This window comes from Emticicia soli, from assembly GCF_037860775.1.
Lineage (GTDB): Bacteria > Bacteroidota > Bacteroidia > Cytophagales > Spirosomataceae > Emticicia > Emticicia soli.
Map to the genome: position 1 here is coordinate 1 of NZ_JBBEWC010000019.1, position 57,671 is coordinate 57,671.

A 57,671-nucleotide genomic window follows, 5' to 3' on the forward strand; every position below is an offset into this window, starting at 1 on the left:
TTTTTCGTTAGCATGAGGCTAACTTAACTATTTTTAAACTCTTTCGCAAAAGCGAAAGTCCTATATACAAATAAAACTTTAAAAACTCGTTCCACAGGTCTTTTTGGGGAAAAATAAAAAAGGTTATAGAATAATCTATAACCCTCTAGGTGTGTACCCCACGTACACTATAAATCAACTTGTAAAGCCCTATTTTTTAGCTATATCGTTTGTGCCGTTTTTAGCTTCTTTTTTCAGATTTTCGTTTGCTACAATGGCCAACTCTACACGGCGGTTTTTATCTCTACCGGCCTCAGTGCTGTTGTCAACCACCGGAGTTGATTCTCCATAACCTATTACCGACATTCTTGCGTTTTTAATACCTTTTTTCTTTAAGAAATCAGCAACGGCATTGGCACGTTTTTCTGACAATTTCATGTTATAGCTTTCAGCACCTACGTTATCGGTATGCCCGGCTACTAGAATATTAGTGTCTTCATACTCTTTCAGGGTTTCTGAAAGTTTTTCAAGACTTGCTCTTGAGTTATCATTTAAAGCGAAAGAGTCAAACCCGAAAAGAACACCCGATTTCATTGTCAATTTAATACCTTCATCAACACGCTCTACTTCGGCTACTCCGTCTAGGTCTTTTTTCATTTTTTCGGCTTGTTTATCCATGTACTTACCAATAAATACCCCTGCGGCACCACCCACAGCCGACCCTACAATAGCATATACCGCCGGATTCTTACTCTTACTTCCTATGGCTGCCCCTGCGGCGGCTCCTGCACCTACACCAATAATAGCACCTTTTTGTTCGTTTGTTAATTTCTTAAATGAGTTACAAGAGGTTGTTGCGCTCAATAGCATTGCTCCACAAACCGACAGTGTTAAATACTTACTCATAAATGGTTTATTCGTCTTCATGACTTTAAAAATTTTAATGATTACACGTTTCATTATTCAATCAAAGAAATATACCAGTTTGAGTAGAATGTTTTTATAAGTTATTGATAGGTAGGTAATTATGTGTTTTTGATATAGAAAGCCCAAATTTTTGAAATTAGAATGTTTTGCACAGATATGGGAAAAGTTTCTACATTGTTTCTATAATATGTACAAAACAAAAGGCCGTATTATCAATACGACCTTTGTTGGTTTTTGTCATTTTGCAATTGTTAATCTTTCTTAGGCACAGAAACTTTTGATGTATCAGGAGCTTGGGGTATTTGCGAGTTTAGATTAACTCGATACCTGTATTTACTATTATAAGATGATACAGGCTGAGATACGACTTCCATTGGAGTAAAAGTATTTAGAGTATCATTAGTTTTAAGTATTTGTGGATTAATAGTAAATCTGTTACTCCATGGGTTAAGAGAAGGCTTATAACCTTTTGGCTCAATAAGTTTTTTTATTATAATAAAAACTCCAGTAGTTTCGCTGACAAGATGTTCTTTAAAGCGTACTTTTGCAATTATACCGTTTTCATAAATAAACTCATAATCCTTGCCATTTATCAATTGTACATTATTTTGGAATATTTCTATTTCATTCTCTGGCACACCGGCAGTAGTCACTCTACCGTCTTGAAAAAAATGAAAAGAAATAATCTCAGGCGTATTTTCGCTTTTCAAGGTGGCGGTCATCTCAAATACACCTTTAGCTTGAAATTCTGGGAGGTTAATTTCTGGTTTTTGTAATAAAAATGTATTAATAACAAGCTTATGTTGACTTGAATCCGCTGCAGTGACTAACGTTTTGGGATTCACTTCTTGTTTCTTATGAGATGAATCCTGACTAATGGGTTTTGATGACTTTTCTAAAGAAAGTACTTGCATATCTTTCTTAACTGATGATGCCACTTCATAAATCACTTTCTCATTACGTGGGGCAAAGGCGAAAATACCAAGTGCCAGCAATGGTAAGCCCAGAAAGTAAAATAGCTTCTTGATAGTAAGTGTGCGCTTTTTAAACAAAAACTGAATTCGGGTAGATAACGGATGTAAACTAAACTGATTGCTAAGGTCTACTTTGTGGTTGATACCTAGCTTGAGCAGTAAGTGTGCATAGTTTTTACTATCAAACTGTTGAATAGTATTGAGGTCGGCTTCAAATTCATGTATTTCTATTAATGATTTTTTGTAGAAATACACAATGGGGTTAAACCAAACCACAATTTTGCATAGCTCAACCAATAAAACATCTATAGAGTGTAGCTGCCTGACATGCACACATTCGTGCGCAATAATCTGTGCTTTTTCGTTATCGTTTAAATCTTTGGTGTTCAAAAAAACAAGATTAAAGAACGAAGCATTTGTCTGCTGCTTATAGTTCTGTACAATCCACAAGCTACCTGCTTTTGTTGCTTGTTTGCTGAAGCTAATAAGCTTAAATAGTTTGGAGCATAAAAGCACCAATAAAACCAGAGAGACGCAAACATAAGCAGAGACAAGATAAAATTCCCAGTCAATTGTTTTTTCAATAGGGTATGGCTCCACAATGGGCTGTGCTTCATTAGATAAAGTATAGGCAGCATTGTCTGTTGGCGCAGAAGCACCTGGCGTGGGCTTAAGTATTGCAACAGGCTCGGGCTTTACTACCTTAATAGTTTCAAACGAAACAAAAGGGATAATAAAACTTAAGCATAGGCTAGTAAGCAAATAAAAGCGGTTGATTGTATGAAAAGTAAATTTACGGAATACAAAAAAGTATAATCCATAAAAAACAGCCATACAAGCCGAAGCTTTCAGGAGGTATGTTAGAAACAGCATTTTTGTTTTAGTTTAAGATTGAGTTGAAATCATTGTTTATCTATAAACTGTTTCAGTTTATCAATATCAGTATCGCTCAGTTTTTCTTCTTTTACCATAAAAGACAGTAAAGTTTCGGCCGAATTGTTGAAATAATTGGCAAAGACTTTCTTGAAAGAGAACTTACCATAATCTTCTTTGCTGATAATAGGAAAATATTCGTAGGTTTTGCCATAAGCCTTGAAGCCTACATAGGCTTTCTTTTCCAGAATCCTGACCACCGACGAGATAGTGTTATAGGGGGGCTTGGGTTCTTCGTCTATTTTCTCTATAATGTCTTTTACAAAGCATCGGCCTAAATCCCAGATTATGTGCATGATGCGTTCTTCGGTTTTTGTTAATTCTTCCATAATCAAAATTATAACGTATTTTTCAGTTATACAACGTATTTTTAAGTTATTATTTTTTGCGAATTTTTTTATTACCTTTATATCGTAATCAATTGCCTCTGAAATTTAGTACTTCACTCCTCGATAGTCGACTGCCTGGTATTGTTTAACACTAACAAACAGGCACTCATCATGACAAGTCTTCACTTGTTCTGTTAATCTTTTTTTCAAAAAATCGACTATCAAATCATGTTTTATATCGAATCTGAGCGTTTGAGACTCATTCCCTTAAATTTACACCAATTACATATTTATAATAATCCGGAGGCTCTGGTTGAAAAATTGGCACTGAAAGACACAAAAATTGAAACCGAGCCATTGTTTCAAAACGAATTTGATGATGCACTTCAAAACTATTGGATACCAATGGTAGAAAAGAACCCTGATGATTACGTATGGTTTACTAATTGGCTAGTAGTTCAAAAGCAAGAAAACCTCGGCATTGGAGGCATCGGTCTAGCTGGGTTACCTAACGAAAACGGAGAGTCGGAAATAGGCTATGGTATAGATTTAAAACAGCGAGGCAAAGGCTATGCTACCGAAGCATTGGTGTGTCTGAGCCAATGGGCTTTTCAAAATGAAAACCTCAAAATCATTGTAGCACACACACCGCTCGATTTACTTAATTCGCAGCGGGTATTGCAAAAAGCAGGTTTTCTACTCATCAAAACAGAAAATGAGCTGTTAAGATGGGAGTTGAAAAGGGCATAAAAGAGGCACAAATCCTGAGCGTGTATTTATAACACGTTCAGGATATTTAAGCAAAATAATTCCATATTTCTTTGCCAGCATACCATATCATGACTACGCATAAAGCTATTTTCATGACAATGCCCACAAGAAAACCCATAAAAGAGCCAAAAGCTGCTTTGGTAGCTTGTTGCGAAGTAGAACCGGCGATGAGTTCGCCAACCAGAGCACCTAAAAAAGCACCAATGAAAATACCAAAAGGGCCAAAAAACATTCCGACAATGAGCCCTATTGTGCTGCCCCAGGCACCATATTTAGAGCCGCCAAATTTTTTAGTGCCCCAGATAGGTACATAGTAGTCGAGAATAGTAACTATTAAAGTAACAATACCTAGCACCCAAAGCAGGTTTTCGCTGAATTGGGCGAACTTACTGAACTGAAGGGCTAAGAGCCCCACAAAGCTTAAAGGTGGCCCCGGCAAAGGTAAAACAGCTCCGGCCAAACCAACCAAGAGGCAAATAATGGCAACAATTAGCAGGATAATATCCATAAATTTTGAGTGGCATTTGAATAAACAAATGTATAGATTTTCGGAATGACGCCCCATATTTCAATCAGCATTATCAACCATTTATCAAATAAATAATGAATCAGACATCTCAAACAAGGGCAGAAATGCCTCAGGGAGCAAACAAAGTGCTTGACCGCCGCACAGTTGAAAGTAGTTATTCGTCATTATTGAATCTACTCAAAGAAGGTATGTCGGTGCTCGATGTGGGTTGTGGCTCAGGAACAATTACTGCCGGAGTGGCCGAACGGGTAGGTGTGAGTGGGCGTGTAGTAGGCATTGATTTCAGCGAACATCTGATAGAACTTGCACAAAAAAATCATGGCTACCTGAGTAATCTGTCGTTTGAGGTAGCTGATATTAATACCTATGCAGCAGAACAGAAGTTTGATTTGGTTATTGCTGCCCGCACTTTACAATGGGTAAATAACCCCGAAGAAGTAGTAGCACAAATGCTGAATCTGGTAAAGCCGGGAGGCATGATTTCTATTTTAGATTATAACCATACTAAAATTACATGGACACCCCAGCCTCCACAATCGATGCTGGATTTTTATGAGGCTTTTTTGCACTGGCGTAAAGATGCCGGTTATGATAATGCCATTGCTGATAATCTGTCAGATATTTATAAGAAACTTGGTTTGCAATTAATAAATGTTGTAGAGCAACACGAAGCAAGCCTGAGTAGTGAAGATAGTTTTAAAGGCGATGCCAAAATATGGAGCGTAGTGGCTGAAACTCGTGGAAAACAGGTTGTAAAAGATGGGTTTATTTCAGAAGAAACACGTCTGAAGGCAATCCAGGAGTATGATGCCTGGATTGCCAGCGACGCACAAGCCATGAAGCTGTATTTATTGGCTGTTGAGGCTGTTAAGCCTTAGCCAATACTTTTTGTAAGGCATCTAAAAAGATGTCGGCCTCTTTGGTTGTTACGGCAAGGCTAGGGAGCAAACGGATAGTGTGCTTCCCGGCCACGCCAGTAAATATTTTATGGTCAAAAAGCAGCGAATTTCTGATAGGGTCAACTGGTTTTTCAAACTCAATACCTATCATTAATCCCTTGCCACGTAATTCTTTAATTCTATCAAATTGTTTCAGGTTCTCAAAGAAATAATCGCCTACAGAGGCAGCATTCTGCACCAGTTTTTCTTTCTTGATAACATCAATTACGGCATTAGCTGCCGTACAAGCCAGATGATTGCCTCCGAAAGTAGTACCTAACAAACCGTGTTTAGCCTGAAACCTAGGAGAAATCAGAATAGCTCCAATCGGGAAACCATTACCCATGCCTTTGGCAGTAGAGATAATATCTGGTTTCACTCCGCTATGTTGAAAACTGAAAAACTTACCCGAGCGCCCGTATCCGCATTGTACGCTATCATGAATAAAAATAGCGCCGGTTTTATCACAAGCCTTACGGATAGTTTTCAGAAATTCATCGCTTGCTACCTGAATACCTCCAACACCTTGAATACCCTCAACAATTACTGCACAGGTATCTGTATCAATGGCTTTTTTTACAGCTTCTACATCATTGAAAGGTAAAATCTGTACGTGCTCATCAAAGTTAATCGGTGCTTTTATGCTTGGGTTATCGGTAGCCGCTACAGCCGCCGAAGTACGGCCGTGGAAGCCTTTGCTAAAAGCAATTATTTTTTTGCGGCCATTGTAGAAAGAAGCCAGTTTCAAGGCATTCTCGTTAGCTTCTGCTCCCGAATTTACCAGAAACAGGTAGTAATCTTTCAGCCCTGATATTTTACCTAATTTGTCGGCTAACTCTTCTTGCGAAGGTATTTTTACCGAATTAGAATAAAAACCAATGTTTTTTAACTGATGTGTAAGCCTTCGGACATAAACAGGGTGGGTATGGCCTATTGAAATAACCGCATGACCACCATATAAATCTAAATACTGTTGTCCGTTCTTATCCCATAGATAAGAACCTTGAGCTTTTACAGGCTCAATGTCATAAAGGGGATACACATTAAAAAGCGTCATTTGTAATTGGTTTTTATGATAAATGGCTCTTTTGAAGCCGTTTTAAAATGAGCTTGCAAAGTTCTCAATTTATTATCAAAAAAATGTTAAAAACTTAAAAGATTATAGATTTGTTTTGCTGTGGATAAAAAACATTAGAATGTGTGGATAACTTTGTGAATATGTGGATAAGTGTGATTTTGGTGGATAGTATGTAGGATAATGACACAGACACTTTAGCAGAGAATAATTACCAGAGCCGAGAAACAACGACGTAGTTTTTGAGTATAAACTACTTAAAAAAGAAAAAGCCCAACAAATACTATGTTCGGGCTTTTTCTCTATAACTAAATGAAATACAATCAAATAACGCCAAGTAGTAAGTAATATTGTGGTAAAGAAAAATTATCGAATAATTTTTCATAAAAATCATTTTATTGAATATATTTAAGAAACGAACACATTAAGGGTGTTTAGCATCCTTAAAATTCTATACATTTCATGCGGCAGGCAATTATATATGAGGTAACGATACAATACATAGGCTCGCTGAATGATGTGCGACGACGAGAGCCATTTACGGTTTATTTTTCGAATCTCAAAAGAGCTATTGAATGTGTGCAGACGAACCTGGCTATCAATGGCTGGGAACAACGGAAAGTAAACTATACGGCGGTGTATCGTGCCTTAAAAATTAAAAATAAGTTTGTTTGTGACTTTGACGCCTTAAAAACAAAATTTTTTCAGGTTGTAATCACTACCAAAACTTTGAACCCCAAACTCACTACGCTCGGTATCGACGAATATCCTGCTACTAAACATTAATTATTAGGTTCTTAAAAAATAGATTTATATGCTTCTGCCAATATACTTCTGATATCTACTGGGGCATTTGAAAATTTATTTCAATTTTATGCCCTAATCAACAGTTATGTCGTAAGTATAGTGAAGAATTAAAAATAAAAATTAATTTTGTTTAACCTTTTTTAAACAAAATTAAACAATACTAGTTTATACAGTTATATAAAGAAAAAGAGACCTCTTTTATATGAGCAAGGCAATAGTAATCGGAGCCGGATTTGCCGGACTCTCTGCAGCAACAAAATTAGCAGACGCAGGTTATGACGTAACAATTCTTGAAAAAAATGCCACAGCCGGTGGGCGTGCCAGAGTTTTTGAAGAAAAAGGTTTTACGTTCGATATGGGCCCAAGCTGGTATTGGATGCCCGATGTGTTTGAAAGATACTTTGCCGAGTTTGGTAAAAGTGTAGCCGATTACTATGAATTGGTAAGGCTTGACCCATCATATAAAGTGATTTTTGGCCCGACAGAGGAGGTAGATTTACCAGCTAATCTAGATGAATTAAAAGCACTTTTTGAAAGCATAGAGCAGGGTAGTGCTAAAAAACTAGAAGATTTTTTATACGAATCGAAATATAAATACGATGTAGGTATCGGGGAATTTGTTTGGAAGCCAAGTTTATCAATTACCGAATTTTTTGATTATCGGATTTTATCTAAAGCCATCAGCCTTGATTTATTCGCTTCGTTTGGTAAGCATATTCGTAAGTTTTTCTCGAGTCGTAGATTATTACAATTAATGGAGTTTCCGATTCTTTTTCTGGGAGCAACACCAAAAAATACGCCAGCATTGTATAGCTTGATGAACTATGCCGAAATAGCCCTCGGAACGTGGTATCCGATGGGAGGCATGCACGAGATTGTAAAAGCAATGGTAAAATTGGCCGAAGAGAAAGGAGTAAATATTAAACTCAATGAAGCAGTTAAACGTATAGAGGTTGAAAACAAAACAGTTCAGAAAGTGATTACAGATGTAGGCGAGTATGAAGCTGATATTGTAATTGGCGCAGGCGACTACCACCATATAGAAAGCCAGTTGTTAAAAGAAACTGATAGAAATTATAGCGAAAAATACTGGAATAGCCGTACAATGGCGCCATCGTCTCTGTTATTTTATGTAGGCGTTGACCGCAAAGTAGATAAGCTTACACACCATAACCTGTTTTTTGATGAAGATTTCGATATTCATGCCGACGAAATCTATACACATCCAAAATGGCCTTCAAAACCACTATTTTACGTATCGGCGCCCTCTAAGACAGATGCTAGTGTAGCACCGGAGGGTGCCGAAAACCTTTTTATCCTTATTCCGATTGCACCTGATCTGGCAGATGGCGAGGATGTACGTGAGAAATATTATGAAATAGTGATGGAGCGTCTGGAAAAATATGTGGGTCATAGCATCAGAAAGCACGTAGTTTATAAACGAAGTTTTGCCGTAAGTGACTTTAAAAACGATTATCATTCTTTTAGGGGAAATGCTTATGGTCTGGCTAATACGCTATTGCAAACAGCATTTCTGAAACCAAGCCTGAAAAACAAAAAAGTAAAGAACTTGTTTTATACAGGCCAACTTACGGTACCTGGGCCGGGTGTACCACCGTCGTTGATTTCAGGCTTAGTTGTAGCGAATCAGGTAATAACAGAATTTGGAAAATCTCATAAAGAATTAACGATTGCTTAGAGCAGTAAACAAGCGCATAAAAATTGCCCAACCTTTTAAACGAAAAAAGAATGTTTAATTTATTTGAAAAAACTACTTTCGGGTGTAGCAAACTAATAACGAAATCGTATAGCACCTCGTTTACATTGGGCATACAGACACTCGACCGTAAATTTCATGACCCTATTTATGGAATATATGGCTTTGTAAGGTATGCTGACGAAATTGTAGATACTTTTCATGACTTCGATAAAGAAACGCTGCTCAGCCGTTATGGAGAAGAAACTTATAAAGCCATAGAAGAAGGTATCAGCCTGAATCCGGTTTTACATTCTTTTCAGAAAGTGGTGAGGCAATATAAAATAGAAACAGAGCTTATAGAGGCATTTCTGGAAAGTATGGAAATGGACCTGTGCAATAGAGTTTATGATAGAAACGGCTACGACAAATACATCTATGGCTCGGCCGAAGTTGTGGGGCTGATGTGCCTGCGGGTTTTTTGTGAAGGAGATGAACAACTATTCGACAAACTTAAAGTTTATGCCCAGAGCCTTGGAGCGGCTTTTCAGAAAGTGAATTTTCTGAGAGACATTCAAAGCGATTTTTCAGAAAGAGGCAGGGTCTATTTTCCTAATGTTGACTTTAATGATTTTAGCCTTTCAAGTAAAATACTGATAGAAGAAGATATTCAGAAAGATTTCGATAATGCCTATATAGGTATTATGGGTCTTCCGAGTGGCGCAAGAAAGGGCGTGTATCTGGCTTACTGTTATTATCTGAAACTTTTCGAACGAATAAAAGGAATTTCAGCTGCCCGGATACAGCAGGAGCGCATTCGTGTGCCGGATACGACTAAGCTTGCTTTGCTTGCCAAAACATGGCTGCAGAGTAGTTTAAACACCATCTGATTTTAACTTAAATGCGGGCTAGCTGGTTGAAAAATCAGCTAGCTTTTTGTTGTTTTATACTTGGGTATTTAGCGATTTTTTTGTATTTTTGCTGACTTATCCTATGCCAAACCAATTGGCATTATTTTAGTGGATAAATAATTGAAAATCGCATATACACATGAAGTTTGTCGTTTCGTCATCCGCTCTACTTAAACATCTTTCCACCATCAATGGTGTGATTGCCAGTAATCCTATCGTTCCTATCCTCGAAAACTTTTTGTTTCAATTAGATAAAGGCAACTTAACTGTGACAGCTTCAGATATGCAAACAGTTATGATTACCGAATTCGAGGTTGATTCTCGTGATAGCGGTTCTTTTGCCGTGCCTGCTCGTTTATTATTAGATACACTCCGTAGCTTACCAGAGCAACCGGTTCAGATTAATGTTGATGAAGAAACTTTCGGAACAGAACTTGTAACAGCCAATGGCCGTTATAAACTCGCAGGCGAGAATCCAATGGATTTTCCTCGTGTTCCGCAAGTAAACCGTAATTTTAGCATCGAGATGGATTCGGATACGCTAGGTTCGGCTATAGCCAATACTATTTTTGCGACTAGTACAGACGATTTACGCCCTGCCATGACAGGCGTTTTTGTGCAGGCGTCAGACAGCGCCACTACTTTTGTAGCTACTGATGGGCACCGTTTGATTCGCTACCGCCGTGAAGATGTAAAATCACCGAACAACACTTCTATGATTTTACCTCGCAAAGCTTTAAATCTATTGAAATCGTCGCTTCCTGGTGAGATTTTACCTGTAAAAGCCGAATTCAGTAGCTCTAATGCTTTTTTCAGTTTTGGTAATATCAAAATGATTTGCCGCCTGATTGACGAGCGTTTCCCTGATTACGAAAACGTTATTCCACAAAATAACCCGAATAAACTAAAAATTGAGCGTATCGAATTATTGAGTACTTTGAAACGTATTTCGATTTATTCAAATAAAACTACGCATCAGATTCGTCTGAAAATCTCGGCTAATGAATTAGTGATTTCTGCCGAAGATTTAGATTATTCAAACGAAGCAACCGAAAAATTAGCTTGTGAATACGACGGCGATGAAATAGAAATCGGCTTCAATGCTAAGTTTTTGATAGAAATGTTGAACAACCTGAGCGTGAAAAATATCTCTCTTGAAATGTCTCAACCAAACCGTGCAGGTTTAATTATTCCGGTCGAAAAAACCGATAATGAGGATACACTAATGCTTGTTATGCCTGTAATGTTAAATACATACGCATAATAGCACTAAGAATACACCAAGGCCCTATAAATCGACACGGTTTATAGGGCTTTTTGTTTAGCATTACCAAAAACTAAAATCGCTACATTGTGAACAAAATAAAGTCGTTCTTTTCCAGTATTGGCCTCGACTGGTTCTTAGGGGCTATTATCATTATGGTTATTCTTGCTTATTATTTCCCTGAGCCCGGACTAATGCAAGAACCTATATCCTTAGAAGAAATTGCTAATTATGGGGTATCTGGTATTTTCTTTTTCTATGGCCTCAAATTAAGTACAGATAAACTTAAACAGGGTTTGGCAAACTGGAAAATGCACATTGTTATCCAACTTACTACATTTTTATTGTTTCCGCTTTTGGCCTTACTATTTAAGCCACTCTTTGCCGATTCTGGTACCCAGACGCTCTGGCTAGGCATATTTTATCTGGCTGCGTTGCCGTCTACAGTTTCGTCGTCGGTGGTAATGGTTTCTATTGCCAATGGTAATATTCCGGCGGCTATCTTCAATGCCAGTATATCGAGCCTTATTGGCTTATTTATGACTCCGCTATGGGTAGGGCTTTTTATAGTGGCTGACACAGGTAATTTTGATGCCTGGAGTATTATCGGAAAACTTTGCCTGCAAGTGCTTTTACCGCTCATTATTGGTATGTTACTCAACAAGCGTTTAGGTTGGTTTGCTGATAAATATAAAGGCGCTTTAAAGAACTTTGACCAATCTATCATTCTGATAATCATCTATACATCGTTCTGTAAATCATTTGCCTTGAATCTGTTTAATGGTTTATCAGTGTTTGAGCTTGTTTTATTAATGGGAGGTTTACTGGCTTTATTTTTCGCCGTGATACTTATTACGAATTTTATAGGAAAGATTTTAGGTTTCAGCAAAGCCGATAACATAACTGTAATGTTTTGTGGCTCAAAGAAATCATTAGTGCATGGAACGGTGATGTCGAAAGTACTATTTACCCAAAGCAGTATTGTAGGTATTATTCTGCTGCCCTTAATGATATACCATGCTTTACAGCTTATTGCAGCCAGTATAATGGCGCAGAAGTTTGTGAAGAAATAGATAAATGACCTACACTAAATCTAGCCATAGGTAAAAAACAATAGCCTACTATTTTTAAGTGGTAGGCTATTGTTTTATATACTAAACTTCAGATTTTTTTTAACACCCCTTTAGGGGCCGGGGGCATTTCTTACGCCACCGTAGACCCAATACTGGCACCTAAATATTCACGGTTCAAACGTGCGATGTTTTCAAGAGAAATCTCTTTCGGGCATTCAATTGCACAAGCACCTGTGTTTGTACAAGAGCCAAAACCTTCTGCATCCATTTGTGCAACCATGTTAATTGCTCTTTCTTCACGCTCTGGTTGACCTTGTGGTAAAAGTGCCAGTTGCGAAACCTTTGCCGATACAAAAAGCATAGCTGAGGCATTTTTACAAGCCGCCACACAAGCACCACAACCAATACAAGCTGCTGCTGCAAAAGCTTTATCTGCCTCTTCTTTCGGAATCGGAAGAGAGTTACCATCTTGTGCATTACCGGTGTTTACAGAAATGTATCCACCAGAAGCAATGATACGGTCGAACGAAGTTCTATCAACTACCAAATCTTTAATAACCGGAAATGCCGTTGCTCTCCACGGTTCAACTACAATGGTATCGCCATCTTTGAAACTACGCATATGTAACTGGCAAGTAGTAACCGCTTCGAGAGGCCCATGAGGGCGCCCGTTGATGTGCATTGAGCACATGCCACAGATACCTTCACGACAATCATGATCAAATGCGATAGGTTCTTTTTCTTCTGAAACCAGACGCTCGTTCAAGACGTCGAACATTTCAAGAAAAGACATATCTTCAGAGATACCATTTACCTGGTAGGTTTCGAGACTACCTTTAGTTTTTGCATTTTTTTGTCTCCACACTTTCAGTGTGAGGTTCATATTACCTTCTGACATAATTGTAAATTTTTAATAATCACCCCTGCCGGGGCAAGGGGGTTATTTATAACTACGTTGCGCAATTTTGATATTTTCGTATATCAAAGGCTCTTTGTTGAGCGTCCATTTGCTATCGCCCTCATATTCCCATGCGGCTACATACATATAGTTTTCATCATCACGCATTGCTTCACCTTCTTCGGTTTGGTATTCTTCGCGGAAGTGTCCACCACAAGATTCGTTTCTGTTAAGGGCATCAATACACATCAATTCACCTAATTCAATAAAGTCAGCTACACGGCCGGCTTTATCCAATTCAGGGTTAAACTCGTCAGCATCTCCCATTACACGCAAATCAGACCAGAACTCTTTTTTCAAGGCACGAATCTCTTCGATAGCCTCTTTCAAGCCTTGTTCGTTACGGGCCATGCCACATTTGTCCCACATAATTTTGCCAAGACGTTTATGGAATGATTCAGGAGACTGTTTACCCTTAATTGTCAACAATTTATTGATACGCTCTTTTACTGCGTTTTCTGCTTCTACAAAGGCAGGGTGGTCAGTAGGAATTGCTTTGGTACGAATTTCACCAGAAAGATAAGCACCAATAGTATAAGGAATCACGAAGTAGCCATCTGCCAAGCCTTGCATCAAGGCCGATGCACCCAAGCGGTTAGCACCGTGGTCAGAGAAGTTTGCTTCACCCAAAGCATATAAGCCCGGAACACTTGTCATTAAGTTATAGTCAACCCACAAGCCACCCATTGTATAGTGCACCGCCGGATAAATACGCATAGGCACTTCGTAAGGGTCTTCGCCTGTAATCTGCTTATACATATCGAATAGGTTACCATATTTCTCTTTTACTACGGCTTTCCCCATCACAATTATTTCTTCCTTAGAGGCATTATGTAAACCTTTTTTGTTCGCTTCAATTTTACCATAACGGTCAATAGCCGAAGCATAATCAAGGTAAACGGCCATTTTTGATGTGCCTACCCCATAGCCAGCATCGCAACGCTCTTTAGCAGCACGAGAGGCAATATCACGAGGTACAAGGTTACCAAATGCAGGATAACGACGCTCTAAATAATAATCTCTTTCGTCTTCTGGTATCGCGTTAGCCGGGCGGGTATCATCTTTTTTCTTTGGAACCCAGATGCGACCGTCGTTACGTAATGACTCCGACATCAAGGTTAACTTAGATTGGTGGTCGCCTGATACAGGAATACAAGTCGGGTGAATTTGCGTAAAACACGGGTTACCGAAGTAAGCACCTTGTTTGTGTGCTTTCCATGCCGCCGTCACGTTGCTACCCATTGCATTGGTCGACAGGTAAAATACGTTACCATACCCCCCAGTACATAACAACACCGCATGGCCAAAATGACGCTCTAGTTCACCTGTAATAAGGTTACGGGCAATAATACCACGTGCTTTGCCATCAATCATTACTACTTCCAGCATTTCGTGGCGGTTGTACATAGTTACTGTACCGATACCTATCTGGCGTTCTAAACCAGAGTAAGCACCTAAAAGTAACTGCTGGCCTGTTTGTCCGGCGGCGTAAAAAGTACGCTGTACCTGCGTACCACCAAACGAACGATTTGAAAGCAATCCACCATATTCACGAGCAAAAGGCACGCCTTGCGCTACACATTGGTCAATGATATTTCCTGATACCTCTGCTAAACGGTGTACATTAGCCTCTCTTGCACGATAATCTCCTCCTTTGATGGTATCATAGAATAGACGGTAAACAGAGTCACCATCATTCTGGTAGTTTTTTGCGGCGTTAATCCCCCCCTGAGCAGCAATAGAGTGCGCTCTGCGAGGTGAGTCCTGAAAGCAAAAAGCTTTTACCTTATAACCAAGCTCAGCCAGCGTTGCTGCTGCCGATGCTCCGGCTAGCCCGGTACCTACTACTATTATTTCTATACTTCGTTTATTGGCCGGATTCACCAATGGCACAGTAGAACGATATTTTGTCCATTTCTCCGATAAAGTACTTTCGGGAATTTTGGCATCTATTTTTTTGGACATATCTGTATATCTATTAATCTGAGAATCAATTACCCATTAAATGTTTTACATAAAAGAAGATTGGCATTGCCGCAAAACCTGCAGGAACAAGAATGGCAAAAACCCAGGTGCTAATACCTCTAATCAATGGCGTATATTTAGGGTGATTCCAGCCTAAAGTCTGGAAAGCACTCTGAAAACCATGATACAAGTGAAACGCTACTGCAAGCATACCTACAAGATAAAGCAAAACCAACAAAGGATTCTGAAATGCTACTGAAACCTCTTTGTAAAGGTCTTTTACAATTACCAGATGTGTGCCTGTTTCAAGGTCGCTGATCTCAACTTTTTTCACATCTTGTGTGTAAGTCGATGGCATTTCGGTAGCCACTATTTGGCCTGTTCTTACATCAGACATATATTGTACATACGGAAGCGGTTCGTTGTGGTATTTATACCAGAAGTCGCCCATATGAACAACAATATAAACTAAGAGAACAGTTCCTAAGATAGCCATATTACGGCTTGACCAGGAAGACGAATTCTTAACAACAGCATATCTTACAGGGCGTGCCTTACGATTCTGGATTTCAAGATATAAACCCCAGAAAGCATGAAACAAAATGAAAAAATAGTTGCCGTAAGAAATGATTTTGATAAGCGGAAAAGAGGTCATAAAAACAGCGTAGGTATTAAAAGCGTACCCGCCATCTTTATAAAAAAGTTGTAAATTACCCGTAAGGTGTACTACAAGAAAAGTACAAAGAAAAAGCCCTGTTAATGACATAAGGACTTTTTTCCCTATTGAGCTTGATAGTGTTTTTGTAAGCCAAGACATACTTTATTCCAGTTTGAAAACTAAAAATTTTACTATTTTGATAATAGAAAAAAATACTTAGAAAAGTACAATTACTTTTGCCCGTCAAAAGTAAGCCACAAACTATTTAGAATCAATAAAAATAAAGACCTTTTTTGTTAAATAATTATATAGTAGAGATATAGGGGCTTTTCTTTTCCTAAATGTTTTAAATAGTAATGAAAACTATACAACGAATACGTGCTTTTTTCGTTTATATTTACAGACAATCCTATCTTAGTAGCGCTTATGAAAGCCTTGAAGTTTACTTTTTTTTCGTTTTTTTTAACTTTGTTAGCCATCATACAGGCACAAGCTACCCATTTACGAGCAGGAGAAATAACCGCTAAAAGAATTTCAGATATAACACCCACTTATCGCATTACCTTAACTACTTATACCGACCAGATAAATGGTGTGCAGGCAAATGAAGGCGCAAATTCTGTAAAGTTCTGGTTTGGTGTAACCGGCGTACCACTTTATGATGTAAAACGTACAAAGAAGTTTCTGATAAACGCAGGAACCATGTGTAACGTATATGACACTACTTTCACTTTTCCGGCACAGGGGCGCTATACCATTACTTGCGGTATCTCAAACCGAAATGCTAATACTGTTAATTTGCAAGGCCCAACCGACCAGATAAGTTTCTTTGTAGAAACCACTATTCTGGTAAATGGTTCGTTGGGTATGAACAATACCCCTGTGTTGTTGAATATCCCTGTTGATACGGCTGGCGTAGGGAAAAGATATATTCATAACCCTGGTGCTTTTGACGCTGACGGCGATAGTCTATCGTATCGTTTAACTGCTCCTAAAAGAGATTTTGGTGATGGGACGGGTAAAGGAGGTTTTGCGGCAGGTTATATAGACCCTGCCAACATTGGCGATAATAGATTGGCAGAAGATGGAAGCCCATCGTCGTTCAGAATAGATGCCATTACGGGCGATTTGATATGGGATGCCCCCGGGCGTCTGCCCGTCAATCAGTACCAGGTCAATGTGGCATTCATAGTTGAGGAGTGGCGAAAGGGGGAAAATGGTAGTTATACGAAGATAGGGGAGATAACCCGGGATATGCAGATTATAGTAGTAGAAACGCCCAATAAGCGGCCGATACTGTCTGTTCCTGCGCCAATATGTGTAGAAGCCGGACAGAAAATAGATTTTAAAGTAAGAGCCATAGACCCCGATAATAATAGAGTAAAAATAACTACCAATAGCGGAGTTTATAATGTAACGCCAGAGGGGACAAACATAGAATACGTAGCGCCGAATCCTGCGCAGTTTGCTCCTTTAAACGCAATTCAGAGTAGCCCAGCCGAGGGGACATTTACTTGGGAAACAAATTGTAAGCACGTCAGGGAGCAACCCTATGATGTCTTGTTTAAGGTGGAAGACTACCCCGGTCGAACCTCTGTTCAGTTGACAGACATCAAAACTGTCAGGATTCGGGTTATTCCTCCACGACCAATCGGCTTAAATGCCCGTAATACCGAACGAGGTGTAGAGCTTCGCTGGCAACAATACCCGAATTGTAATATCCCTGACGACAAAGCTACGATTGTGGTTTATCGCAAAGAGGGTTGCTCGAATTTCATTCCTGCGCAATGTCAGGTGGGTTTACCGGCAGCATTGGGTTTTGTAGAAGTAGCCAGAGTATCGGTTAAAGATACTTTCTACTTAGATACTCAAGCACAAAACGGCGTTATCTATAGTTACAGCATCGTAGCTCTTTTATCTACTTCTGATTTTGTCTCAATTCCGAGTGTGCCTTCAAATGAAGCGTGTATCGGTAGCGAGATCCCACAAAGAGCACCTGTAATTACCAATGTGAGTGTAGACAAAACCGATGCGGCTACGGGTGAGATAACAGTAAAATGGAGCAGACCATTAGGTTTTGATGCCAATGAAACCAAAGGGCCATATTCATATAAATTATACCGCACCACCGGTATTAGCGGCGGCATATTTCAGTTAGTGGCAACCATACCAACTAATGTGCTAGCAACGGCAGCCGACACGGTATTTGTAGATAAAGGCTTGAATACCGTAACCAATGGCTATACCTACAAAGTAGCCTTTCTTTATGAAGGAGAAAAAGTATTAGCCGAAAGCCAGGTAGCGAGCAGTGTACGTTTGACAGTGAGTTCAGATGCGCAACGTGTGCGTTTAAGCTGGCAAGCCAATGTACCCTGGAGCAATGATAATCGTAGACATTTAATTTATAGACAGAGCAAGACAAACCCGAGTGTGTATCATATCATAGCCGAGGTAGGGGTAGAAGCAGTAAACACTTACAGCTACATAGACGATGGCATAGACCGCTATGAAGCCGATGGGGTGAATACAATAGATATGAAAGTAGACACCAGTTATTGTTACAAAGTAGAAACAGTAGGTGCGTATATCCGCTTACCACAATTTGGTTTGTTGCGCAATTTCTCACAGGTGATGTGTGGAACACCGATAGACAACACCCCACCATGTCCACCGACTTTAACGATAAATGAGCTGGATTGTGAGAACCTGGACAAGGAGTTGATGTGTCAGACAAGCTCAGTGAGTAATGTATTGAGTTGGAGTACTCCTGTGAGTTCGGCAGGGATAGTTTGTAGGAATGACATCATCAGGTACAATATTTATTATTCCCGCTACAAAGATGAGACACCGAAGATACTGGCAGCCGTAGACCGACCGACACCACCAGACACAAGATTCACCCATACCAAATCAATAGAAGAAGGTTTTGCGGGATGTTATTACATCACGGCAGTGAATAGTCTGAACATAGAGAGTGGGGCAAGTGCCATAATCTGCAAGGACAATTGTGCGACGGTAGAGATGCCAAATGTATTCACACCGAATGGAGATGGGAAGAATGACACCTTTAGTCCGATGCGTTGTTCGGCCTTCATCAAGCAGATAGATATAGAGGTATACAACCGTTATGGCTTGAAGGTGTATGAGAGTGGGGGAAGTAATATATTGAGTTGGGATGGTAAGAATGCGAGTGGTGCTGATTTACCGACGGGAACGTATTATTATGTATCACGGGTAACGATACATCGTTTGGACAAGAATGATGAAACCCCGACAACCATCAAAGGTTGGGTTGAATTGATAAGATAATATGCAAATTATGCTTATATTTGCTTTATAAACTATGTATTTGCTCATAATCTTGGTTTCCAAAGAATAATTTGAACAAATAGGAAGTTAGATGATAGTATTTACCTATGAATATTTTACGGGCCATATCAGTTACAAGTAGCCAGATTTTAACTTTTGTCAGAGAACAATTAACTGCCTTGAACGAAGCCTTCCGGCTTCCGATGGCAACCTCTATCCGTTCGCTCAGAGGTCTGCTTATTTCCCTTTTAGTTGGGTTATTTGTGTCTATTATAGCGGTAGGCATGCAGCCTTTTGGCCTTGATTTGTTCGACCATGAACAAAAAACCGAACTACTACTTGGCTTTGGTATGATGGCAACACTTGCCATGCTGATTGTTAAGTTTGTATTACCTACTATTTTCCCGAGGTTTTATAACAAATCAGAGTGGACAATAGCTCGGCAATCGCTGCATTTTCTGGTTATGGTTTTGCTCATGACTTCTATGTTTGTGGCCTATGGTAACCTGTTTGATATTGTGGCGTTTAAAATCAGCGATATTCTGAAAGTTTTAGCTTTAAGCATCATTCCTGTTATTGTTACTACTTTTATTCAGCAAAGAGTATTTCATAAAAAGTTTGTGTATTGTGCCGAAAATATCAATAATGCATTGCAAAAGTTGGTTTCTTCAGGCTCAAACCAAACACTATCTGTTCTGGTATTGGGCGAGAAAGGTAAAACCTTAAGTATTTTACCCAACCAATTTATTTTTGCTGAACTAGCTAAAGAATCAATAGATATATACTGGCAGAATTTTTTAGGTGTTGAAAAAACGACAATTCAGGCCAGCGTTGAGAAAGAGTTGGAAGCCTACCCACAATTCATTTATATTGATAAAAATATTATTGTAAATATACTTGGTATTCAGAGAGTAGAAGCAAACGCAAGAGGGTATCAGGTAAAAATAGCCCGTACTCCCAGGCTAATTGCTGTGCCTTGGAGGTACCATCGGAATCTTGAAAAAATCGTGCAATTAAGCAAGTCTATCTGACCTACGTAGTAGCACTTTAATATAAGAGATTGACAAAATCTATAATCTTTAGAAAATTGTCGTATTTTTCTTCAAAATTCTGTCATCAATATACACAGCATAATAGAATTAGTTCGTTCTTTGTTAAAGAACCAAATTGTCACCTATGCAACTGTTAAGATTTACTTTATTCTTTTTCCTTATTAGTTTGTTAGTCTTGCCTAGGGCTTCGGCATCGCACTTACGGGCAGGGGAGATAACTGCTAAAAGAATTTCAGATAGAACACCCACCTATCGGATTACACTAACTACCTATACCGACCAGATAAATGGTATACAAGCCAATGAGGCTGCTAATACTGCCCAGTTTTCATTTGGTGTAACCGGCGTACCACTTTATGATGTAAAACGTACAAAGAAGTTTCTGATAAACGCAGGAACGATGTGTAACGTATATGACACTACTTTTACTTTTCCGGGACAGGGGCGTTTTACTATCTCTTGTGCAATCATTAACCGGAATGCCAATACTGTTAACCTACAAGCACCAACCGACCAGATAAGTTTCTTTGTAGAAACCACTATTCTTGTAAATGGTTCGTTGGGCATGAACAATACCCCCGTCTTGTTGAATATCCCTGTTGATACGGCTGGCGTAGGAAAAAGATATATTCATAACCCTGGCGCTTTTGATGCTGACGGCGATAGTCTATCGTATCGTTTAACTGCTCCTAAGAGAGGTGCTACTGACGGTTCAAGTGGTGGTGTTTTTGTTGCAGGTTACATAGACCCTGCCAACATTGGCGATAATAGACTGGCAGAAGACGGAAGCCCATCGTCGTTCAGAATAGATGCCATTACAGGTGATTTAATATGGGATGCTCCCGGGCGTCTGCCCGTCAATCAGTACCAGGTCAATGTGGCATTCATAGTTGAGGAGTGGCGAAAGGGGGAAAATGGTAGTTATACGAAGATAGGGGAGATAACCCGGGATATGCAGATTATAGTAGTAGAAACGCCCAATAAGCGGCCGATACTATCTGTTCCTGCGCCAATATGCGTAGAGGCCGGACAAAAAATAGATTTTAAAATAAGGGCCATAGACCCTGATAATAATAGAGTAAAAATAACTACCAATAGCGGTGTTTATAATATAACGCCAGAGGGGACAAATATGGAATACGTAGCCCCGAACCCTGCGCAGTTTACTCCTTTAAACGCAATTCAGAGCAGCCCAGCCGAGGGGACATTTACGTGGGAGACCAATTGCAAGCACGTCAGGGAGCAACCCTATGATGTCTTGTTTAAGGTGGAGGACTACCCCGGTCGAACCTCCGTTCAGTTGACAGACATCAAAACTGTCAGGATTCGAGTCATTCCTCCCCGACCAATCGGCTTAAATGCCCGTAATACTGAACGAGGAGTAGAACTCCGCTGGCAACAATACCCGAATTGTAACATTCCTGACGACAAAGCCACGATAGTAATTTACAGAAAAGAGGGTTGCTCAAACTTCATACCTGCCCAATGTCAGGTTGGCCTTCCGGCAGCATTAGGTTTTGTAGAGGTAGCCAGAGTATCAGTAAAAGATACTTTCTACTTAGATACCAAAGCCCAGAACGGAGTTATCTATAGTTACAGCATCGTAGCACTTTTATCGACTTCCGATTTTGTATCTATTCCAAGTGTGCCTTCAAATGAAGCTTGTATTGGTAGTGAGATTCCACAAAGAGCCCCTGTAATTACCAATGTGAGTGTAGACAAAACCGATGCGGCTACGGGCGAGATAACAGTAAAATGGAGCAGACCATTAGGTTTTGATGCCAATGAAACCAAAGGCCCTTATTCGTATAAATTATACCGCACCACCGGTATCAGCGGCGGTATATTTCAGTTAGTAGCCACTATTCCAAGCACTATGCTGGCAACAGCAGCCGACACGGTATTTGTAGATAAAGGCTTGAATACCGTAACCAATGGCTATACCTACAAAGTAGCCTTTCTTTATGAAGGAGAAAAAGTATTAGCCGAAAGTCAGGTAGCGAGTAGTGTCCGTTTGACAGTGAGTTCAGATGCGCAGCGTGTGCGTTTAAGCTGGCAAGCGAATGTACCCTGGAGCAATGATAATCGCAGACATTTGATTTATCGTCAGAGCAAGACAAACCCGAGTGTGTTTCATATCATAGCCGAGGTAGGGGTAGAAGCAGTAAACACTTACAGCTACATAGATGATGGCATAGACCGCTACGAAGCCGATGGTGTAAATACAATAGAAATGAAAGTAGACACCAGTTATTGCTACAAGGTAGAAACCGTAGGGGCATATATTCGTCTACCACAGTTTGGGTTGTTACGCAACTTCTCACAGGTGATGTGTGGGACACCGATAGACAACACCCCACCCTGCCCACCGACTTTGACGGTGAATGATTTGGATTGTGAGAACCTGGACAAGGAGTTGATGTGTCAGACAAGCTCAGTGAGTAATGTATTGAGTTGGAGCACTCCTGTGAGTTCTGGAGGGATAGTGTGTAGGAATGATATAATCAGGTACAATATTTATTATTCCCGCTACAAAGATGAGACACCGAAGATATTGGCAGCCGTAGACCGGCCAACGCCACCTGATACAAGATTTACCCATACCAAATCAATAGAAGAAGGATTTGCAGGGTGTTATTACATTACGGCAGTGAATAGTCTGAACATAGAGAGTGGAGCAAGTGCCATAATCTGCAAGGACAATTGTGCGACGGTAGATATGCCAAATGTATTCACACCGAATGGAGATGGGAAGAATGACACCTTTAGTCCGATGCGTTGTTCGGCCTTTATCAAACAGATAGAGATTGAGATATACAACCGTTATGGCTTGAAGGTATATGAGAGTGGTGGGAGTAATATTTTGAGTTGGGATGGGAAGAATGCCAATGGTGCTGATTTACCGACGGGAACGTATTACTATGTATCACGGGTAACGATACATCGTTTGGACAAGAATGATGAAACCCCGACAACTATCAAAGGTTGGGTTGAATTGATAAGATAATACCAACAGCAAAGCACTGTTTAAAACGAAATAAATTTCATAAATTTGTTTGAAGACTACTAACACTGTAAGAAGTTTAGTAGTCTTTTTTATGTTTGGAAAGTAAAGCTATGAAAACAGAACTGTATCCCATTTTGCCGGAACTTCAACCTTATATAAAGGTTATCTGCTCGATGGAAAGTGATGCATCTACCGATACTTCTTCTTTTAGGGTACTTCCTGATACTTGCGTAGAGTTATTTATCAATTTCAGTAATAATCAGGATTCTTTCACCACAGTTACAGGGCATAGAGTATTTGACCCTAGCCAAAGCTTTGTGATTTCTCGCATGAGCGATTTTATGGATATACAGCTCACAAACACAACACGCTTTATTTCTATTTGTTTTTACCCGTCTACGGCCTATTTGTTCTTTCAGTTACCCATGAGTGAAGTAGTTAATAGTCTTACGAACCTGCATGATTTATGGAAAACAGAGGCAAAAGAAATGGAGGAAGATATTCAGAAAGTGCATACTAACGAGCAGAAAGTATTTGCAGCGCAACAATACTTAATTGCGAAATTAAAAAGAAACAAGACCGATAAAACCATAAACTATTGTTTGCAGACAATAAAAACAGCTAATAGTGCTTTTTCAGTGGCCGAGCTTGCTAATAAAGTAGGCGTAAGCCAGAGGCAGTTAAGCCGCAAATTCAACCAGTGTTTAGGGCTTTCTACCAAAGAATTTATGGATGTTAATCGTTTCATTGATTCATTAGCACATCTGAAAAAACATCCTGCTATGAGCTTAACCGATATTGCTTATGCAAGTGGATACTACGACCAGGCCCATTTTATTCATGATTACAAAACTTTCACAGGCCTTACACCGAGTGCTTTACTGAATGCAAGAAATATTATTTTGTGTGAATAAACTTATAGAGTTTCTATGTGTTTTATTTCGCATCATGTCTGATTTTTACAATTTTCTTATGAGCGAATCCTCGATTTTTGCATAAAAAACGATTTTATGAGAAAGGTAATTTTAGGTTTGGCTGTTAGCCTCGACAGTTTCATTGAAGGCCCCAATGGTGAGTACGACTGGTGTTTTACCGACCAGGACTATGGCCTTAATGAATTTTATAAGCAAATAGATGCCGTATTTGTTGGCCGAAAAAGTTATGAAATGTCGTTTGGTTTAGAAGATGGGGGCGGTTTTGAGTATCCGAAAATGAAAGAATATGTTTTCTCTAATTCAATGAAGGATGCAAAAGAGGGAGTAACGATAATTTCGGGAGATATTAAGGCCGAGGTAGAAAAAATTAAGCAACAAGAAGGAAAAGACATCTGGCTTTTTGGTGGTGCAAGTCTTTCCACAACTTTAATGAATTTAGGCTTAATTGATGAAATCTGGTTATCTGTCCACCCCATTTTATTGGGAGAAGGTAAACCGCTCTTTCAAGAGTTAAAAGACCGTACGCATCTCAAACTGACAGAAACCAAAGTTTATGAAACAGGTTTGGTTTCTTTAAAGTACATTTTAGCCTAGTGCTGTACTAAATTAAGCAAATTAAAAAGCCGATAAGTATCTTTTGTATTTATCGGCTTTTTAATTTGCTATTAGTATACTAAATCCATAGAAATATTGAATTGTTATTAGAGTTAAAATCAAAATGCCGTACTTTTGTATTAAAATATGGTTTACAACAATAAATGATAAAAAATAAAATTAAGCGAGGGCTTAGGGTGTCTCGCTATGTTATCTATAAAGAGACCCTGGTTGATTTTAAAGAACATTTCTGGTCGTTTGTAGGAGCATTTGTAGGTATTGGTCTGATAGCCTTTTTTCAAAGCCAATTATTAACTCGTTTTGAGAATATCTTCCTGATAGGTTCATTCGGTGCATCAAGTGTCTTGGTTTATGGAGCTATTCAAAGTCCGCTGGCTCAGCCTCGTAACCTTATTGGTGGCCATGTTATTTCAGCCTTTATCGGCGTGGCTATTTACAAACTGTTACCCGATATACTTTGGATTACAGCACCATTGGCTGTATCTCTATCAATAGTTATGATGCAGATTACTAAAACGCTGCATCCACCCGGAGGAGCGACCGCTCTGATTGCCGTAGTTGGTTCTGAAAAAATCAAAGCTTTGGGTTTCTTATATATGCTTTCTCCTGTATTAATAGGCTCGCTTATTCTGTTGGTTGTTGCGCTTGTTTTTAACAATATGACTTCACACCGAAAATATCCGACAGACCAATATTTTACTGATTCTCTAATAAAAAGCTTTAGAAGAACTCGTAAAAGAGCTAAACAGGCAGTCTGAATCTTCTGACTTTCCCTATTTTTTTTGTTCCATCAATTAGTGAGAAATATATCTTGCTTTGCATGGTTTTATTTATCCTTTTCGCAAGCCTGTAATGATTTTTTTGCCTACCTTAGGGGTATTATTAATCGTGCTTGTCTATTGTATAAAAACTCACCTATTTAATGGAAACAACTGTCAATCATTCACTTACTGACAAGAAAACGCATTCATCTATACAAGAATTTCTATTGGGAATTCCACTATACGTATATGTGAGCGTAGTAGCATCTAAATTAGTTATTTTAGGTATTTTGTGGGACATCGCCTGGCACATGAGCATCGGGCGTGATGGCCTTTTTTCAGCACCTCACGTTGTGGTATATGTTGGTGCAGCAACAGCGGGAGTTTTCTCCGGCTATCAGGTGCTAAAAACTTCTTTCTGGGGAAGTCTCATTGAAAAAAGCAAAATGGTCAATTTCTGGGGAATCTTCTATAGCTCTCTAGGTGGCTTATTTTGTATCTGGGGTGGCATTGCGGCCCTTACCTCAGCACCATTTGACGACTGGTGGCATAATACTTATGGGTTAGATGTTGCCATTTTCTCTCCACCACATACAGTCTTGCTATTGGGACTAATGGGTGTGCAAGTAGGTGCAATGGTATCTGTTTCGGCTATCTTGAATCGAAAAGAACAAGTTTCTTATTTATCTACACAACAAAATGCAGTTCGTACAAAGCGTTTGCAATGGATGTTTGTATTTGCGGCGGGTTTTCTGATTACCAGTATTTTTACAACGCTTTCAGAATTTCTTGACCGTTGGGATATGCATAATACTTCGTACTACAAAATTGCTTGTGCAGCTTTTCCGCTTTTCTTGTTGTCTACTGCTCGTGGGTCTGGTATGAAATGGGGTGCTACTTATATTGCCATTACTTTTATGGTTTTCCATTGGGCTGTAAATGCAACCTTACGTTTGCTGCCTGCCGAGCCGCTTCTTGGGCCTATTTATAATAAAATTACTACTTACCAGACTTTAGGCTTTCCGGCATTATTGGTTTTTCCTGCTTTAGGTATAGACTTTTTAAGAGCCAGATTCTCGGCCAAAAACGATTGGTGGCTGGCACTGATTTTAGGATTTACTTATTTTACCATCTTTTTCATTGTACATTATCCGTTCGGAAACTTCATTCTTGAATCTCCCTTGGCTCGTAACTGGTTCTGGGGTAGTACTTCATGGTCTTATCAGAATGAGCCCGATTGGGAGTTCCGTTTCAGATTTACCGAATGGAACACTACCAAAGGCTTAGGCAACTGGGTAAAAGGTTTGAGCATAGCCTTATTATTAAGCCTTGTTTCTACACGCATTGGTTTAGCTTGGGGTAAATGGATGCAAAAAGTACAACGCTAAAAGTTTAAGTAAGTATTTAATGGATTAATGAAAAAGCAATGAATTTTAAGAAAATAGCAGTCTTTCTTTTGTTGAATATTGGCTTTATAGTGCATACCAATGCCCACATCGGGAGTGCAGGTATTGTGCAAGAAGGCAAAGCGGGGAATTATCAGATACAAGTTTATGTTGAACCACCCGATGTAATTCCGGGTGTTGCCAAGGTATCGGTATTGGTTGATGGAACAGATATCGAAAGCGTAAAACTAAGCCCGATTTATTATTGGGCAGGCGATGAAGGTTCGCCAAGAGAAGATGAGGCTTTATCCGTTGCCGGAGAGTCGGGCAAATTTCAGGGCAGTATATGGTTAATGGAAAGTGGAGCTGCCAGTGTAAAAATTATAATTAACGGCAAAAGGGGCAAAGGCGAAACACTAATACCTATTGCTGCATTGGCTACTGCCAAGCGAGACCTTCCTGAATCATTAGGCTGGATTCTGGCAGGCTTGGCGCTGCTTTTAGTAGGTATCATGACAACCATTATTGGCGCAAGTACCAGCGATAGTTTATTAAAGCCGGGCGTTGAGGGAGACAAAAAATCAAAACGCCGCAGAACAATTGGCTCTACCATTGGCTTAAGTTTTTGTGGGTTGCTCTTGTTTATAGGTAATAACTGGTGGGGCTCTATCTCAAAAAATTATAGAGAAAGGTATATGTTCAGACCCTACAAGGCTACTTCTTCTATCAAAATAGAAAATGCGCAAAGAGTATTGAATTTTAAAATTGATTCTAATTCGGTTGAAGGACGTTGGACAAGCTATGTGATTCCGGACCACGGGAAACTGATGCACATGTTTTTGGTTAGACAAGGTACACTCGATGCTTTTGCTCATCTGCACCCAAGTAGAAAAGATACACTTACTTTTGAAGCACCTTTACCCAACCTACCAGCTGGGAAATATTTGGTTTATGCAGATATTCTACGCTTTCATGGCCTTCAATATACCATTGCTGATACGGTAGAGATTCCGGCTTTAAAGATTGCACAGGAAGGTTTTCAGAAACAAACGGGTGACTCTGATGATACTTTTGTAGTAACCAATCCTATAAATACTAAAGCTTCTACTGTACAAGATGTTGGTATTAGCATTTGTGGCTCGCCTGGCGTAAAAACACCTTTACAAGATGGCTCAAGTATTATATGGGAAGAAAAACCTAATCAAGCACTTAAAGCAGGTGAGGTATATAACCTTAAGTTTTCGGTTATGAGCCCTGACGGTAAACCTGCTGAGTTACAGACGTATCTGGGTATGATGGGCCATGCGGCTGTGTTGAAAGAAGATGGCTCGGTTTACATACATTTGCACCCGAATGGTACTTTTTCAACTACCTCTCAGCAAGTGATGGAAAAACGTGTAAGTGAAAGCACTAATCCAAGCCCAAAATTTGTCAATGCGAAGCAATTCAGAGATAGTATTGATAATGTATTGTTTCAATTGCAAAGCCTGACAGAAGAAGAAAGAGACAAACGTTTAATGGGCGGCATGGTGCATGAGTCTAAGGGACATCATGGTGGAAGTGTAACTTTCCCTTATGTGTTTCCGAGTGCAGGTAATTACCGTATCTGGTTGCAAGTACGAAGAAATGGTAAAATTCTGACCGGAGCTTTTGATGCAAAAGTGATTTAATAATCTATAAATGTACGGCTTTATGGCTATTTCTGAAATTGGAGGGCGATGTGCCAACCGTTTTGGTAAATAGCCTTATAAAGTACTTATAATCGTCGTAACCTAGCTGAAAAGCAATTTCTTTGATGCTTTTGCTTGTATAAAACAACAAGCGTTGCGCTTCCCGAAAGATTTCTTGTTGTATTAAATAAGTAGATGAGAAACCAGTAACAGCTTTTATTGTATCGTTGAGATAACTAACCGTAATGTTCATTTTTGAAGCAAAATCTGCGGGCTTTTTTAGCTCAATATAGTGTTTTCTCACTAGCTGATTAAAGGTTTTCACGATGTCGACACTTCTTGAAGTGTATTCTTGTATGCGTTTGTCTTCTTGTTGTTGAAAAATGTTGACAACCTTATAGAAAAAAGCATTCAACAGATTTTGAACAAGCTGATGATGAAAAGTTTCAGATTTCTTCTCTTCTAAAGTAGAGTAAAGCAGCTTAAAGATATTTCGAAACCATTCTTTTTCTATATTATCAAGATGAATCAGTGCAATTCTGGTAAATGATTGTTCAATAACAGCACGTGCGCTTTCGTCTACAAACTTGCCATCAAATGCTACGAGCCAGCCAGCTAGCCCATCAGATGCACCAACATAATGTACTTGTCCCGGAAATGATAACAAGAGGGAAGAAGGACAAATATCAATATCCTGAAAATCGATATTGAAGTCCATGTGGCCGCTTTCAACAAAAAAGCAAGTGTAATGGTCATGCCTGTGTGGAAAAACAACCTCTTCATGCGTATGTGTTACCAACAAATCAGAAGACATCGGAAAAACCGCTATTCCTGATATGCTCATCGGCAATTGATAGATAGGGATGTTTTCTTTGGGCATATCTCTGTATTTATTTCCAAAACCCGTAAGCGTATATTTTGGCACTTACAGCGGGTATAGCTTTCAGTTTTTTTCTAATTGTTGTTACCATTGGCGTATTACCCGCAATACAAATAGAAGTATAGTTACTTAAATCTTTTGATAAACACCACTTTTCCAGCGTCTCAATCATGCTCCCATCAGGCTCGCATATAAACTCAAATTCTGGGTTATTACTTATCAAAGATGAGGGTATCTGGTAATTATCATGTAGAAACACACCTACTTCTGTCGGATACTCTTCTTGATTTAATAATTGTTTCTGACTCAGAAAATGCCCCAGTGCGCTGCCGTCGGCAATGCCTAAAACTTTTCCTTTATTTGCGGGTAATTGTGCTGCATGCGCAACGCCCAGTAATAATTCATCACCTACCTTTACATTTTTCGCCCATCGGCCCCCTGCACCATTGTGGCCTGCCTCTACATATAGCGTGCATACTTTCTTTTCGGCGTTCCATAGGGTAGGCGTATAATCTCTGTATTCAAAATCTGCAACTTTACATTTAACACGCTTAATGGTATTCCATTTAGTAAAGTCAGTTGTGGGTAGGTGTACATCAATTTCATACAATGTTGCAGGCTCCCATGCACGAACTTCTATTATTTCAGATGGACTTATTACTTGCTCCATCAGATTAAACACCGCTTTCTTTATAAAATTTGCCATCTTTCATTCATTTTATTAGCAAAGGTATGAAAGACGCAAAAGGTGTTTGTCCAACAAATAACGCACATAGGTGGACAAATGGCAGATGTTTTAGCAAATTACATTTTTTGATTCAAAAAAAAGGGCTCCATCAAGAAGCCCTTTAGAAATTTTATATGTGCTGTTATATCCAACCTCCGGCTCGGTATTCTCTTTTAACAAACGCATTGGCAGGGTCGAAATTTGTGATTTTCATATTAGTACCATCCCACAATAGTTTCTTACGACCAATATAATTGTTTTTCTCATCACGAAGTAAGAAAGAGCGAACAGCTAGGTTACCCATCAATACAGTTTCTGTCAATGGCCCGGCTTGGTCGAACGAAGAGCTGGTATAAGTGCCAAAACCTTGTTTACAAGCTTTAACCCATTGTTGCTGATGGCCTTCTGTATCGCCTTCTACCAATGCACGTTTTGGTGCAGGTATCTTTGTGTTAAGGAATTTCGCTTCCGGGAAAAACTTAGGGTTATTACCAAAAAGCTCAGTTGCCAGAATTCCCTTTGAGCCTATAAACAATATACCACCATCAATGTTGGTAAATACTTTGTCGTAATCGCAGCCATCAGGCAGTTGAGGACGAATACCGCCATCGTACCACGAAAGGCTTATTTCTTTGAGTTGTTTACCCTTCGGATTTGGGAATTTAAGGTGAATAGCTGCCGATGGAGGGCAAACATCATCAAAATGTGCCTCCTTAAAGAAATCGGCATATACTTGCCCCACTGAACATTCTACCGAAGTAGGATGGCTGAGCTTTAAGGCACGGAAAGGCACATCAATAAAGTGGCAACCCATGTCGCCCAATGCACCTGTGCCAAAGTCCCAGTATCCACGCCAGCGGAATGGCATATAGGCTTCGTGGTAGTCACGCATAGGCGCAGTGCCCAGCCATAAATTCCAGTCTACTTCGCTTGGAATTGGCTGATTTATGCCTTTATCTTTTGGAGATTGCACACCTTGTGGCCAAACAGGGCGGTTTGTCCATACTTCTACCTTATGTACATCGCCAATCATGCCATTTTGAATAATGGTTTCAGTAATACGTGTACCTTTTCCGCTACTCCCCTGATTACCCATTTGGGTAACTACTTTATATTTTTTTGCTGCTTCGGTTAGCTGGCGTGCTTCCCATATATCATGCGTAAGCGGTTTTTCAACATACACGTGCTTGCCTAATTGAATGGCCGACATCGCAATCGGATAGTGCATGTGGTCGGGGGTAGATACAATTACGGCATCAATATTTTTAGCCTCTTTTTCGAGCATCTTACGATAATCTCTGTAATAAGGCGCATTCGGGAATTGTGCCCGGTATTTTTTTGCCATGCGGTCGTCAACATCGCAAAGGGCTACAAAATTGTCGGTGCCATTGTTATAAGCCAGGCGTATGTTTACATCGGCTTTACCACCACAGCCCACCGCTGCAATGTTCAGTTTATCGCTTGGTGCAGTAAAACCTTTGCCTAACACATGGCGAGGCACAATCATGAAACCTGCCGATGCCAGTGTTGCACTTTTAATAAAACTACGGCGAGAAGATGGGGCTTGCTTTTTCTTTGAGTTGTTCATAGGTAAATAGAGGATGAAAAAAAACGTTTTATTGTACGCTTGTATATAAAATTAGGCAGAAAAGTACAAAATATTATTGGAAATACGGTAGAAAGAGAAAGGTATTTTTGCTCTAAGGCTAGGGCTTGAGTCTGTAATATTGAGGTGTACGGAAAACGGAGAAAACAATTGTGGCGCTAACTTTCAGTTCGCATGTTCAATACTATATTGAGGAAAAAGCAGCCTAAACAGAAAAATGTAAAACCGATATATATATAACTCGTCTCAAAAGCAAAATTCCCCTTTAGGGGCTAGGGGTGGGTTTAAAACAAAAGCCCGAAAGGTTGCTTTCGGGCTTTGTTCTGAGATGGTATCAGTAAAATTATTTTACTTCTACTTCTGCACCAGCTTCTTCTAAAGATTTTTTCAAACCTTCAGCTTCGTCTTTAGCAACACCTTCTTTCAATGGTTTTGGAGCTGAATCAACTAGATCTTTAGCTTCTTTCAAGCCAAGGCCAGTTAAGTCTTTCACTAACTTCACAACTTGAAGTTTGTTAGGACCAGCAGCTTTCAAGATTACGTCGAAAGATGTTTTTTCTACTGGAGCTTCAGCAGCATCACCACCACCAGCGTTACCAGCTACCATTACTGGAGCAGCAGCAGCAGGCTCGATACCATACTCATCTTTCAATATTTGTGCTAATTCGTTTACTTCTTTTACAGTCAAATTTACTAATTGCTCTGCAAATGCTTTCAAATCTGCCATTTTTGTATAGAATTTAAAAGTTAATACTTGTTTTTGATAAATGATTTTGAATTAAGTATCAGTCAATCTGACTGATAGGTGTTTACTGCATATTGCCATTGAAGGCTACAAACTGTAAACGAATTAGGCTGCTTCTTTCTCCGACAAAGTCTTGAGAATACCAGCCAATTTGTTGCCACCGCTTTGCAAGCCAGAAATAACATTTTTGGCAGGTGATTGCAACAAACCGATAACTTCGCCAATCAATTCTTGCTTTGATTTCAAGTTCAACAACGTATCCAATTGGTCGTGGCCGATGAACAAAGCTGAATCAACTGAAGCACCTTTTAAAGTGATGCTGTTTTTGTTCGCTTTAAGGAAATCCTTAATCAATTTTGCAGCTACTTTGCCCGACTCATCGTGGAACATTACACCTGAAAAACCTTTAAGAACAGTTCCGTCAAACGACGAGTAATCGGTATCTAATCTTTCCAGAGCTTTGCTGATCAATGTATTTTTCACTACACGATACTCAATACCACGCTCGAAACACAAACGACGTAATTCATTGGTTTTAGCAACGTTCAATCCGCTTGCATCGGTGATATAGAAGTAAGGCGTAGCTGCAAATTTCTCTGCAAGCTCTTCAATTATTGCTCCTTTTTCTTCTTTTGTCATGATTACAATCCATTAATGGTGGTTTTGTCGATTTGAATACCAGGTCCCATAGTGCTTGCAAGTGCTACGCTTTTCACGTATGTACCTTTAGCAGAAGATGGTTTCAATTTCAACAAAGTTTGAATCAATTCTGTAGCATTCTCTGCTAATTTCTCAGGTGAGAAAGAAACCTTACCGATGGAAGCGTGAATGATACCGGTTTTGTCAACTTTAAAGTCAATTTTACCAGCTTTCACTTCTTTTACTGCTGTTGCTACGTCGAGCGTTACAGTACCAGACTTAGGGTTTGGCATCAATCCGCGTGGTCCGAGGATTTTACCTAACTTACCAAGTTTAGCCATAACAGTTGGCATCGTGATGATTACGTCGATGTCAGTCCAACCTTGTTCGATTTTTTGGATGTATTCATCTAAACCTACATAATCAGCGCCAGCAGCTTTTGCATCAGCTTCTTTGTCAGGAGTACACAATACTAAAACACGAACAGTTTTACCGGTTCCGTGTGGTAATGCAACCACACCACGTACCATTTGGTCAGCCTTACGAGGGTCAACGCCCAAACGAACGTGAACATCAATCGAAGAGTCGAATTTAGTGTATGCAATTTGCTTCAAAACATCAGCTGCATCTTTTAGAGAATAAGCTTTTGAAGCGTCATACTTCGACATTGCTTCCTTTCTTTTTTTGGTCAATTTTGCCATTTGCTTTGTTTGGTTATAGCGTTATGCCGTGCATAACTCCCATGAATAATAATGAATGAGTAACAATCATTCGTTGTTTTTAGAACGGTGCGTTGCCTGTGATGGTAATACCCATGTTTTTGGCAGTACCGGCAATCATCTTCATTGCTGATTCAACAGTAAAGCAATTCAAGTCTGGCATTTTGGTTTCGGCAATAGTTTTTACCTGATCCCAAGTAACCGAACCAACTTTCTTACGATTGGGTTGGTCTGAACCTGTTTTAAGCTTTGTTGCTTCTAACAGCATGATAGCAGCGGGAGGAGTTTTGATCGCAAATTCAAACGATTTGTCGGTAAAGTAAGTGATTACTACCGGCAACACCATACCCACTTTATCTTGTGTACGGGCGTTGAATTGTTTACAAAATTCCATGATGTTCAAGCCTTTAGAACCCAATGCCGGACCGATTGGTGGCGAAGGATTAGCTTGACCGCCTTTTACCTGAAGTTTCACATAACCTGCGATGTCTTTCGCCATTGTCTTTCAGATTTTAAGGAATTTTACAAAAAGATTTGATTTTGAATAATGAAGAAAGGCTCACACTCTCGCCTCATAATCAATCATTTCCGTTGATTTTGGTTCAGAAACTTCGTCTTTTATCAGGGGAAGCGACACCATGTTAATTAGGCATCAAGATGAAGACTGATTTCTGCCGCTTTGAAAAGTATTTGCATAGCTTTTCAAAATCGGACTGCAAAAGTAGAGGTTTTATATTTCTTTTACAAAAAAAATAACAAGTATTTTCTAAAAAATTTACAAATCATTAAAAATACCATAACGCTTAGAATGCACTGATTATAAACAGATTACCTATGGCTCTTTGAAGACAGATAATGGGATATTTCACAGTAAAAATGCTATTAAACGGGGCTTTATAATACCTTTTGATAAGATTTAACATTGGCTTAACACACCTAACGATTTTTTAACTATAACTTTGCAAAACACTAATTGAATAACGCCTTTATGAGTTCTGCTCACCGTGTTTTAGTAGTTGATGATGAAGCTGATATTGTGGAGTTGTTAAGCTACAACCTTGAAAAAGAAGGGTATAAAGTTGCCACTGCGCCAGATGGTAAAAAAGCGATTGAAGTTGCCCGTGAATTCTTGCCCGATTTAGTTATTCTTGATATAATGATGCCATACATGGATGGTATCGAGGTAGGCCGGACACTACGCGCCATGCCCGAAATGAAAAGTATCTATATTTTGTATCTTACTGCCCGCTCTGAAGAATACTCTGAAATTGCAGCTTTTGAAGTAGGTGCAGATGATTATCTCACCAAGCCCATTAAGCCTCGTGCTTTAATGAGCCGCATCAATGCGTTCTTCCGCCGTGAAGCACAAAAATCAGATACAAGCGATACCCTCGAAGTAGCAGGGCTGAACATCAACCGTCAGAATTATACGGTTACTAAACAAGATGGTTCGACGATTGTATTACCCAAAAAAGAGTTCGAATTACTTTTCTTCTTAGCACAGTATCCTAACAAAGTATTTAGCCGCGATGAAATTCTTCAGAAAATCTGGGGGGTTGATATTTTCGTTGTAGAGCGTACCATCGATGTTCATATTCGTAAAGTACGTGAAAAAGTAGGCGAAAACTATATAAAAACCCTGAAAGGCGTAGGATACATGTTTACAGATGAGTAAAAATCTGTAAGTTAAGAAACAATTATCAGTTAAATTTGTAGCAACGCCGTGCGTTGCCCTGATTGTGATTGATAATTTTTTCATCTTTAATCATTCTCGCAGAATGTCTTTTAGTCCCCGAATTATTGCATTTTTTCTTGCCGTATTAATTACGGCTGTTTCTATTGTGTTCCTGAGTTTTGTGCCCAATGTGAGCGCTGCTATGCTTTTTGTGGTAGGGGTCTCTTCTTTTTTTACCTCTTTTTTCTTTGTGTTTTATACCATTGATATACTGATTTTCAGAGAAGTAGAACAGATTTATAAAACCATTCAGAAGCTAAAAATCCGTGATTTTGATATTTCACGCAAGTCTCTAATCAGAAGCGTGAATCCAATTAAAAAACTTAATTCTGAGATTTCAACTTATGTTACCCGTAAACAGCAGGAAATTGATGAGTTAAAAAAGATGGAGGTATTCCGCCGTGAGTTTCTGGCCGATGTGTCGCACGAGTTAAAGACTCCCATTTTTGCAGCGCAAGGTTTTATTCATACATTGCTCGACGGTGCTATGGAAGATCCTGTAATCCTTGAACGTTTCCTGACTAAAGCCGCCAAAAGCCTTGATGGCCTCGATGCGCTGGTAAGAGATTTGGTGACATTATCGCAAGTAGAAAAAGGTGACCTGAAAATGCACTTCGAGAAAGCTGACCTGAAACACATTACCGAAGAGATTTTTGAGCAGCTTGAATCAAAGGCCAAAACAAGAGGCGTAACGCTGAAAATTAAACCTAAAGAATTAGAAACTGCCTGGGTTACAGCCGATAAACAACGTATTTCGCAGGTAATTACTAACCTTGTAGATAATGCCATTAAGTATGGAAAAGAAAACGGAAAAGTAGTTGTAGAGATAGAAGAAGAAAAAAAATACTTTCAGGTTTCAATAGAAGACGATGGCCCGGGTATATCGCCAGAGCATCTGTCCCGTATTTTTGAGCGTTTCTACCGCATTGATAAAAGCCGCTCACGTGAAACAGGGGGTACGGGTCTTGGGCTTGCCATTGTAAAACATATTCTGAACGCCCATCATTCTAAAATAAGCGTTACAAGCAAAATAGATAAGGGTACCCGATTTACTTTTAAATTACCAATTTCTAGTATTGAAGATATAACAAGGGACTAATAAATTAATATTAGCCCCTTATTTAGTTTACCGAACCACAGATTTTAATCTTTTAGATTGAAAGCTTTCTTCACGGCCTCATAATCTTTTAAATCTATATTCTTCATACGAAGGCCACTTGGCCCCGGAATAATAATAATGCGATACTCTTCATTTTCTATGAAAGGAGCAATGTCGGCCAACTTCTTCGAAAACTGAATATAGCAATTTACTTCTTTCGGAAGTGCTTCAAAATAATAACTTAACTGAAGGCCTGCTTCTTTATAATTCATATCAAGCGTAAAAGGAACAGAATTAATACTTTGTGAGCCGGCTACACGGTTATAAACCAATATGATACCATCGTCTAAAATTTTCTGAGATAGTTTATCGAGTTCTCCGCCTGTAAATCTTGAGCCAATAAATAATCCATCAGCATCGTATCTTGATATAGCTTGTTGTTTGGTTACAGGAATCCAGCCTGTAGATAAGATGGTGCTGCTACCGCCAGTGCCTGGGTCTCCTTTGGGGCCTTGAGGTCCCATTGGACCAGGGTCGCCCACCGGGCCTTTACATGAATTGAATAGCACTAAGCCTAATAATAGTACCAATAACGAAAAAGCATTTCTTTTCATAAATGTGTAATAAGTTTAAATGTATCTTGATTTAGCTTAATTCATAACTCCAAATGTGAGACTTTCGTATATGTGTTTCAAAAAAAATGCTTCTAAATCAGTGTAATTGTTGATTAATGTACTTGATACTTTGTTATTGGCTTCAATGATATTAGAAGCTATATAAATGGCTGTACATATTTAGCCTGATTATACCAGCACTACATTGGACCGATAAAGTTACCGTATTGCCAGAGTATATAGCTATTTTATTTACTGAAATATTTGTATGGCTGTTGGTATTAAGGCGGAAAATATTAATACCTCAAAAGTACTCTTACCAACATAGCGAGTATTAGCCCAAAATTGACAAAAATTAGCTCATTTTGAACATGGAAAAGATTTTATGAACGAATACTCATTAATTACCCATGTATTCAGATGGTGTAACATTAAACTCTTCCTGAAATACTTTGGTAAAGTAAGAAAGACTCTCGAAGCCCACCTGATAGGCAATGTCAGAAACTGTGCCGGCTTTTTGCTTAAGTAAACTGGCTGCTCGCTGTAAACGATACCTACGAATAAACTCTACTGCTGTTTGGTTGGTTAATGCTTTAAGTTTACGGCGTAATTGCACCGTGCTCAAGGCCATATCGTTAGCAAAGTGAGCTAAATCAAATTGGCTATTGGCAAGGTTCGCTTCAACTACCGCCTTAGCTTTAGTTATAAATGCTTCGTCAATTGAGTTAACTTTAATTTCGTCAGGTTTTAATTCAATAATTTCTTTGCCGTACCATTTGCGTAATGTTTCACGTATCGAAATCAGATTCTTTACTTTTACCAATATTTCTTCTTTATTGAATGGCTTCGTTAGATAATCGTCGGCACCTAGCTCTAGCCCTTCCATTTTGCTTTCTGCATCAGCCTTAGCTGTGAGCATAATTATTGGTATATGGCTCGTTTTTTCGTCCGATTTTAGCACTTTACAAAACTCAAAGCCATCCATTTCTGGCATCATCAAGTCGCTTATAATCACATTCGGGATTCTCTCAGTGGCTTTCTCAATACCCTCTTTACCATTGCTGGCCTCCATAATCTGAAAGTCTTTCTCAAAAATACTTTTGATGTAGGTTCTTATATCTGCGTTATCGTCAACAATTAGCAGTAGATTATCTTGCTCTCCATTGTTATTATCGGCTGTAGATGGCAGGCTCATGGCACCCTGACTGGCGTTAAAGGCGTATTCATCTGTTTGTTGAACTTCTTCTTCTATCATTCCCTCCCATGTCTTTTTATCGATAGGCAATTGTATGCTGAAAGTCGTTCCAACGTTCTCTTGGCTTTCTACTTTAATGCTACCTTTCAAAACATCAACTAACTCTTTTACAAGAGCCAAGCCAATACCTGTTCCTTCAAATTTTCGGTTCTGAGAGCTATCAACCTGATAGAAGCGGTCAAAAATCTTATCTAATTTATCTTTTTTTATTCCGATACCTGTATCACTGATAGTAATAATGGCCTTTCTGAAATCATTTTCGTAGGTGATATGCGCTGTAACTGTTCCACCTTTTGGTGTAAACTTAAAAGCGTTAGAAAGCAAATTAATAATGATTTTATCTAACTTATCGTTGTCTATATATCCCCAAACTTCCTGTTGTTGGTTACTTGTTTCGAAAGCAATTTGCCGACTTTCAGCTAAAGAAGTAAAAGAACTTGTAAGGGTTCTGAAATATTGGTTGGTATTTTGTTTACTCACTTTTACGCTCATTTGCCCAGCCTCTAGTTTACTGATGTCGAGCAGTTGATTAATGAGCGTAAGTAGCCTTTGTGTATTACGTAGCATCAGTGGCAGAAGATTTTCGGTGGGGTATTTTCTTACCAATTCTTGAAGTGGGCCTAAAATCAAGGTGATAGGTGTACGCAACTCGTGTGAGATATTAGCAAAAAAGGTTGTTTTAAGGTTGTCTAATTCTTTCAGACGGGCATTTTGTTCAAGGTTAAAACCCAGTTGTTTTTCGGCCACTAATTTACTACGGTCGGCATCTCTGAAAATCTGGCCTAAGAAGAATACAAAAATGAGGTTTTCGAGCACAAAAAGTAGTGAAGCTATTCGGAACAGTATTTTGATTTCGATAATGCCTAATAAACGCAAATGAATAAGCATATAGCTGGTTAAACCCATTATAAACGGAATGGTGTAATATGAGTTGGTTGGCAGCTTTTTTATTAAAGAATAGATATAAACATATAAATAAAATAGCGACGAAACCACAATAAGATATACCCCAGCCTTTAACCAGTACCATTTGTAATCAACAACTCCAAAAATAGTAATTATAATATTGGCTGCGATAAAGAAGTAAATAACCTTACTGTACCATTTAGGAAGCCTATCAAAAGCTAAGGAATATAAAATAAGCAAACCCGCTGTAAGGGGTATAGAATTATAACAAAGAAAGTTAATTTTTTTGGCTATGTCGGGGTCGTCAGTGAAGAGCGGTCCCATTACGTTCATGATTCCCCAGAAGGCAAACGATTTTACGATAGCATGTAAAGAATATATTCTGAATATAGGTAAAGTAATGATAAAAGCGCCTAATACGGCAATAAGAAACATTCGGAAAAACAAGAAACCATTAATGAAGCCTTGTTCTACATAAGTGTTTAGTTTTTTTTGTAAGAGAGAATCGTCTGAATGAACCTGAAGAGTACCATAGAGCCCACGTTGAGAGCGTATTTTGGCATAAATAATTTTAGAAGTATGTGGTGCAAGCTCAAACGGAAATTCGGGCTCTGATTCAATCAGTTTTTTTTCTTTTTTGTCTGTTATCAGTTTATAAGCGGTATGTGTATAATGTTGGTGAGTAGTATCTGAAATATAAAAATCGATGTTTTCTATCAATGAATTAATCCATTGGAGAGTTAGTTTTTTGTTTACATTATCTTTGTTTTCGATACTGAATCGTACCCAATGTGCATCGTCAGTGTATGGAAAAAGAAAATAGTCTTTTCCTAAAGGTTTAAAGGCTTGCTTACTTATTTGCTCAAAAGGAATGCTTGCGGAGGTATCTCTCAGAATCTCGAGAAAAGCAGTGGCAGCAACCGGAGTTTTGGTTTTAGAAGTAATAATTACTGGAGCCTGAGCCAATGTTCGGCCTGATATAATTACAAAAATGCAAAAACTTGTAAAGCTAAATAATGAGTTAAGTTTCATGGTAGATAGTAAAACCAGCTAAGTTTTTTCTTTTGGGTATTTGTCTTATATAAATCAGGCTTTAGTTTAAAAAAGCCAAGATGTATGATTGGGAGAAGGGTTGTATGTTATTACCTACAAAGATATTAAATTAATGGATTGAAAAAACAAATTGATTGTCCGTAAAGTAAATTTCAAACATAAGTTTAGGCGTGATAGCCTATGGTTTTACCTATTTTTAAAATATAAAACCTAAATTTGCATTATATTTCACTATACCCATCAGCGATATGGATTACGAGTTTGAGTTTCAGGATACACCGGATATAACACCAAAGATAAAGAATACCCCTAAAAAAGTGGTTTTTGAAGACATAATCATCTTTGAAAATAACGATTACATACTTATTAATAAGCCTCCGTATTTATCAAGTCTTGACGAACGCACGCAAGATAAGCACCAAAGTATACTGCGTCTGGCAAAGGCTTATTCTGACGATGCACAGTTGTGCCACCGTTTAGATAAAGAAACGTCGGGTGTTTTGGCTATTGCTAAAAACCCGGCAGCATATAGAAACTTGGCTATGCAGTTCGAAAATCGTGAGGTAACCAAACGCTATCATGCTGTTGTAAATGGCGTACATGATTTTGATAGTGTGTCGGTGTTTTTGCCAATTGCACAATTAAAAGATGGCACGGCCGTAAGAATTGACCGTGAGAAAGGTAAAATAGCCGAGACAGTTTTCTTTACTTTAAAGGCTTATCGCCACCATACTTTGGTAGAATGTATTCCGATTACGGGCCGTATGCACCAGATTCGTGTACACTTGCAATGCCTCAAAGCACCAATTGTTTGCGACCCAACTTATGGCGGAGACGATATTTTCTTGTCGCAACTGAAAAGCAAGAAGTTTAACCTGAAAAAAGGAACAGAAGAATTACCGCTTATTAAAAGAGTTGCCCTACATGCGCATTCGCTTACGTTCCGTTTGTTGAATGGTGAAGTAGTAAAAATAGAAGCACCATATCCGAAAGATTTTGATGTGCTCGTAAAACAGCTAGATAAGTTTACTGCATAATGTGCAGTAAACTTATTTATAAAAAGGCTTAATCAACAGTTGCACTAGCGGTAACCGTTTTTCGGCGGCCTATGGTCATTAATACTACACCTATTAATACAATTGCTGAGGCTACAAGCGATCTGGGTGTGAGTACTTCTCCTTTAAATATCCAACCCAGAAAAAACGCCACCACCGGATTAATATATGCATAAGTAGCTGTTACTTGTGGCGGAGCATTATTAATCAGCCATAGGTACGCACTGTAACCAATATAAGAACCAACTATAATAAGATATAGTAAAGCCATATAGGTTTCTTGTGTCATGCGCTGAAAGGCTTGCAGATGATTCTTCTCAAAAACCAGACTCATTAGTAACGAAAAACACCCTCCGGCTATCATCTGTATAGCAGTAGACTGAATGGGTTTGGGTAATGGCAAATAAGGCGATTTCAGCGAACCATAAGCCCAGGCAACCGAACCTGCAAAAACGAGTAGTGCCGGAAAAAGCGCTACTTCTCTATTATCGGTATGTGCGGGGTTCATAGGGTCTAGCAAATAAACCATGCCGAATAAACCTATAATAAGCCCTACTAACCCAATAAGTGTAGGCTTGGTTTTACTGAAAAACCAGAAGTCGAGCATGATCATCCAGGCTGGTAGGGTAGCAACCAAAAGCGCAACCAAACCCGATGGCATAAAACGTAAAGCATAAGCCACAGCAACATTACCTATGCCACTTAGCATAATACCCACAAGCACAGCACCTTTTACTTGGGCCATATTGGGTATGCCGTAGCCTTTCCAGAGTGTGAATAAGAATAGCAGAATGCCACCGGTAAGAAATCGTAGACAAGATACCATCATAGGCGGAAGTACCTCAATTGCGTACTTCATACCTAAAAAAGTAGACCCCCAAACTACATAAACGAGTCCGAGGGCTATAATAAGCTTTGTTTTATAAGACATTGATTGATAATGCTAGAAGAGCTAGCTCACAATAATAGGTTAACACACAACGAAGTTTTACGCCTTGCAATTAGGACAAGTACCTTGCATAAGCATATTGATATCGCTCAGTTTATACCCATCAGGTAAATTTACTTTCGGAATATGCACGCTTTCAATACAGGTTGTATTGCCACAAACCAGACATTTAAAATGCACATGGTCGTGGTGGTGTTCGTCGTGCTTACACTCGGTTGAGCGGCAAAGGGCATATTTAGTGCCGCCTTCGTCGTCTAGTACTTTATGAATAATGCCTTTCTCAACAAATGTTTTCAGGGTACGATAAATCGTAACTCTATCAAAACGTTCGCCGAAGAGATTCTCCAGATCACCGTGCGAAAGCGCATGGCTGTAAGTCTGAAATGACTGTAATATATCTTCACGACAGCCCGTATGGCGTAAGTCGTATTCTTTTAATGTATTTTTAGAGAGATTCATGATTTTCAGGTTTATAAATTCATGAAAAAACAATGAAACAAGCCCAGATTACAAGTAAAAATCGTCTTTAATCCTCATTGATTCCTGCTGCTTGTTATTCTACCAGCAAATTTACGTTTTCAAACTGTAATTTAACCAGATTTGCGTAAATTCCTTCTTCTTTCAGAATCAACTCATCGTGTGAGCCTGATTCTGCTATTTCGCCGTCTTTCAAAACATATATAGTATCAACGTTGCGAATAGTTGCCAGACGGTGCGCAATAATAATGGTTGTGCGGTCTTTCATTAACTTATCCAAGGCATCTTGCACCAGTTTTTCCGATTCAGAATCGAGCGCACTTGTAGCTTCATCAAGAATCAGAATCGATGGGTCTTTCAGTATTGCCCTTGCAATAGCAATACGCTGTCTTTGTCCGCCTGATAATTTCACACCTCTTTCGCCTACAATTGTCTGGAATTTCTCAGGGAAAGAGTCAATAAAGTTGAATGCATTGGCTTTCTTGGCTGCCTCAATCACTTCTGTTTCGGTAGAGCCGGGTTTTCCGTATGCAATATTTTCGTAGATAGTTCCGCCAAAAAGCATTACTTCTTGTGGTACTATGGCAATGTTGCTTCTTAATTCGGTTACATCTTGGTCAGCAATATTTACACCATCAATCACAATTTTGCCTCTTGTGAGCGGATACAGTTTCATTAACAACTGCACAAGTGTTGATTTACCCGCACCACTTTGCCCAACCAATGCAATTTTTTCACCTGCTTTTACATTGATAGAAACATCTTTCAACACAGTTACATCAGCCCTTGACGGATACACAAAACCCACGTTTTCAAACGAAACATTTCCCTGTGCCTTTTTAAATTCAAACGCACGGTCAACATCTACTTCCGAGTTTTCTTCTAAAATCTCTAATACCCGTTCCGAAGCCCCAATGGTTTTTTGTATCTGGGCATACATATCGCCCAAGCCACCAACCGAGCCACCAATAAAACCAGTATATATAATGAAAGTAAAAAGGTCTTTGAAGTCTAACTCTCCGGTCAATACCAGATTGCCTCCATACCATACAACACCTACAACCCCACCAAACAATACAAAAATGATAAACGAAATAAAACCACCTCTGAACGTTGCCGCTTTTAAGGCATACTCAACAACACGTTGAATAGACGTTGTGTATCGGTTCACTTCAAGGCGCTCGTTAGTAAAGGCTTTTACTACATTAACCGATTGAAGTGTTTCTTCTACTATGATATTGGTTTTGGCTAGTTCGTCTTGTACTTTTTTAGAGTTTTTTCTAATAAACCGGCCAAAAAAGATGGCCGCCACCACCAAAAACGGAAACGTTGAAAGCATGAAAAGTGTAAGCTTTCCCGAAATAAGGGTAATAAGCAATACTCCACCAACCAATGTAAATATCTGGCGGAACAGCTCAGCCAATGTAATAGACAATACATCTTGCAGTTGTGTTACGTCAGAAGTAATACGGCTCATTAGCTCACCCACACGGCTTTTCTCAAAAAAGGTAATGGGTAGCGTAATGATTTTGGTATAAAGTTCTTTTCTCAGATCACGCATCGATTGCTCCGATACGCGTGTAAAAGTATAAACTCTTAGAAATGAAAAACCCGCTTGCAGAATGAGCAAAACAACAAAAAGGAATGTTACTTCATTTAATGTAAAATTTGGCGCCGAATTAAAAATGTTTTGAAGCTTATCGCCCATCATATTCATGCTGCCCATACCGTTGGTATTAGGTAATGAAGCTGCTTTGTCTGGCGATACGATAGCGCCTACCATTTGTCCCATCAAAAGCGGGATACTCATGGAAGTTAATTGTGAAAGTACCAAAAAAACGAAACCTATCATAAAGGTCCATTTGTATGGTAAGGTAAATCTAAAAACTTTCAGAGCTTTGCCAAAGCCCTCTTTACTGATTTTCTTTTTGTCTTTTTCTGAAGCCTCTTCTCCAAAACGTTGGGTTCTTTTTGCCATAGTACTTTATCCTCTTTGTGGTTAATTATGAGGATTTTAAAAATTAAATGAGCCAACAGCCTTATTCTTCTTTTTCGTCTGTTTGACCCCTGTATTTTGATTGCTCAAAAATCTGGCGCGCGTCGGCGTTTTTCATCAAATCTACTAACGTAATCGAAGGGTTTTCGGTTCGGTAACGGCTTACTATTCGCCAACCTAGCCATTGCCCGATGCGTCCGGGGCAATCTGATCCTATTTCTATTACATTAGGGCGCTCGCCAATATATTTGTCTTTTATTCTGTCGTTTGTTTCGTAAATCAGTTTATTATCTATAAAATGCGCCCACACATAGCCTTGTCCGTTCCAGCTTTTTACAAGGTTTGAGTCGGCATAAGCTATAACCAACGAGTCGGGCACATTCGGAATCACCGCTCTTGTAAACTCAAAACTTTTGCCATAGAAAACCATATCGGCTAGCAAGGAGCGGTCGTTCAGGTCAATCTTATTATATTTTCTTGAAAGTAGCGTAACAACCGTAGGTACTATATATGGTTTGGCATAGCGCCTTAGCATATAGTTTGGGTGTTGTGGGCGATACTTGGCTTTTGGGCCAATAAACGATTCTAAGGGAATAATAATCAGGCTATCGTTTACAACCAGTTCGTTATCTAGCCCTGCAAAAGTGGTAATGATTTTTGGTTCTTTAAAATCAGGATAATGATATTTGATATGCTTAAAGGCTACCTCAAATTCTTTTTTTAAATCATCTAAATTGCCAAAAGTCTGTTGCGTTTGCTGATAAAGTTCCTGTATAGCCGGATGATGAATTAATAAGTCAAGTCTTTCGATAAGACCTTGGTCATCAGCAGGAGTCTGATAAAATGTTTCTACAAAAGTTCGGTGTTTTTCTAAAAAACTTCTGATTTCCTCTTTGTTCTTTAATTGCATCAGCGGTTCTTCTAGTCTTTCGATATTTACATTAACTTTTATCGCTGAAACATCAACGTCAGACGCATCGGTGGTCGATTCTGATTTCTGGCAAGCGTAAAAACATGAAGAAACTAATAAGAAAAATCCTAGAATACGATATTTCATAAATGAATGAGTAGTTTTCTCAAAAAACGCACAAAATTAGCTAATTATTTGTCTCGTATAGCGTACTTTCGCAAATTATAAGAAGTTTTTAATAAAATCACACTTCATAATTATGAAAAAGCACTTCGTCAGCCTGTTAATAGGCATAGTGTCCTATGTACAGGTTTCGAATGTATATGCCCAGAAAACAGTTTATAATAAGGATGTTGAACAGCGAATAAAACAGGTAGAAACAAACCTTTTTAGTAATAAAGCCGGAAGTAATAACGACAAATGGGCAATAGATACACGTATGCGCCACTATGGTGTATATGGGTTAAGCGTAGCCGTAATAAAAGATTATAAAATAGAATGGGTAAAAGGATATGGCTTTGCTGACTTTGATGAAAAACGCTCTGTTACTACCGAAACACTTTTTCAGGCAGCGTCTATCAGTAAATCCTTGAATGCTGTAGGAGTACTGAAACTGGTACAAGATAAAAAACTGGCACTTGACACCGATATTAATACTTACCTTACAACATGGAAGTTCCCGTATGATGCAGTATCAAAAGGTAAAAAAATAAACGTGGCTAATTTATTGAGTCACTCGGCAGGGCTTAGCATACATGGTTTTCCGGGTTATGGCAAAGGAGACAAACTGCCAAGTATTACCCAGATACTCAATGGGCAGAAACCAGCCAATACTAAAGCTGTTCGCTCTCAGTTTGAACCAGGTTTAAAAGCGGAGTACTCAGGTGGTGGTACTACTATTTCGCAATTAATCGTAATGGATATAACCAAACAGCCTTATGCTCAATATATGTGGAACAATGTGCTAAAACCAATGGGAATGCTGCATAGCACTTATGAGCAACCACCATTTAATAAAAAAGCGCAAGAACTAGCCACAGGCTATCAGGAGAACAAGAAACAAATAGAGGGGAAATATCATATTTATCCTGAACAAGGTGCAGCAGGTTTATGGACAAATCCAACAGATTTGGCGCATTATATTATCGAAACCCAACTGGCGCTTATCGGAAAATCGAACAAAGTGCTTTCTAAAGAAATGACTCAATTAAGGCTAACACCCTATAGTGAAAATTTGGGATTAGGCGTATTCATCGATGATGTTAATAAGACTTTTGGCCATAGTGGTGGCACCGCTGGTTTCAGATGCCAGTATTACGGAAGCCTTCAAGGCGGCAATGGCGTGGTGGTAATGGTTAATTCAGATAATAGCGATATTATGTATGAGCTTATTAATAGCGTCAGGTCAATTTATAAATGGTAGACCTTAAGTATAAAGAGTGCTTTAATAAGTTTAACTGATAAATTTTATTTTTTTTACTTATCTAAAAGGCTCTGTGAGTATCTTCAAACGATTGAAAATAAAGATTTTATAAAAAAATATTATTGTGGTGTTTTTAGTAAAATAGCCTGTTTTATTGCTGATTGAGGCTTTTTGTCTATACTTGCACTCTCAAAAATTGCAGAACCGTTTAAAACTTGTTAAAAAACATATAATCCTAATTGGATTTCTTTGATAATATGTATGAATCTATGTATTTTTGCGGTTCGTTTTTTTACAGGTTTAACTATTAAACACTTATCACCTAAAAACACGGGCTAAAATTAAGTATAAAATAAAAACTAATGGCTTTAATTAACAAAATTCGGGAGCGTTCGGGAATCGCAGTTGCAGTTATTGCAATTGCCCTTATTCTATTTATCGTTGGAGGAGATTTATTCTACGGAAGTGGTGGTAGAGGAGGCTTATTTGGCGGTAACAGTAATAAAATTGGTGAAATAGCCGGAACGAGCATTGATGCTCAGGCGTTTCAGGCAAAATTAGATGTTGCTCGTGCCAACTACGAACAACAAGCAGGTAGAGCATTGCAAGAACAAGAAGTGCAACAACTCCGTAATCAGGTGTGGGAGCAAATGATTTTTGATATTGCTTACAAAGAAGAATTTGAAAAATTAGGCTTAAAAGTAACTCCTGATGAGCTTCGTGAGATGATTCAAGGTACTAAAAACCTGAGCCCGATGATTAAACAACAGTTTACTGACCCTCAAACAGGGCAGTACGACCGTAATCGTCACATCGAGTTTATCAATGCGGCAGCTGGTAACCAATTACCTGCGCCACAAAAAATGGCTTGGGACCAAATCAAAGAAAGCGCTATTCAACAACGTTTGTTAGAAAAATACAACGCATTGCTTAGCACTTCTACTTTTGTAACTACGGCTGAAGCGAAAAAAGAATACGAAGGACAAGTAACAAAAGCTGATGCTAAATATTTGTATGTACCGTATTTCAGTGTTAACGATACTACAATCAAAGTAACCGACAGCCAATTATCTGATTATTTGAGCAAACATAAAGCTGAGTACCAAGGTTACGATAGCCGTTCTTTCGACTACGTAGTGTATCAGGTAGCACCTACAAAAGAAGATAGTGCCGCACTATATGATGATATCAAGTCTTTTGCTAAAGGTTTAGCTGCGGCAACTGACCCACAAGCGTATGCTTCTGCTAACTCAGAAGTAAGAGTACCATACGAGCGCCCGGCAAGCCAATTAAGTAATGATTTGAAAGCTGCTTTGGCAACGGCAATTCCGGGTGCAGTAATCGGGCCATTTAAAGAAGGAAATGTTTACTCAATTCACCGATTTGAAGGTACTACTACGGATACTACATTTACAACCCGTGCAAGCCATATCTTGATTCGTTCAGATAAAAATGCACCGGATTCAGTAAAAGCACTTGCACGTAAACAAGCACAGGATATACTAGACCAAGTGAAACAAGGTGCTGATTTTGAAACTCTGGCTCGTACTAACAGCCAGGATGGTTCGGCTCAACAAGGTGGAGATTTAGGTTTCTTTACCAAAGGTACAATGGTAAAACCATTCAATGATGCCGTATTTGGTATGAGTGGTGCTGGTTTAGTGCCAAATCTTGTAGAAACAGAGTTTGGTTACCATATCATTAAGGTTACAGAACCAAAATCAAACATAAAATACAAAGTAGCTAGCATTAGCCGAGAGCTACAAGCAAGTGAGTCGACTCGTAATGCTATTTATCAAAAAGCTGAAGGCTTACGCTCAAGTGTAGATTCAGATAAAGAGTTTGAAGAAGCTGTAAAGAAGGATGGTAAATTGGTGATGTTGAAAGCAGACAGAGTATTCCCTGATGCAGCATCATTCAACACAATTCAGAACGCACGTGAGGTTGTATTGTGGGCATTTAACGATGATACTAAAGTAGGTTCTGTTTCAAACAGAGTTTTTGAAGTAGGCGATAATTTTATTGTAGCTGCTGTTAGAGCTAAATCAGATAAAGATAATCCGAAAGTTGATGATTTCAGAGATGCTTTAACTGCTAAAGTTCGTAACGAAGTTAAAGGAGAGCAAATTTTGAAAAAATTAGGTGGTGCTAGCGGAACACTTGAGCAAATTGCTGAGAAATACGGTGCAGGTGCAATTATTGAAGCTGCAAACGAAATCAGCTTTGCAACTGGTATCCTTACTACTCCGGGTGTTGACCCAATTGCAGTAGGTAAAATATTCAGCTTAGCTGCAGGTAAACGTTCGAAACCATTTGTAGGCGAAAACGGCGTATTTATCGTAGAAACAACCAGTATAACTAACGCTCCTGCTATTGCAGACTACTCGCAATACAAAGCACAAGTATTACAACGTAGCGGTGGATTCGGCGCTTCTTACCTAGCTAATCAGGCTATCCGTGATAACGCTAAAATCAAAGACAACAGAGCTAAATTCTTCTGATAAATCAGAAATAGCATATAACAGAAATAGCAGCCCACAAGGCTGCTATTTCTGTTTCAAAGCATTAGCTGAATCTACTTACCACTTCTTTTATTTGTCTGGCATCGTATGCTTTCTCCTGCCATTCTTCCAATCTTTTATTCATGATATTGAACCATAGTGGCGGTATCAGCGATATGAGTATCATCATGGTATAGCCATAAGGCAATTGCGGACTTTCATCAAAATGCCTTATCACCTGATACGGCCTTGACGCATAAGCATGATGGTCGGAATGGCGCTGTAAATGAAAAAGCATCAGATTGCTATAATAATGATTGGCATTCCATGAATGCAGCGGATTTACTTTCTCGTATTTACCAGGTGCAATTTCTTTACGCATGATGCCATAGTGCTCAATATAATTGACACACTCTAATGAGAGTATAGCTATAATACTCTGAGCCACAAAAAACAAAGGTATAAGCCACTGAAACTGATCTGTCATATAGCTACTAATAAGCGTAAGGCTTAGACAAAATGTAATGGGAAGCACAACAGCCCAAATCATACCATTATGCCACGACCACACCTGCAGATTTTTCTTTGCCAATTGTTTTTTCTCAATATGCCATGCACTGCTGAAACTTCCGATGAGCGTTTGTTTCCAGAATGCAAAAATAGTCTGGTTCTTGCGGGCAGTAGCAGGGTCTAGCGGCGTGGCTACGTGCGTATGATGGCCTCGGTTATGTTCTATCAGGAAATGCATATAAGCCACCGATAATAAGGCTGCTTTGGCATGAAACTGTGCCATAGGGCTTGTGCGATGCCCCAGCTCATGCGCAATATTAATAATGGTAGAAGAATACACACCCTGGCTGAGCATCAGACCCAGTATCTGCCACCAACTCAGGTTATCATATATCAATATATAAGAGCCCCACAGCAGCATAAAATATTGAATATACACATGAGAGTACACCAGTACATCAAAGTATTTATCTTTAATAAGTTCTTCGTATTCCTCGGTGCTGGCATTCTGTGAGTCACGGCTGATTACTTGGTCTAAGATAGGAACTAGTAAATAGGCGTAGATAAAGACAAAGAAAGTCCAGTTGTGGCTAATGAAGTAATAGCCCGACAAGGCAAAGACAATAAACGAATACCCCCAGGCGAAGCCAATCTTTTTTCGGATACTCATAATTTTTAAAATTTTGTATGTACTTTACAATCAAGGTTTTACAAAACTTGTATTTTTGTTACTAATATACATACCTACCACCTTTTACCCTAGATTGATGACGGAATTTTTTATTTTCTTACAATTAGGTTATCAACACATAACCGACATAAATGGCTACGACCATATCCTCTTTGTAGTAGCTCTATGCGCTATTTATCGCATAAAAGACTGGAAAAAAATACTTATTCTTGTTACGGCTTTTACCATAGGGCACTCTGTTACACTTGCTTTGGCAGCCTTGAACGTGATTGAATACAGTACTGAGCTTATTGAGTTCCTGATTCCGGTTACTATTATCTTTACTTGTATCACTAATCTGTTTCATAAAAGTAGCGATAGTGTGCTCGACATCGAAAAGTTTTCGCCTATCCGATACGTTCTGGCATTAGGCTTTGGGCTTATTCATGGCATGGGCTTTTCTAATTACTTGCGTAGCTTATTAGGCAAAGACGAAAACATTATTCCGCAATTATTGGCTTTTAATATAGGGCTTGAGTTTGGTCAGGTATTAATTGTAGCCATCATAATGGCTATTTCTTTTTTAGTACTCGAAGGATTCAAAGTAAGAAAACATCTATGGAATCTTGTGCTATCAAGCTTTGTGGCTGGTGTAGCTTTTAAATTAATGACCGAGAAATGGTTTTTCTAAGCTAATATCACCAGAAATGCGTGATTGTGAGTAAGTGAATTTTTCATAAATTGCAGAAATTTTACACAAGCATCTCAACTGTATAAATCAGAAACTAACCTTCATCAAAGCATGGGAAAAATATCCTTTATTATTGGGGCATTTGTGTGTATGTCTTTGTCGCTGAATGCGCAGCAAGCACCCACTACACAATACAATGCCAATACCAGATTTGAGCAAATGGGTACCGCCTTACCTACGCCCAATACTTTTCGCACAGCAGCAGGTTCACCGGGTAGAGATTACTGGCAACAAAAGGCTGATTATGACATCAAGGCTGAATTAAATGATGCTGACCAGAGTATTACGGGTACTGAAAAAATCACCTACACTAACAATGCCCCTGAAGAGTTACGCTATTTATGGTTGCAACTAGACCAGAACGTATTCTCTAAAAGTTCAGATGGAAATACTACACGCCAGAGCGGTATTAACTCTACCAATGGCTCTAGCTTTACAGCTTTAGGTAATTTAAGCGGTGCAAACGATAAAGACTATGGCTATAAGATTCTGGCTGTAAAAGATGCTGCCGGCAAAGACTTACGCTATACAATCAACGGTACAATGATGCGTGTTGATTTACCAACGCCATTAGCCAAAGGTATGTCATTCGTGTTTCAGGTTGATTGGAAATTCAACATCATCGATTTGAAACTGGTAGGTGGTCGAAGTGGCTTTGAGCTTTTTCCGAAAGATGGCAATGTGCTATATGAAATTGCTCAGTGGTTTCCACGCATGGCTGTTTATGACGATGTAAACGGCTGGCAACACAAACAATTCTTGGGTCAAGGAGAATTTACTTTGCCATTCGGCGATTATAAAGTGGCTCTTACAGTACCAAACGACATGGTACTGGGTGCAACCGGAGAACTACAAAACCCGAAAGAGGTACTGACTGCCACACAAATGAAACGCCTTGAGCAGGCTAAAACTTCTAAAACACCTGTGTTGATTGTAACACAAGCAGAAGCCGAAGCTGCCGAAAAAGGCAAACCAACCGGAAAGAAAACATGGGTGTATGTAGCTAAAAATGTACGTGATTTTGCTTTTGCTACTTCACGCAAGTTTATCTGGGATGCTATGCAGGTTGATGTTGAAGGTAAAAAAGTATGGGCTATGTCATTATATCCAAAAGAAGCGAATCCTCTTTGGGGACAATACTCAACTCGTGTTGTAGCACACACTTTAACAAGTTATTCTAAAAAGACTATTGCTTATCCATATCCGGTAGCTTACTCGGTGCATGGTACAGTAGGAGGTATGGAATACCCGATGATGAGTTTTAACGGAGCTCGCCCCGAGGCAGACGGTACTTATTCAGAAGGCACTAAAAACTTTTTGATTCTGGTAATTATCCATGAAGTGGGCCACAACTTCTTCCCGATGATTGTGAACTCTGACGAGCGCCAATGGTCGTGGATGGATGAAGGTCTGAACTCTTTTTTAGAAGGCTTAGCCTGTCTTGAGTGGGACAGAAATTTCCCTGCTACAGGTATTGAACCACAATACATCACAGGCTATATGAAGCTAGATGTGAGTAAGCAGAACTCAATCATGAGTAGTTCTGATAACATTCTTCCGGGTACTTTTGGCCCGAATGCGTATTCAAAACCTGCTACGGGCTTAAATATTCTGCGCGAAACAATTATGGGTCGTGAGCTATTTGATTATGCCTTTAAAGAGTATGCGCGTCGTTGGGCGTTTAAACACCCGACACCTGCCGATTTCTTCCGCACAATGGAAGATGCCTCTGGTGTTGATTTAGATTGGTTCTGGAAGGGTTGGTTCTATGGTGTTGAGCCTGTTGACCAAGCCATTGCCGATGTAGAATGGTATAGCATCGATACCCAAGACCCTGCCAAGCAAAAAGCTGCGGCAAAAGCTGATTTTGACGCAAAACGTGAGACAATGAGTAATATCCGTAACAGAACAGATATTAAACAAACCGTAGTAGAGGCAGACTCAACCATGAGAGATTTTTATAACTCTTATGATAAATTTGCGGTAACCGATGCCGATAAAAAGAAATATGAGCAATATGTTTCTAGTTTAGCCGACGATGAACGCAAAATGTTGGAAGAAGGTAAAAACTTTTATGTATTAAATCTGAAAAACAAAGGCGGTTTGGTAATGCCTGTTATTATCAGAATGGAATTTGAAGATGGTACTTATGAAGATGTAAGAATACCTGCTGAACTATGGAGAGTAAATGATAAAGAGGTGAAAAAGACTTTGGTAACTACAAAAAAGGTTGCTAAGTTCAAGTTAGACCCTTATCATGAAATTCCTGATATTGATACATCAGACAATACTTTCCCGAAAGAGCCTGCGCAACCTACCCGTTTCCAGGCCTTTAAGCAAAGAAGTTTCGGCGGTGGTTCTAATCCTATGCAAGAGGCCAAAAAATCTCAACCATCAGGTGTGCAAACAAGCGGAGAGAAGAAGTAAGAAATGATTTACAAGGAGTTTTTATGGCTAACATAAAAACTCCTTGTTTTATAACGGAAAACTTTAGACATGAAACCATCAAGAGATTTCTGGATTACTTGGGGAATAACTGTAACACTCGCTCTTGTGGGTGTTATTTTATTATTTACCAAATTGGCTGCCTACGGCATTGTTATTTTTTGTATTCTGCCTACTGTTATAGGTTTTACAACGGGTATATATTCAAGAAAATTCTTAAGCTACTTAGGAATAATCACAGGGTTACTATGTATATTTTTACTTTTGATTGGTGCAGGAGAAGGTATTTTCTGTATACTCATGGCACTTCCAGTTGTCTTTGCCTTTGTAGCACTAGGCTATTTGTTAGGTTTTTGGGTCAAAAAAAACAGAGATTCATCAAAAGATTCTCCTAAAGTAATAGTTCTACCCATTTTACTAATAATTTTATCTACTATTGGTGAAAAATTCTTTGCAGGCTCAGAAATAAAAAATAGTGTCAGTACTTCTTTAACGCTACCATACCCTAAAGAAATTATCTATAAAAAGATTATAGCTGTAGATACTGTTGATATAGAAAAGAATATTTTTCAAAAAATGGGGCTACCGACTCCTAGAAAATGTATTTTAACTGAAGAAAAGATAGGAGGATTAAGGATTTGTGAGTTTGAAGAGGGTAAAATAATTGAAACTATTAAAGAGCTTAAATCAGGAGAGTTACTTCGGATGCAGATTACCTCTTCTGATATAACAATGAGTTGGCTTAGGTTTGACGAAGATATTTATACAATTAAGGCAAATGCAGATAATACCTCTACTATTACCCGTACAACAACTTTTCTTTCAGAGCTAAAACCCAGATTTTATTGGAACTACATAGAAGGTATTACTATTAAGGCCGAACAAGAATTTGTATTTAGAAATCTGGAAAAAGATTTAAGTAAAAAATGAAACTCCTTAACCTGACTTCTACAGTAGCTAGGTATTTTTCAGTTTTAAAGGAAATTCCTTTATTACCAATCTTAATTGATGAACAGATCAGGTTATTTACTTTTATCTTTAAACCTCGTTTATTCTTTTTAATGTCACAAATTATAAAAGAAATCAAAACATGGGAAGGGATTAGTTTGCGTACGCATCGCTATGGGGGAATTGAATTTAGGGTAGGAAATAGAGAAATAGGGCATCTTCATGGCGGAGGTTTATTAGATATTTTATTTGATAAAGATACAAAAGATATACTATTCAAAAATAACCAGATTTCTGAACATCATGTATTCAAAAATACAGGGTGGGGAAGTTTTTATATCAATGAAAATTCCGACTTGCAGGAAATAATATATTTGTTAAGAAAAAGTTTTATGTTGAAAAAGTAGAATAAATATGCAAACACTAAAACTGTCTATCGAAAACCACATTGCACATGTTATTTTGAATCGCCCTGAAAAAGCCAATGCGCTTAACCAATCGACTTGGGATGAAATAAAAGAGATATTCGAAAATCTTGACGAAAACCCCGACGTAAGAGTAATTGTGCTGGAAGGGGGTGATAGTAATCATTTTTGCGCAGGTATTGATTTAAGCCTCTTGATGTCGGTATCGCAAACTGATATTAACTGTGAGGGTAGAAGACGAGAAAAAGTAAGAAAAGATGTGTTTCGCCTGCAAGCACCTATCAATGCCATTGAAAACTGCTCCAAACCTGTTTTAGTAGCCGTGCATGGTGGTTGTATCGGTGCAGGAGTAGACCTCATTTGCGCATGCGATATGCGTTATTGTACCGAAGACGCCTACTTCACTATAAAAGAAATAGATATGGGCATGGTGGCCGATTTAGGTACCTTACAGCGGCTTCCTAAACTAATAGGCGAGGGATGGGTGCGTGAAATGGCATATACAGGCCGAAATGTTGATGGCAAAGAAGCTGAAAAGATAGGCATAGTCAATAGAGCCTTTGCGGATAAAAATAGTATGATGGACGAGGTATTCAAACTAGCGGCCACAATTGCTTCTAAATCGCCGCTTTCTATTCGAGGTACTAAACATATTCTGTTACATACCAGAGACCACTCTGTAGCCGATGGCCTTAATTACATGGCAACATGGAATGCCGCCATGCTACTTTCAAGCGATTTGCAGGAGGCATTTATGGCAAAGGCACAAAAGCGTGATGCTAATTTTGAGGGGTGAAAGCTCTTGTAGATAAACAAAAAATCCCTGCCAGTTGGCAAGGATTTTTTATAAAATATATTTCAATCAGCTTATGCCATTGCAAAAGCACCTTTGCTTTCGTAACGTTTACGCTCGTTTTCGTCAAGGTAAATTTTACGCATACGAATCGATTTCGGCGTGATTTCTAGGTACTCATCTTTTTGGATATACTCCATTGCATCTTCTAAAGAGAAGTTGATTTTCGGAGCGATACGTACGTTATCATCAGAACCTGAGGCACGCATGTTGGTAAGTTTCTTCGCTGTTTGAAGGTTAATCACAAGGTCGTTCTGACGGTTGTGCTCACCAACTACCATACCCATGTAAATTTCTTCACTTGGATCGATGAAGAATACACCTCTGTCCTGCAATTTATCAATTGAATAAGGCGTAGCAGCACCATTACCCATCGAAATCAACGAACCGTTGATACGACCAGGAATCGGCCCTTTAAATGGTTCGTATGCTTTGAAACGGTGGTTCATGATTGCCTCACCATAAGTAGCAGTAAGTACATTTGAACGCAAGCCAATCAAACCACGAGATGGGATAATAAACTCAAGGTGTTGTAAATCACCTTTAGGCTCCATAATCAATAACTCACCTTTACGTTGTGTTACTAACTCAATTACTTTACCTGCTGTTTCTTCCGGTACATCAACTACCAATGTTTCTACTGGCTCTAGTCTTTCGCCGTTTTCACCTTCTTTGTATAATACTTGTGGCTGGCCAACTTGTAGCTCGTATCCTTCACGACGCATCGTTTCGATCAATACTGACAAGTGAAGAATACCACGACCAAACACAATGAATTTATCTTCTGTATCACCTGTTTGTACACGCAATGCAAGGTTTTTCTCGGTTTCTTTCATCAAACGGTCACGTAAGTGGCGTGATGTTACGAATTTACCTTCTTTACCAAAGAACGGAGAGTTATTGATGGTGAACAACATGTTCATAGTTGGCTCATCAATAGAAATACGTGGTAATGCTTCAGGGTTTTCAGCATCAGCGATAGTATCACCAATTTCAAAATCTTCAATACCTGTTACCGCACAAATCTCACCAGAACCTACTTCTGTAACTCTTGCTTTGCCTAAGCCTTCAAATACGTGCAATTCTTTGATACGCATTTTTTTAGTGCTACCATCAGCTTTGCAAAGAGCTACTTGCATACCTTCTTTCAATACACCTCTGGCTACACGGCCAACGGCAATACGACCTACGAAAGACGAATAGTCTAAAGAGGTAATCTGCATTTGTGCTGTACCTTCTACAACCGGAGATGCAGGGAT

The 57,671-nt window shown here is 39.0% G+C and carries 48 protein-coding genes (1 of these 48 running past the window's edge); 25 read left to right on the forward strand and 23 right to left on the reverse strand.

The window, feature by feature from the left end:
* Positions 1-189: 189 nt before the first annotated feature.
* From WAE64_RS22805 to WAE64_RS22815, 3 genes are all read right to left on the reverse strand, one after another.
* A complete protein-coding gene (locus WAE64_RS22805) occupies positions 190-906 on the reverse strand; it encodes a YiaD family glycine zipper/OmpA-like lipoprotein (protein ID WP_340240179.1) in 717 nt (238 codons plus the stop codon).
* A 251-nt stretch (positions 907-1,157) separates the two neighbouring features.
* Positions 1,158-2,753, reverse strand: coding sequence for a M56 family metallopeptidase (locus WAE64_RS22810; RefSeq protein WP_340240182.1), 1,596 nt, complete (start codon positions 2,751-2,753; stop codon positions 1,158-1,160).
* A 29-nt stretch (positions 2,754-2,782) separates the two neighbouring features.
* Positions 2,783-3,142, reverse strand: a complete 360-nt coding sequence (locus WAE64_RS22815; RefSeq protein ID WP_340240183.1) for a BlaI/MecI/CopY family transcriptional regulator — start codon at positions 3,140-3,142, stop codon at positions 2,783-2,785.
* 228 nt (positions 3,143-3,370) lie between these two features.
* Here WAE64_RS22815 and WAE64_RS22820 point away from each other — a divergent pair, with 228 nt between their 5' ends.
* On the forward strand, positions 3,371-3,892 hold the full coding sequence (locus WAE64_RS22820; RefSeq protein ID WP_340240185.1) for a GNAT family N-acetyltransferase: 522 nt from the start codon (positions 3,371-3,373) through the stop codon (positions 3,890-3,892).
* Between the two features lie 46 nt (positions 3,893-3,938).
* On the opposite strand, the gene WAE64_RS22825 is transcribed toward WAE64_RS22820, so the two are convergent.
* The gene (locus WAE64_RS22825) at positions 3,939-4,421 is read right to left on the reverse strand and encodes a DUF456 domain-containing protein (protein ID WP_340240187.1); all 483 of its coding nucleotides are present in this window, start codon (positions 4,419-4,421) and stop codon (positions 3,939-3,941) included.
* A 95-nt stretch (positions 4,422-4,516) separates the two neighbouring features.
* Between WAE64_RS22825 and WAE64_RS22830 the strand changes: the two genes are divergently transcribed.
* Positions 4,517-5,320 carry a class I SAM-dependent methyltransferase gene (locus WAE64_RS22830; RefSeq protein WP_340240189.1) on the forward strand — a complete coding sequence of 268 codons (804 nt, stop codon included), beginning with the start codon at positions 4,517-4,519 and terminating at the stop codon, positions 5,318-5,320.
* Here WAE64_RS22830 and WAE64_RS22835 read toward each other — a convergent pair.
* Complete coding sequence (locus WAE64_RS22835) at positions 5,310-6,437, reverse strand: aspartate aminotransferase family protein (RefSeq protein WP_340240190.1); 1,128 nt, start codon at positions 6,435-6,437, stop codon at positions 5,310-5,312. The genes WAE64_RS22830 and WAE64_RS22835 overlap by 11 nt on opposite strands.
* A 480-nt stretch (positions 6,438-6,917) precedes the next feature.
* Between WAE64_RS22835 and WAE64_RS22840 the strand changes: the two genes are divergently transcribed.
* The 5 genes from WAE64_RS22840 to WAE64_RS22860 all read left to right on the forward strand — a co-directional run bounded on the left by WAE64_RS22840 (position 6,918) and on the right by WAE64_RS22860 (position 12,206).
* Complete coding sequence (locus WAE64_RS22840; protein WP_340240191.1) at positions 6,918-7,241, forward strand: hypothetical protein; 324 nt, start codon at positions 6,918-6,920, stop codon at positions 7,239-7,241.
* Positions 7,242-7,464: 223 nt separating this feature from the next.
* The gene (locus WAE64_RS22845) at positions 7,465-8,961 is read left to right on the forward strand and encodes a phytoene desaturase family protein (RefSeq protein WP_340240193.1); all 1,497 of its coding nucleotides are present in this window, start codon (positions 7,465-7,467) and stop codon (positions 8,959-8,961) included.
* A gap of 50 nt (positions 8,962-9,011) precedes the next feature.
* On the forward strand, positions 9,012-9,848 hold the full coding sequence (locus WAE64_RS22850) for a phytoene/squalene synthase family protein (protein ID WP_340240195.1): 837 nt from the start codon (positions 9,012-9,014) through the stop codon (positions 9,846-9,848).
* 160 nt (positions 9,849-10,008) lie between these two features.
* Complete coding sequence (gene dnaN, locus WAE64_RS22855) at positions 10,009-11,133, forward strand: DNA polymerase III subunit beta (RefSeq protein ID WP_340240197.1); 1,125 nt, start codon at positions 10,009-10,011, stop codon at positions 11,131-11,133.
* 89 nt (positions 11,134-11,222) lie between these two features.
* Positions 11,223-12,206 carry a bile acid:sodium symporter family protein gene (locus WAE64_RS22860; RefSeq protein WP_340240199.1) on the forward strand — a complete coding sequence of 328 codons (984 nt, stop codon included), beginning with the start codon at positions 11,223-11,225 and terminating at the stop codon, positions 12,204-12,206.
* Positions 12,207-12,336: 130 nt separating this feature from the next.
* On the opposite strand, the gene WAE64_RS22865 is transcribed toward WAE64_RS22860, so the two are convergent.
* Genes WAE64_RS22865 through WAE64_RS22875 form a run of 3 tightly spaced genes read right to left on the reverse strand, consistent with a single transcriptional unit; the run spans position 12,337 to position 15,946 of the window.
* Complete coding sequence (locus tag WAE64_RS22865; RefSeq protein WP_379977290.1) at positions 12,337-13,089, reverse strand: succinate dehydrogenase/fumarate reductase iron-sulfur subunit; 753 nt, start codon at positions 13,087-13,089, stop codon at positions 12,337-12,339.
* 57 nt (positions 13,090-13,146) lie between these two features.
* On the reverse strand, positions 13,147-15,129 hold the full coding sequence (locus tag WAE64_RS22870; protein WP_340240203.1) for a fumarate reductase/succinate dehydrogenase flavoprotein subunit: 1,983 nt from the start codon (positions 15,127-15,129) through the stop codon (positions 13,147-13,149).
* A 25-nt stretch (positions 15,130-15,154) separates the two neighbouring features.
* The gene (locus WAE64_RS22875) at positions 15,155-15,946 is read right to left on the reverse strand and encodes a succinate dehydrogenase cytochrome b subunit (protein ID WP_340240205.1); all 792 of its coding nucleotides are present in this window, start codon (positions 15,944-15,946) and stop codon (positions 15,155-15,157) included.
* A 309-nt stretch (positions 15,947-16,255) separates the two neighbouring features.
* On the opposite strand from WAE64_RS22875, the gene WAE64_RS22880 reads away from it, so the two are divergent.
* The 8 genes from WAE64_RS22880 to WAE64_RS22915 all read left to right on the forward strand — a co-directional run bounded on the left by WAE64_RS22880 (position 16,256) and on the right by WAE64_RS22915 (position 28,521).
* Positions 16,256-19,096: a T9SS type B sorting domain-containing protein gene (locus tag WAE64_RS22880; RefSeq protein ID WP_340240207.1), complete on the forward strand. Its 2,841-nt coding sequence runs from the start codon at positions 16,256-16,258 to the stop codon at positions 19,094-19,096.
* Positions 19,097-19,203: 107 nt separating this feature from the next.
* Positions 19,204-20,127 (forward strand): hypothetical protein, encoded by a 924-nt coding sequence (locus tag WAE64_RS22885; protein ID WP_340240209.1) that lies wholly within the window; start codon positions 19,204-19,206, stop codon positions 20,125-20,127.
* A 145-nt stretch (positions 20,128-20,272) separates the two neighbouring features.
* Positions 20,273-23,155, forward strand: a complete 2,883-nt coding sequence (locus tag WAE64_RS22890; RefSeq protein ID WP_340240211.1) for a T9SS type B sorting domain-containing protein — start codon at positions 20,273-20,275, stop codon at positions 23,153-23,155.
* 110 nt (positions 23,156-23,265) lie between these two features.
* Positions 23,266-24,069: an AraC family transcriptional regulator gene (locus tag WAE64_RS22895; RefSeq protein ID WP_340240213.1), complete on the forward strand. Its 804-nt coding sequence runs from the start codon at positions 23,266-23,268 to the stop codon at positions 24,067-24,069.
* Positions 24,070-24,165: 96 nt separating this feature from the next.
* Positions 24,166-24,684: a dihydrofolate reductase family protein gene (locus tag WAE64_RS22900; RefSeq protein ID WP_340240215.1), complete on the forward strand. Its 519-nt coding sequence runs from the start codon at positions 24,166-24,168 to the stop codon at positions 24,682-24,684.
* 164 nt (positions 24,685-24,848) lie between these two features.
* Entirely contained in the window at positions 24,849-25,463 is a 615-nt protein-coding gene (locus tag WAE64_RS22905) for an HPP family protein (RefSeq protein ID WP_340240217.1), read from the forward strand.
* Between the two features lie 164 nt (positions 25,464-25,627).
* Positions 25,628-26,854: a hypothetical protein gene (locus tag WAE64_RS22910; protein WP_340240219.1), complete on the forward strand. Its 1,227-nt coding sequence runs from the start codon at positions 25,628-25,630 to the stop codon at positions 26,852-26,854.
* A 38-nt stretch (positions 26,855-26,892) separates the two neighbouring features.
* Complete coding sequence (locus WAE64_RS22915; protein ID WP_340240221.1) at positions 26,893-28,521, forward strand: hypothetical protein; 1,629 nt, start codon at positions 26,893-26,895, stop codon at positions 28,519-28,521.
* Positions 28,522-28,525: 4 nt separating this feature from the next.
* Here the strand turns inward: WAE64_RS22915 and WAE64_RS22920 are convergent, their stop codons facing one another.
* The 7 genes from WAE64_RS22920 to rplK all read right to left on the reverse strand — a co-directional run bounded on the left by WAE64_RS22920 (position 28,526) and on the right by rplK (position 34,336).
* A complete protein-coding gene (locus WAE64_RS22920) occupies positions 28,526-29,446 on the reverse strand; it encodes an AraC family transcriptional regulator (RefSeq protein ID WP_340240223.1) in 921 nt (306 codons plus the stop codon).
* Positions 29,412-30,107 (reverse strand): siderophore-interacting protein, encoded by a 696-nt coding sequence (locus WAE64_RS22925; RefSeq protein WP_340240225.1) that lies wholly within the window; start codon positions 30,105-30,107, stop codon positions 29,412-29,414. The genes WAE64_RS22920 and WAE64_RS22925 overlap by 35 nt, the downstream gene beginning before the upstream one ends.
* Before the next feature lie 163 nt (positions 30,108-30,270).
* Positions 30,271-31,716 carry a Gfo/Idh/MocA family protein gene (locus tag WAE64_RS22930; RefSeq protein ID WP_340240227.1) on the reverse strand — a complete coding sequence of 482 codons (1,446 nt, stop codon included), beginning with the start codon at positions 31,714-31,716 and terminating at the stop codon, positions 30,271-30,273.
* A gap of 361 nt (positions 31,717-32,077) precedes the next feature.
* Positions 32,078-32,461: a 50S ribosomal protein L7/L12 gene (gene rplL / locus WAE64_RS22935; protein ID WP_340240228.1), complete on the reverse strand. Its 384-nt coding sequence runs from the start codon at positions 32,459-32,461 to the stop codon at positions 32,078-32,080.
* A 123-nt stretch (positions 32,462-32,584) separates the two neighbouring features.
* Positions 32,585-33,118, reverse strand: coding sequence for a 50S ribosomal protein L10 (gene rplJ, locus WAE64_RS22940; RefSeq protein WP_340240229.1), 534 nt, complete (start codon positions 33,116-33,118; stop codon positions 32,585-32,587).
* Positions 33,119-33,120: 2 nt separating this feature from the next.
* The gene (gene rplA, locus WAE64_RS22945; RefSeq protein ID WP_340240230.1) at positions 33,121-33,819 is read right to left on the reverse strand and encodes a 50S ribosomal protein L1; all 699 of its coding nucleotides are present in this window, start codon (positions 33,817-33,819) and stop codon (positions 33,121-33,123) included.
* A gap of 79 nt (positions 33,820-33,898) precedes the next feature.
* Positions 33,899-34,336 (reverse strand): 50S ribosomal protein L11, encoded by a 438-nt coding sequence (rplK, locus tag WAE64_RS22950; RefSeq protein WP_340240232.1) that lies wholly within the window; start codon positions 34,334-34,336, stop codon positions 33,899-33,901.
* 489 nt (positions 34,337-34,825) lie between these two features.
* Here rplK and WAE64_RS22955 point away from each other — a divergent pair, with 489 nt between their 5' ends.
* Both WAE64_RS22955 and WAE64_RS22960 read left to right on the forward strand, forming a co-directional pair.
* A complete protein-coding gene (locus WAE64_RS22955; protein ID WP_340240234.1) occupies positions 34,826-35,512 on the forward strand; it encodes a response regulator transcription factor in 687 nt (228 codons plus the stop codon).
* Between the two features lie 103 nt (positions 35,513-35,615).
* Positions 35,616-36,671: a sensor histidine kinase gene (locus WAE64_RS22960; protein WP_340240236.1), complete on the forward strand. Its 1,056-nt coding sequence runs from the start codon at positions 35,616-35,618 to the stop codon at positions 36,669-36,671.
* Between the two features lie 44 nt (positions 36,672-36,715).
* Here WAE64_RS22960 and WAE64_RS22965 read toward each other — a convergent pair whose 3' ends face one another.
* Positions 36,716-37,285, reverse strand: a complete 570-nt coding sequence (locus WAE64_RS22965; protein WP_340240238.1) for a hypothetical protein — start codon at positions 37,283-37,285, stop codon at positions 36,716-36,718.
* A gap of 400 nt (positions 37,286-37,685) precedes the next feature.
* Positions 37,686-40,478: a response regulator gene (locus WAE64_RS22970; protein ID WP_340240240.1), complete on the reverse strand. Its 2,793-nt coding sequence runs from the start codon at positions 40,476-40,478 to the stop codon at positions 37,686-37,688.
* Between the two features lie 269 nt (positions 40,479-40,747).
* On the opposite strand from WAE64_RS22970, the gene WAE64_RS22975 reads away from it, so the two are divergent.
* Positions 40,748-41,536, forward strand: a complete 789-nt coding sequence (locus WAE64_RS22975) for an RluA family pseudouridine synthase (protein WP_340240242.1) — start codon at positions 40,748-40,750, stop codon at positions 41,534-41,536.
* A gap of 28 nt (positions 41,537-41,564) precedes the next feature.
* Here the strand turns inward: WAE64_RS22975 and WAE64_RS22980 are convergent, their stop codons facing one another.
* From WAE64_RS22980 to gldB, 4 genes are all read right to left on the reverse strand, one after another.
* Positions 41,565-42,485, reverse strand: a complete 921-nt coding sequence (locus WAE64_RS22980) for an EamA family transporter (RefSeq protein WP_340240243.1) — start codon at positions 42,483-42,485, stop codon at positions 41,565-41,567.
* 57 nt (positions 42,486-42,542) lie between these two features.
* Complete coding sequence (locus WAE64_RS22985) at positions 42,543-42,962, reverse strand: Fur family transcriptional regulator (RefSeq protein WP_340240245.1); 420 nt, start codon at positions 42,960-42,962, stop codon at positions 42,543-42,545.
* A 94-nt stretch (positions 42,963-43,056) separates the two neighbouring features.
* Positions 43,057-44,958: an ABC transporter ATP-binding protein gene (locus WAE64_RS22990; RefSeq protein WP_340240247.1), complete on the reverse strand. Its 1,902-nt coding sequence runs from the start codon at positions 44,956-44,958 to the stop codon at positions 43,057-43,059.
* 61 nt (positions 44,959-45,019) lie between these two features.
* Positions 45,020-46,033 carry a gliding motility lipoprotein GldB gene (gene gldB / locus WAE64_RS22995; RefSeq protein WP_340240249.1) on the reverse strand — a complete coding sequence of 338 codons (1,014 nt, stop codon included), beginning with the start codon at positions 46,031-46,033 and terminating at the stop codon, positions 45,020-45,022.
* Positions 46,034-46,145: 112 nt separating this feature from the next.
* Here gldB and WAE64_RS23000 point away from each other — a divergent pair, with 112 nt between their 5' ends.
* Positions 46,146-47,309 carry a serine hydrolase domain-containing protein gene (locus WAE64_RS23000; RefSeq protein ID WP_340240251.1) on the forward strand — a complete coding sequence of 388 codons (1,164 nt, stop codon included), beginning with the start codon at positions 46,146-46,148 and terminating at the stop codon, positions 47,307-47,309.
* A gap of 362 nt (positions 47,310-47,671) precedes the next feature.
* Entirely contained in the window at positions 47,672-49,810 is a 2,139-nt protein-coding gene (locus WAE64_RS23005) for a peptidylprolyl isomerase (RefSeq protein WP_340240252.1), read from the forward strand.
* Between the two features lie 64 nt (positions 49,811-49,874).
* Here the strand turns inward: WAE64_RS23005 and WAE64_RS23010 are convergent, their stop codons facing one another.
* Positions 49,875-50,990, reverse strand: a complete 1,116-nt coding sequence (locus WAE64_RS23010; RefSeq protein WP_340240254.1) for an alkane 1-monooxygenase — start codon at positions 50,988-50,990, stop codon at positions 49,875-49,877.
* A 97-nt stretch (positions 50,991-51,087) separates the two neighbouring features.
* Between WAE64_RS23010 and WAE64_RS23015 the strand changes: the two genes are divergently transcribed.
* The 5 genes from WAE64_RS23015 to WAE64_RS23035 all read left to right on the forward strand — a co-directional run bounded on the left by WAE64_RS23015 (position 51,088) and on the right by WAE64_RS23035 (position 56,355).
* Positions 51,088-51,681: a HupE/UreJ family protein gene (locus tag WAE64_RS23015; RefSeq protein ID WP_340240256.1), complete on the forward strand. Its 594-nt coding sequence runs from the start codon at positions 51,088-51,090 to the stop codon at positions 51,679-51,681.
* A 111-nt stretch (positions 51,682-51,792) separates the two neighbouring features.
* Complete coding sequence (locus WAE64_RS23020) at positions 51,793-54,168, forward strand: M1 family metallopeptidase (RefSeq protein WP_340240258.1); 2,376 nt, start codon at positions 51,793-51,795, stop codon at positions 54,166-54,168.
* A 69-nt stretch (positions 54,169-54,237) separates the two neighbouring features.
* The gene (locus tag WAE64_RS23025; protein WP_340240260.1) at positions 54,238-55,116 is read left to right on the forward strand and encodes a hypothetical protein; all 879 of its coding nucleotides are present in this window, start codon (positions 54,238-54,240) and stop codon (positions 55,114-55,116) included.
* Positions 55,113-55,541: a luciferase domain-containing protein gene (locus WAE64_RS23030; protein ID WP_340240262.1), complete on the forward strand. Its 429-nt coding sequence runs from the start codon at positions 55,113-55,115 to the stop codon at positions 55,539-55,541. The genes WAE64_RS23025 and WAE64_RS23030 overlap by 4 nt, the downstream gene beginning before the upstream one ends.
* 7 nt (positions 55,542-55,548) lie before the next feature.
* Entirely contained in the window at positions 55,549-56,355 is an 807-nt protein-coding gene (locus WAE64_RS23035) for a crotonase/enoyl-CoA hydratase family protein (RefSeq protein WP_340240264.1), read from the forward strand.
* Between the two features lie 71 nt (positions 56,356-56,426).
* On the opposite strand, the gene typA is transcribed toward WAE64_RS23035, so the two are convergent.
* Positions 56,427-57,671: the 3' portion of a translational GTPase TypA gene (typA, locus tag WAE64_RS23040; protein WP_340240266.1), read on the reverse strand. It continues 576 nt past the right edge of the window; only the last 1,245 of its 1,821 coding nucleotides appear in the window; the start codon falls outside the window, past its right edge; the stop codon is at positions 56,427-56,429.

Excerpts from the sequence above, each read along its gene's own strand:
- WAE64_RS22930 (WP_340240227.1), bottom strand. The coding sequence starts at position 31,716 with ATGAACAACTCAAAGAAAAAGCAAGCCCCATCTTCTCGCCGTAGTTTT.
- WAE64_RS22980 (WP_340240243.1), bottom strand. The coding sequence starts at position 42,485 with ATGTCTTATAAAACAAAGCTTATTATAGCCCTCGGACTCGTTTATGTA.
- WAE64_RS23025 (WP_340240260.1), top strand. The coding sequence starts at position 54,238 with ATGAAACCATCAAGAGATTTCTGGATTACTTGGGGAATAACTGTAACA.
- WAE64_RS23035 (WP_340240264.1), top strand. The coding sequence starts at position 55,549 with ATGCAAACACTAAAACTGTCTATCGAAAACCACATTGCACATGTTATT.
- WAE64_RS22975 (WP_340240242.1), top strand. The coding sequence starts at position 40,748 with ATGGATTACGAGTTTGAGTTTCAGGATACACCGGATATAACACCAAAG.
- WAE64_RS22845 (WP_340240193.1), top strand. The coding sequence starts at position 7,465 with ATGAGCAAGGCAATAGTAATCGGAGCCGGATTTGCCGGACTCTCTGCA.
- rplJ (WP_340240229.1), bottom strand. The coding sequence starts at position 33,118 with ATGACAAAAGAAGAAAAAGGAGCAATAATTGAAGAGCTTGCAGAGAAA.
- WAE64_RS22835 (WP_340240190.1), bottom strand. The coding sequence starts at position 6,437 with ATGACGCTTTTTAATGTGTATCCCCTTTATGACATTGAGCCTGTAAAA.
- WAE64_RS22965 (WP_340240238.1), bottom strand. The coding sequence starts at position 37,285 with ATGAAAAGAAATGCTTTTTCGTTATTGGTACTATTATTAGGCTTAGTG.
- WAE64_RS23030 (WP_340240262.1), top strand. The coding sequence starts at position 55,113 with ATGAAACTCCTTAACCTGACTTCTACAGTAGCTAGGTATTTTTCAGTT.
- WAE64_RS22805 (WP_340240179.1), bottom strand. The coding sequence starts at position 906 with ATGAAGACGAATAAACCATTTATGAGTAAGTATTTAACACTGTCGGTT.
- WAE64_RS23000 (WP_340240251.1), top strand. The coding sequence starts at position 46,146 with ATGAAAAAGCACTTCGTCAGCCTGTTAATAGGCATAGTGTCCTATGTA.
- WAE64_RS22915 (WP_340240221.1), top strand. The coding sequence starts at position 26,893 with ATGAATTTTAAGAAAATAGCAGTCTTTCTTTTGTTGAATATTGGCTTT.
- WAE64_RS22825 (WP_340240187.1), bottom strand. The coding sequence starts at position 4,421 with ATGGATATTATCCTGCTAATTGTTGCCATTATTTGCCTCTTGGTTGGT.
- dnaN (WP_340240197.1), top strand. The coding sequence starts at position 10,009 with ATGAAGTTTGTCGTTTCGTCATCCGCTCTACTTAAACATCTTTCCACC.
- WAE64_RS22925 (WP_340240225.1), bottom strand. The coding sequence starts at position 30,107 with ATGGCAAATTTTATAAAGAAAGCGGTGTTTAATCTGATGGAGCAAGTA.
- WAE64_RS22850 (WP_340240195.1), top strand. The coding sequence starts at position 9,012 with ATGTTTAATTTATTTGAAAAAACTACTTTCGGGTGTAGCAAACTAATA.
- rplK (WP_340240232.1), bottom strand. The coding sequence starts at position 34,336 with ATGGCGAAAGACATCGCAGGTTATGTGAAACTTCAGGTAAAAGGCGGT.
- WAE64_RS22895 (WP_340240213.1), top strand. The coding sequence starts at position 23,266 with ATGAAAACAGAACTGTATCCCATTTTGCCGGAACTTCAACCTTATATA.
- WAE64_RS22955 (WP_340240234.1), top strand. The coding sequence starts at position 34,826 with ATGAGTTCTGCTCACCGTGTTTTAGTAGTTGATGATGAAGCTGATATT.
- WAE64_RS22900 (WP_340240215.1), top strand. The coding sequence starts at position 24,166 with ATGAGAAAGGTAATTTTAGGTTTGGCTGTTAGCCTCGACAGTTTCATT.
- WAE64_RS23010 (WP_340240254.1), bottom strand. The coding sequence starts at position 50,990 with ATGAGTATCCGAAAAAAGATTGGCTTCGCCTGGGGGTATTCGTTTATT.
- gldB (WP_340240249.1), bottom strand. The coding sequence starts at position 46,033 with ATGAAATATCGTATTCTAGGATTTTTCTTATTAGTTTCTTCATGTTTT.
- WAE64_RS22840 (WP_340240191.1), top strand. The coding sequence starts at position 6,918 with ATGCGGCAGGCAATTATATATGAGGTAACGATACAATACATAGGCTCG.
- WAE64_RS22830 (WP_340240189.1), top strand. The coding sequence starts at position 4,517 with ATGAATCAGACATCTCAAACAAGGGCAGAAATGCCTCAGGGAGCAAAC.
- WAE64_RS22990 (WP_340240247.1), bottom strand. The coding sequence starts at position 44,958 with ATGGCAAAAAGAACCCAACGTTTTGGAGAAGAGGCTTCAGAAAAAGAC.
- WAE64_RS22815 (WP_340240183.1), bottom strand. The coding sequence starts at position 3,142 with ATGGAAGAATTAACAAAAACCGAAGAACGCATCATGCACATAATCTGG.
- rplA (WP_340240230.1), bottom strand. The coding sequence starts at position 33,819 with ATGGCAAAATTGACCAAAAAAAGAAAGGAAGCAATGTCGAAGTATGAC.
- WAE64_RS23005 (WP_340240252.1), top strand. The coding sequence starts at position 47,672 with ATGGCTTTAATTAACAAAATTCGGGAGCGTTCGGGAATCGCAGTTGCA.
- WAE64_RS22875 (WP_340240205.1), bottom strand. The coding sequence starts at position 15,946 with ATGTCTTGGCTTACAAAAACACTATCAAGCTCAATAGGGAAAAAAGTC.
- rplL (WP_340240228.1), bottom strand. The coding sequence starts at position 32,461 with ATGGCAGATTTGAAAGCATTTGCAGAGCAATTAGTAAATTTGACTGTA.
- WAE64_RS22890 (WP_340240211.1), top strand. The coding sequence starts at position 20,273 with ATGCAACTGTTAAGATTTACTTTATTCTTTTTCCTTATTAGTTTGTTA.
- WAE64_RS22985 (WP_340240245.1), bottom strand. The coding sequence starts at position 42,962 with ATGAATCTCTCTAAAAATACATTAAAAGAATACGACTTACGCCATACG.
- WAE64_RS22810 (WP_340240182.1), bottom strand. The coding sequence starts at position 2,753 with ATGCTGTTTCTAACATACCTCCTGAAAGCTTCGGCTTGTATGGCTGTT.
- WAE64_RS22870 (WP_340240203.1), bottom strand. The coding sequence starts at position 15,129 with ATGTCCAAAAAAATAGATGCCAAAATTCCCGAAAGTACTTTATCGGAG.
- WAE64_RS22820 (WP_340240185.1), top strand. The coding sequence starts at position 3,371 with ATGTTTTATATCGAATCTGAGCGTTTGAGACTCATTCCCTTAAATTTA.
- WAE64_RS22905 (WP_340240217.1), top strand. The coding sequence starts at position 24,849 with ATGATAAAAAATAAAATTAAGCGAGGGCTTAGGGTGTCTCGCTATGTT.
- WAE64_RS22960 (WP_340240236.1), top strand. The coding sequence starts at position 35,616 with ATGTCTTTTAGTCCCCGAATTATTGCATTTTTTCTTGCCGTATTAATT.
- WAE64_RS23020 (WP_340240258.1), top strand. The coding sequence starts at position 51,793 with ATGGGAAAAATATCCTTTATTATTGGGGCATTTGTGTGTATGTCTTTG.
- WAE64_RS23015 (WP_340240256.1), top strand. The coding sequence starts at position 51,088 with ATGACGGAATTTTTTATTTTCTTACAATTAGGTTATCAACACATAACC.
- WAE64_RS22970 (WP_340240240.1), bottom strand. The coding sequence starts at position 40,478 with ATGAAACTTAACTCATTATTTAGCTTTACAAGTTTTTGCATTTTTGTA.
- WAE64_RS22885 (WP_340240209.1), top strand. The coding sequence starts at position 19,204 with ATGAATATTTTACGGGCCATATCAGTTACAAGTAGCCAGATTTTAACT.
- WAE64_RS22865 (WP_379977290.1), bottom strand. The coding sequence starts at position 13,089 with ATGAACCTCACACTGAAAGTGTGGAGACAAAAAAATGCAAAAACTAAA.
- WAE64_RS22910 (WP_340240219.1), top strand. The coding sequence starts at position 25,628 with ATGGAAACAACTGTCAATCATTCACTTACTGACAAGAAAACGCATTCA.